General features: G+C 71.2%; 53 protein-coding genes and 2 pseudogenes (2 of these 55 only partly in view). 15 read left to right on the plus strand and 40 right to left on the minus strand.

What is annotated here, in order from left to right:
- Positions 1-575 carry the 5' portion of a tetratricopeptide repeat protein gene (locus I2501_RS05210; RefSeq protein WP_196192620.1) on the minus strand. Its footprint begins 406 nt before the window's first position, so 575 of the gene's 981 nt are visible here — the first part of the coding sequence; the start codon lies at positions 573-575; its stop codon lies off the left edge, out of view.
- A gap of 480 nt (positions 576-1,055) precedes the next feature.
- Between I2501_RS05210 and I2501_RS05215 the strand changes: the two genes are divergently transcribed.
- The 3 genes from I2501_RS05215 (at position 1,056) to I2501_RS05225 (ending at position 3,402) form a co-directional block, all read left to right on the plus strand.
- Positions 1,056-1,691, plus strand: coding sequence for a TetR/AcrR family transcriptional regulator (locus tag I2501_RS05215; protein WP_328806215.1), 636 nt, complete (start codon positions 1,056-1,058; stop codon positions 1,689-1,691).
- Between the two features lie 86 nt (positions 1,692-1,777).
- The gene (locus I2501_RS05220; protein ID WP_196192622.1) at positions 1,778-2,527 is read left to right on the plus strand and encodes a hypothetical protein; all 750 of its coding nucleotides are present in this window, start codon (positions 1,778-1,780) and stop codon (positions 2,525-2,527) included.
- The gene (locus tag I2501_RS05225) at positions 2,524-3,402 is read left to right on the plus strand and encodes a hypothetical protein (protein ID WP_196192623.1); all 879 of its coding nucleotides are present in this window, start codon (positions 2,524-2,526) and stop codon (positions 3,400-3,402) included. The genes I2501_RS05220 and I2501_RS05225 overlap by 4 nt, the downstream gene beginning before the upstream one ends.
- A gap of 11 nt (positions 3,403-3,413) precedes the next feature.
- On the opposite strand, the gene I2501_RS05230 is transcribed toward I2501_RS05225, so the two are convergent.
- The 4 genes and pseudogenes from I2501_RS05230 to I2501_RS05245 form a co-directional block, all read right to left on the minus strand.
- Complete coding sequence (locus I2501_RS05230) at positions 3,414-5,120, minus strand: acyl-CoA mutase large subunit family protein (protein ID WP_196192624.1); 1,707 nt, start codon at positions 5,118-5,120, stop codon at positions 3,414-3,416.
- A gap of 213 nt (positions 5,121-5,333) precedes the next feature.
- Complete coding sequence (locus I2501_RS05235) at positions 5,334-5,675, minus strand: DUF3817 domain-containing protein (RefSeq protein WP_196192625.1); 342 nt, start codon at positions 5,673-5,675, stop codon at positions 5,334-5,336.
- A 271-nt stretch (positions 5,676-5,946) separates the two neighbouring features.
- Positions 5,947-6,453: pseudogene (locus tag I2501_RS05240) on the minus strand (MarR family winged helix-turn-helix transcriptional regulator); the annotation flags it as partial.
- 100 nt (positions 6,454-6,553) lie between these two features.
- A complete protein-coding gene (locus tag I2501_RS05245) occupies positions 6,554-6,862 on the minus strand; it encodes a DUF3817 domain-containing protein (RefSeq protein WP_328806218.1) in 309 nt (102 codons plus the stop codon).
- A gap of 108 nt (positions 6,863-6,970) precedes the next feature.
- Between I2501_RS05245 and I2501_RS05250 the strand changes: the two are divergent.
- A pseudogene (locus I2501_RS05250) lies at positions 6,971-7,720 on the plus strand (DUF2127 domain-containing protein); the annotation flags it as partial.
- A 196-nt stretch (positions 7,721-7,916) separates the two neighbouring features.
- Positions 7,917-8,447, plus strand: coding sequence for a MarR family winged helix-turn-helix transcriptional regulator (locus I2501_RS05255; protein ID WP_196192628.1), 531 nt, complete (start codon positions 7,917-7,919; stop codon positions 8,445-8,447).
- 15 nt (positions 8,448-8,462) lie between these two features.
- On the opposite strand, the gene I2501_RS05260 is transcribed toward I2501_RS05255, so the two are convergent.
- The 4 genes from I2501_RS05260 to I2501_RS05275 all read right to left on the minus strand — a co-directional run bounded on the left by I2501_RS05260 (position 8,463) and on the right by I2501_RS05275 (position 12,652).
- On the minus strand, positions 8,463-9,536 hold the full coding sequence (locus tag I2501_RS05260) for a LysR family transcriptional regulator (protein ID WP_196192629.1): 1,074 nt from the start codon (positions 9,534-9,536) through the stop codon (positions 8,463-8,465).
- Positions 9,536-10,201 carry a DUF3592 domain-containing protein gene (locus I2501_RS40505; protein WP_196192630.1) on the minus strand — a complete coding sequence of 222 codons (666 nt, stop codon included), beginning with the start codon at positions 10,199-10,201 and terminating at the stop codon, positions 9,536-9,538. Before I2501_RS40505 ends, I2501_RS05260 begins: the two co-directional genes overlap by 1 nt.
- A 92-nt stretch (positions 10,202-10,293) precedes the next feature.
- The gene (gene meaB, locus I2501_RS05270; protein ID WP_196192985.1) at positions 10,294-11,247 is read right to left on the minus strand and encodes a methylmalonyl Co-A mutase-associated GTPase MeaB; all 954 of its coding nucleotides are present in this window, start codon (positions 11,245-11,247) and stop codon (positions 10,294-10,296) included.
- 196 nt (positions 11,248-11,443) lie between these two features.
- Positions 11,444-12,652, minus strand: a complete 1,209-nt coding sequence (locus I2501_RS05275; RefSeq protein WP_196192631.1) for an acetyl-CoA C-acetyltransferase — start codon at positions 12,650-12,652, stop codon at positions 11,444-11,446.
- A gap of 282 nt (positions 12,653-12,934) precedes the next feature.
- On the opposite strand from I2501_RS05275, the gene mce reads away from it, so the two are divergent.
- From mce to I2501_RS05290, 3 genes are all read left to right on the plus strand, one after another.
- Positions 12,935-13,408, plus strand: coding sequence for a methylmalonyl-CoA epimerase (gene mce, locus I2501_RS05280; protein WP_196192632.1), 474 nt, complete (start codon positions 12,935-12,937; stop codon positions 13,406-13,408).
- Between the two features lie 285 nt (positions 13,409-13,693).
- Positions 13,694-18,403: a hypothetical protein gene (locus I2501_RS05285; protein ID WP_196192633.1), complete on the plus strand. Its 4,710-nt coding sequence runs from the start codon at positions 13,694-13,696 to the stop codon at positions 18,401-18,403.
- Between the two features lie 129 nt (positions 18,404-18,532).
- A complete protein-coding gene (locus tag I2501_RS05290) occupies positions 18,533-19,468 on the plus strand; it encodes a coiled-coil domain-containing protein (protein WP_196192634.1) in 936 nt (311 codons plus the stop codon).
- A 191-nt stretch (positions 19,469-19,659) separates the two neighbouring features.
- Here the strand turns inward: I2501_RS05290 and I2501_RS05295 are convergent, their stop codons facing one another.
- A complete protein-coding gene (locus I2501_RS05295) occupies positions 19,660-20,463 on the minus strand; it encodes an alpha/beta fold hydrolase (protein ID WP_196192635.1) in 804 nt (267 codons plus the stop codon).
- Between the two features lie 113 nt (positions 20,464-20,576).
- Here I2501_RS05295 and I2501_RS05300 point away from each other — a divergent pair, with 113 nt between their 5' ends.
- Both I2501_RS05300 and I2501_RS05305 read left to right on the plus strand, forming a co-directional pair.
- Positions 20,577-21,641 carry an ABC transporter ATP-binding protein gene (locus tag I2501_RS05300; protein WP_196192636.1) on the plus strand — a complete coding sequence of 355 codons (1,065 nt, stop codon included), beginning with the start codon at positions 20,577-20,579 and terminating at the stop codon, positions 21,639-21,641.
- Entirely contained in the window at positions 21,638-22,402 is a 765-nt protein-coding gene (locus tag I2501_RS05305; RefSeq protein WP_196192986.1) for an ABC transporter permease, read from the plus strand. The genes I2501_RS05300 and I2501_RS05305 overlap by 4 nt, the downstream gene beginning before the upstream one ends.
- A 35-nt stretch (positions 22,403-22,437) precedes the next feature.
- On the opposite strand, the gene I2501_RS05310 is transcribed toward I2501_RS05305, so the two are convergent.
- The gene (locus tag I2501_RS05310) at positions 22,438-22,767 is read right to left on the minus strand and encodes an ATP/GTP-binding protein (protein ID WP_196192637.1); all 330 of its coding nucleotides are present in this window, start codon (positions 22,765-22,767) and stop codon (positions 22,438-22,440) included.
- Positions 22,768-23,096: 329 nt separating this feature from the next.
- On the opposite strand from I2501_RS05310, the gene I2501_RS05315 reads away from it, so the two are divergent.
- Positions 23,097-24,329 (plus strand): LLM class flavin-dependent oxidoreductase, encoded by a 1,233-nt coding sequence (locus I2501_RS05315; RefSeq protein WP_196192987.1) that lies wholly within the window; start codon positions 23,097-23,099, stop codon positions 24,327-24,329.
- 47 nt (positions 24,330-24,376) lie between these two features.
- On the opposite strand, the gene I2501_RS05320 is transcribed toward I2501_RS05315, so the two are convergent.
- On the minus strand, positions 24,377-24,769 hold the full coding sequence (locus tag I2501_RS05320; RefSeq protein WP_196192638.1) for an SCO5389 family protein: 393 nt from the start codon (positions 24,767-24,769) through the stop codon (positions 24,377-24,379).
- A 401-nt stretch (positions 24,770-25,170) separates the two neighbouring features.
- On the opposite strand from I2501_RS05320, the gene nucS reads away from it, so the two are divergent.
- Positions 25,171-25,830, plus strand: a complete 660-nt coding sequence (gene nucS, locus I2501_RS05325) for an endonuclease NucS (protein ID WP_196192639.1) — start codon at positions 25,171-25,173, stop codon at positions 25,828-25,830.
- Here nucS and I2501_RS05330 read toward each other — a convergent pair.
- The gene (locus tag I2501_RS05330) at positions 25,817-27,391 is read right to left on the minus strand and encodes a carboxylesterase/lipase family protein (RefSeq protein WP_196192640.1); all 1,575 of its coding nucleotides are present in this window, start codon (positions 27,389-27,391) and stop codon (positions 25,817-25,819) included. The genes nucS and I2501_RS05330 overlap by 14 nt on opposite strands.
- Positions 27,392-27,520: 129 nt before the next feature.
- Here I2501_RS05330 and I2501_RS05335 point away from each other — a divergent pair, with 129 nt between their 5' ends.
- Positions 27,521-28,114, plus strand: a complete 594-nt coding sequence (locus I2501_RS05335) for a TetR/AcrR family transcriptional regulator (protein ID WP_196192641.1) — start codon at positions 27,521-27,523, stop codon at positions 28,112-28,114.
- A gap of 19 nt (positions 28,115-28,133) precedes the next feature.
- Here I2501_RS05335 and I2501_RS05340 read toward each other — a convergent pair whose 3' ends face one another.
- The 3 genes from I2501_RS05340 to I2501_RS05350 form a co-directional block, all read right to left on the minus strand.
- Entirely contained in the window at positions 28,134-30,602 is a 2,469-nt protein-coding gene (locus tag I2501_RS05340; protein WP_196192642.1) for an ATP-binding protein, read from the minus strand.
- A 96-nt stretch (positions 30,603-30,698) separates the two neighbouring features.
- On the minus strand, positions 30,699-31,037 hold the full coding sequence (locus I2501_RS05345; protein WP_196192643.1) for an STAS domain-containing protein: 339 nt from the start codon (positions 31,035-31,037) through the stop codon (positions 30,699-30,701).
- Between the two features lie 313 nt (positions 31,038-31,350).
- The gene (locus tag I2501_RS05350; protein WP_196192644.1) at positions 31,351-32,208 is read right to left on the minus strand and encodes a 3-hydroxyacyl-CoA dehydrogenase family protein; all 858 of its coding nucleotides are present in this window, start codon (positions 32,206-32,208) and stop codon (positions 31,351-31,353) included.
- Positions 32,209-32,334: 126 nt separating this feature from the next.
- Between I2501_RS05350 and I2501_RS05355 the strand changes: the two genes are divergently transcribed.
- On the plus strand, positions 32,335-32,637 hold the full coding sequence (locus I2501_RS05355) for a putative signal transducing protein (protein WP_196192645.1): 303 nt from the start codon (positions 32,335-32,337) through the stop codon (positions 32,635-32,637).
- Between the two features lie 183 nt (positions 32,638-32,820).
- On the opposite strand, the gene murA is transcribed toward I2501_RS05355, so the two are convergent.
- Complete coding sequence (gene murA, locus I2501_RS05360; RefSeq protein ID WP_196192646.1) at positions 32,821-34,098, minus strand: UDP-N-acetylglucosamine 1-carboxyvinyltransferase; 1,278 nt, start codon at positions 34,096-34,098, stop codon at positions 32,821-32,823.
- A 92-nt stretch (positions 34,099-34,190) separates the two neighbouring features.
- Entirely contained in the window at positions 34,191-35,060 is an 870-nt protein-coding gene (locus tag I2501_RS05365) for an alpha/beta fold hydrolase (protein WP_196192647.1), read from the minus strand.
- A 112-nt stretch (positions 35,061-35,172) separates the two neighbouring features.
- Here I2501_RS05365 and I2501_RS05370 point away from each other — a divergent pair, with 112 nt between their 5' ends.
- The gene (locus I2501_RS05370; protein ID WP_196192988.1) at positions 35,173-35,589 is read left to right on the plus strand and encodes a MarR family winged helix-turn-helix transcriptional regulator; all 417 of its coding nucleotides are present in this window, start codon (positions 35,173-35,175) and stop codon (positions 35,587-35,589) included.
- Here the strand turns inward: I2501_RS05370 and I2501_RS05375 are convergent.
- From I2501_RS05375 to thrC, 22 genes are all read right to left on the minus strand, one after another.
- Positions 35,586-36,158: a cob(I)yrinic acid a,c-diamide adenosyltransferase gene (locus I2501_RS05375; protein ID WP_196192648.1), complete on the minus strand. Its 573-nt coding sequence runs from the start codon at positions 36,156-36,158 to the stop codon at positions 35,586-35,588. The two genes, I2501_RS05370 and I2501_RS05375, sit on opposite strands and share 4 nt — an antisense overlap.
- Positions 36,159-36,193: 35 nt before the next feature.
- Positions 36,194-36,655, minus strand: coding sequence for a MarR family winged helix-turn-helix transcriptional regulator (locus tag I2501_RS05380; RefSeq protein ID WP_215909279.1), 462 nt, complete (start codon positions 36,653-36,655; stop codon positions 36,194-36,196).
- Between the two features lie 79 nt (positions 36,656-36,734).
- Positions 36,735-37,202, minus strand: a complete 468-nt coding sequence (locus I2501_RS05385; RefSeq protein WP_196192649.1) for a DUF2550 domain-containing protein — start codon at positions 37,200-37,202, stop codon at positions 36,735-36,737.
- A 157-nt stretch (positions 37,203-37,359) separates the two neighbouring features.
- Positions 37,360-37,731, minus strand: a complete 372-nt coding sequence (locus I2501_RS05390; RefSeq protein WP_196192650.1) for a F0F1 ATP synthase subunit epsilon — start codon at positions 37,729-37,731, stop codon at positions 37,360-37,362.
- Between the two features lie 112 nt (positions 37,732-37,843).
- On the minus strand, positions 37,844-39,289 hold the full coding sequence (atpD, locus tag I2501_RS05395) for a F0F1 ATP synthase subunit beta (protein WP_196192651.1): 1,446 nt from the start codon (positions 39,287-39,289) through the stop codon (positions 37,844-37,846).
- 4 nt (positions 39,290-39,293) lie between these two features.
- Positions 39,294-40,205 carry a F0F1 ATP synthase subunit gamma gene (locus I2501_RS05400; RefSeq protein WP_196192652.1) on the minus strand — a complete coding sequence of 304 codons (912 nt, stop codon included), beginning with the start codon at positions 40,203-40,205 and terminating at the stop codon, positions 39,294-39,296.
- Between the two features lie 25 nt (positions 40,206-40,230).
- Positions 40,231-41,805 carry a F0F1 ATP synthase subunit alpha gene (atpA, locus tag I2501_RS05405; RefSeq protein ID WP_196192653.1) on the minus strand — a complete coding sequence of 525 codons (1,575 nt, stop codon included), beginning with the start codon at positions 41,803-41,805 and terminating at the stop codon, positions 40,231-40,233.
- A gap of 150 nt (positions 41,806-41,955) precedes the next feature.
- On the minus strand, positions 41,956-42,771 hold the full coding sequence (locus I2501_RS05410) for a F0F1 ATP synthase subunit delta (RefSeq protein ID WP_196192654.1): 816 nt from the start codon (positions 42,769-42,771) through the stop codon (positions 41,956-41,958).
- Positions 42,768-43,319: a F0F1 ATP synthase subunit B gene (locus I2501_RS05415; RefSeq protein WP_196192655.1), complete on the minus strand. Its 552-nt coding sequence runs from the start codon at positions 43,317-43,319 to the stop codon at positions 42,768-42,770. The genes I2501_RS05410 and I2501_RS05415 overlap by 4 nt, the downstream gene beginning before the upstream one ends.
- 38 nt (positions 43,320-43,357) lie before the next feature.
- Entirely contained in the window at positions 43,358-43,615 is a 258-nt protein-coding gene (gene atpE / locus I2501_RS05420) for an ATP synthase F0 subunit C (RefSeq protein ID WP_196192656.1), read from the minus strand.
- Between the two features lie 81 nt (positions 43,616-43,696).
- The gene (gene atpB, locus I2501_RS05425; RefSeq protein ID WP_196192657.1) at positions 43,697-44,509 is read right to left on the minus strand and encodes a F0F1 ATP synthase subunit A; all 813 of its coding nucleotides are present in this window, start codon (positions 44,507-44,509) and stop codon (positions 43,697-43,699) included.
- A 187-nt stretch (positions 44,510-44,696) separates the two neighbouring features.
- Entirely contained in the window at positions 44,697-45,146 is a 450-nt protein-coding gene (locus tag I2501_RS39035) for a hypothetical protein (RefSeq protein WP_196192658.1), read from the minus strand.
- Between the two features lie 144 nt (positions 45,147-45,290).
- Positions 45,291-46,664, minus strand: a complete 1,374-nt coding sequence (locus I2501_RS05435) for an MraY family glycosyltransferase (RefSeq protein ID WP_196192659.1) — start codon at positions 46,662-46,664, stop codon at positions 45,291-45,293.
- 107 nt (positions 46,665-46,771) lie between these two features.
- Positions 46,772-48,067, minus strand: a complete 1,296-nt coding sequence (locus I2501_RS05440) for a serine hydroxymethyltransferase (RefSeq protein ID WP_196192660.1) — start codon at positions 48,065-48,067, stop codon at positions 46,772-46,774.
- 125 nt (positions 48,068-48,192) lie between these two features.
- Positions 48,193-48,852, minus strand: coding sequence for an arsenate reductase/protein-tyrosine-phosphatase family protein (locus I2501_RS05445; RefSeq protein ID WP_196192990.1), 660 nt, complete (start codon positions 48,850-48,852; stop codon positions 48,193-48,195).
- A gap of 20 nt (positions 48,853-48,872) precedes the next feature.
- Positions 48,873-49,520: an L-threonylcarbamoyladenylate synthase gene (locus I2501_RS05450; protein ID WP_196192661.1), complete on the minus strand. Its 648-nt coding sequence runs from the start codon at positions 49,518-49,520 to the stop codon at positions 48,873-48,875.
- Between the two features lie 15 nt (positions 49,521-49,535).
- The gene (gene prmC / locus I2501_RS05455) at positions 49,536-50,402 is read right to left on the minus strand and encodes a peptide chain release factor N(5)-glutamine methyltransferase (protein WP_196192662.1); all 867 of its coding nucleotides are present in this window, start codon (positions 50,400-50,402) and stop codon (positions 49,536-49,538) included.
- A gap of 90 nt (positions 50,403-50,492) precedes the next feature.
- Positions 50,493-51,566, minus strand: coding sequence for a peptide chain release factor 1 (gene prfA, locus I2501_RS05460; RefSeq protein WP_196192663.1), 1,074 nt, complete (start codon positions 51,564-51,566; stop codon positions 50,493-50,495).
- A 123-nt stretch (positions 51,567-51,689) separates the two neighbouring features.
- Positions 51,690-51,914: a 50S ribosomal protein L31 gene (rpmE, locus tag I2501_RS05465; protein ID WP_196192664.1), complete on the minus strand. Its 225-nt coding sequence runs from the start codon at positions 51,912-51,914 to the stop codon at positions 51,690-51,692.
- Positions 51,915-52,127: 213 nt separating this feature from the next.
- Positions 52,128-54,263, minus strand: a complete 2,136-nt coding sequence (gene rho / locus I2501_RS05470; RefSeq protein WP_196192665.1) for a transcription termination factor Rho — start codon at positions 54,261-54,263, stop codon at positions 52,128-52,130.
- Between the two features lie 532 nt (positions 54,264-54,795).
- A complete protein-coding gene (gene thrB / locus I2501_RS05475; protein WP_196192666.1) occupies positions 54,796-55,743 on the minus strand; it encodes a homoserine kinase in 948 nt (315 codons plus the stop codon).
- Between the two features lie 362 nt (positions 55,744-56,105).
- Positions 56,106-56,936, minus strand: the 3' portion of a protein-coding gene (gene thrC, locus I2501_RS05480) for a threonine synthase (protein ID WP_196192667.1). The gene runs 246 nt beyond the window's last position; the window shows 831 of its 1,077 coding nt (coding positions 247-1,077); its start codon lies beyond the right edge, outside the window — the gene reads right to left on this strand; the stop codon is at positions 56,106-56,108.

Consider the following 56,936-nt stretch of genomic DNA (forward strand, 5'->3'; position numbering starts at 1 on the left):
GGGTCCTGCGGCGGCTCGGCGGTGTCGCCCGCAGCGCCGGGCTCACCCTTGCCGCTGCGGCTGCCCGGCTCGCCGGCGATGCCGAAGCGCTCCGCGGCCTCCTTGATCAGCTGGTCCAGCAGCGGACGGATCTCCTCGGCCATGGCCGGGCCCTCGAACAGCGGGATCAGCTGGCCGGCGACGACCACCAGCACGGTCGGCAGGTCGCGCAGCTGCAGCTGCTGCGCCAGCCGCTGGGCATCCCGCACGTTGACCTCGGCCAGCACGAAGCGGCCGTCGTACTCCTCCGCCAGCGCCTCCATGACCGGGACCTGCTGCTCGGCCGGGCCGTAGCCGTCGGCCCAGAACAGCAGCAGCACCGGGACCTCGGCGGACAGCGGGACGATCTGGGCCTCGAAGTCGGCTTCGGTGACGGAGAAGATCAGCGGCTCCGCGGCGGCGTCGCCCTCGCCCGCCGCCACCTTGCGTGCGCGCTCGGCGCGCATCTGCTCCGCCTTGGCCGCGGCGTCGGCCGCCGCCTTGACCGCGGCGAGGTCGACCGCGCCACGCAGGGACATGTTGTTTCCTGGCTGCATGGGCCTATCCTCCCCCGTCAGCGAGGCCGTTCGCACCAACACCTGCAAGAAGACCACTCGCGGGGAACCGCGAGGCACCGCCTGAACCGCTGCGGGGAGCCCCCGGCACATCCTGTGAACCCCCGGGCGCCCACGAGGGGCGCGACGCCCCGCCGCTCCCCATCGCCCAGCCGGAGTGCCGTGCGCGGGAGTACGGTGCGTCAGAAGGGGCAGATGCCCCGGTGTTGCGCGGCCTGTCACAGGCCGGTGTGCGCGGATCCCCATCCGCGCGGCAGCGTGGTTGTCGCTCTTTCGCTACGAGTCGTAGCGTATATGGCGCCAAGGACGGCGCGCAGCAGACGCGACGTGAGCTACGCCACTTCTGCTGCACCGCCCCTGCGCAGTTCCGGGTACCGGCAAGTAACCTGCGATACCCACCCGCCCCGTCAGACCGTGGCAGACCAGGTCAGACCAGTCAGATCCACTCCCGAGGAGCCCGCCGTGACCGAATCCGACGGGCCCCGAAAAGGGCGGCCCCGCAGTGCCGACGCGGACAGCGCGATACTCGCGGCCGCCCGCGAGGCACTGGCCGAGCTCGGCTGGGGCGGCCTGACCATGGGCGACGTGGCGGTCCGGGCCGGGGTCGCCAAGACCACGCTCTACCGCCGGTGGCCCTCGAAGAACGAGCTCGTCGTCGCCGCCGTCGCGGACCAGCTCGACGAGCTGGACATGCCGAACCTGGGCAGCCTGCGGGCCGACATCGAGGCCGTGGTCGCCCAGTTCGCCGCGCTGCTGTCTGCCCCGGACACCCAGGCGGCCCTGCTCGCCCTCTTCGCCGAGGCCACCCGCGACCCGCTGCTGCGGACCCGCGTCCGCGAGGCGATCATCGAGCCGCAGAAGCGTCTCGTCCACCTCGGCCGCGCCGCGGCCCAGGCCCGCGGCGAACTCCCCGCCGACTCCTGCGCGGTGGCGGCGCAGGAGGATGTGGACATCATCTTCGACACGGTCGCCGGCACGGTGGTCCACCGCATGCTGGTCAGCGGCGAGCCGGCGTCGCCGGAGTGGATCAGCCGCTTCACCAGCCTGCTGCTGTTGCCGCTCACCGAGAGCACGGAGAGCGCCGCCGGGCTGGGCTGACGCACAGTCACTCCCTTTGTCCCCTGCCTTGGTAGTGTGCCGCTCGCAAGGCCGCAGCGGGGGAACGGGGCACGGGGGCGGAATCAGTGGCCACGAACAAGATCACCAAGGCTGTCGAGGAGACGGCCGAAAAGGCCGAACAGGCACTGAGCAAGGACTTCTCCCAGGGGTACCAGGGGCTTCTGGAGGAGACCGGCAAGAAGAGCGAGCAGGTCGCCAAGGGTGCCGTCGAGGACGAGGCACAGAACACGAAGGGGATCGTCAAGGCCGGTGAACGGCCTTCGGAGTCGCTCCCCGCGCCGCGACCGGCCGAAGGCACCGACCCTGCCAGGGGCGCGAAGCCGACCGTCGCCGGTGACACCTCCCCGGGCGCCGTACACACCCCTCCGGACGGCCCGCCCTGGCCGGCCCGTGACGACATCCCGGGCGCCGCACGGGGCAAGACGCTCAACCCGCCGAACAAGCGCCACACCGTCTCCGGAGTGAAGTCGGGTCAGGTCAAGGGCGACAACAGCCTGATCCTGAGGGGCTACGAGCAGTCGGTGCACGAGGACATCGCCGGCATCGCGGCCGGCAACGCCGAGTGGGACCCGGTGTCCCAGCGCTACAGCATCAACGGGCGCAGCTACGGGATCGAGCCCCACGGCACGGTCTTCCCGGTCGAAGGCGACGGCATCGTCAATCTGGGGCGCAACCAGTACGCCGCCCTCCAGCACCTCATCAAGGCCGGGGGCGACCCGGCCGCAGTTCCCGCGTTCTCCCGGTCGCCGCAGTTCCTCAAGGACCCCGAGTCCGTGGAGACTGCACTCGACCTCTACCGACGGATGTTCTCGTGATGTACGACCTGCTGCTCACCGGCCCCCTGGACGCCGAGTCCCTGCGTACCGCCCTGGAGCGGACGTTCGCCGTGCCCGTCGACCAGGTCGACGTCTCGGCGGCGGACGATCCGGACCGCCGCTGGGAGGCGGCGGTCTCCTGCGGCTACGAGCCGGTGCTCGGTGACGTGAGTTGGCACCTCGAAGTGATCACCGACGAGGACGTCGTCATTGGGCAGCCCACTGAGACAGAGGTGGCTCGCGCGGTGGCCGACGCTCTGGGACGCTCCGTGCTCTTCCCCGCCGAGCCGTTCCCGCCGAGCGCCTACTGGCTGGCCGCCCCCGGCGGTCCGACCGTGCGTGCCCGGCTGTACGACGAAGATCCGGACGAGGACTCGGGCGAGGAGGGGACGCGTTACCTCATCGACGCGGTGGCCGCGCCGGTGCCCGATCTGCCCGACGTACGGGTCGAGGCCCAGCCGGAGGTCATCCGCGAACATCGGATGCTCACACCTGTCGCGGACGCGTTCACCGGTGAGTCACCGTCACCGTCCGTCCAGCAGGCAGGCTTGCTGCTGGCGGCCTGGGAGTCGTTCACCGTGCGCATGGCCTCCGGCTGGCCGCCGGACGGCTGGTATCCGGCCGACTACTTCGCCGAGGATCTGGAGACCCGTGACCGGCTCGGCCGCGCTCTCATGGATCTCGCCCCGGAGACCTCGGAGCGGCTCAGCTCGGCGATCGACCGGATCGACGAGACATACCGTGAGGGGACGGCGCAGGACAACGGCGCGGCGCTGGCCGAGGCCCTCTCCCTCCCCCGGGTCGAGTTGGCGCTGCGCGGCTGGTGGTGGCAGCGCTCGCCGCAGCCGCTCCCCTGGCCCGAGCAACTGCGCTGAGGCGGGTCCGCTCAGAAGCCGGCAGGCTCCACGTAGACGCCCCACTCGTCGCGCAGCGCGTCGCAGATCTCGCCCAGGGTCGCCTCGGCGCGGACCGCTTGGAGCATCGGGGGCACCATGTTCTCGCCCGAGCGGGCCGCGGCGATCATCGCTGCCAGGCCGGCCGTGACGGCGGCCCCGTTGCGGGACGCCTTGCGGTCCGCGAGGGCGCGGACCTGCTCGCGCTCGACCTCGTGGCTGACGCGGAGGATCGTGAGCGGTGGAGTGACGCTGCCGGTATGACAGTTGACGCCGACGACGCGCTTGTCCCCCTTCTCCAGGGCGACCTGGTACTGGAAGGCGGCCTCGGCGATCTCGCCGGTGAACCAGCCGTTCTCGATGCCGCGCAGGATGCCCGCCGTCATCGGGCCGATCGGATGCTCCTGGCCGGAGGCCGCCGCGCCCATCTCGATGATCTTCTCGAAGATCGCCTCGGCCTGCGCCTCGATCCGGTCGGTCAGCGCCTCGACGTACCAGGAACCGCCCAGCGGGTCCGCGACGTTGGCGACGCCGGTCTCCTCCATCAGCACCTGCTGCGTGCGCAGCGCGATCTCCGCCGCCTGCTCGCTGGGCAGCGCCAGGGTCTCGTCCAGGGCGTTGGTGTGCAGCGAGTTGGTACCGCCTAGCACCGCCGAGAGCGCCTCGACCGCCGTGCGGACCACGTTGTTGTAGGGCTGCTGCGCGGTCAGCGAGACGCCCGCGGTCTGGGTGTGGAAGCGCAGCCACTGCGCCTTCTCCGTCGTAGCGCCGTAGACGTCGCGCAGCCGCCTGGCCCAGATCCGGCGCGCGGCACGGAACTTGGCGATCTCCTCGAAGAAGTCCAGGTGCGCGTCGAAGAAGAAGGAGAGTCCCGGCGCGAAGACGTCCACGTCCAGCCCGCGCGACAGGCCCAGTTCGACGTAGGCGAAGCCGTCGGCCAGCGTGAAGGCCAGCTCCTGCGCAGCCGTCGAGCCCGCCTCGCGGATGTGGTAGCCGGAGACCGAAAGCGGCTTGTACGCAGGGATGTTGGCGGCGCAGTACGCCATCAGGTCGCCGATCAGGCGCAGGTGCGGCTCGGGGGCGAAGAGCCACTCCTTCTGCGCGATGTACTCCTTGAAGATGTCCGTCTGCAGCGTGCCGTTGAGCACGGCCGGGTCGACGCCCTGGCGCTCGGCGGCGACGAGGTACATGCAGAAGACCGGGACGGCCGGGCCGGAGATGGTCATCGAGGTGGTGACGTCCGCCAGCGGCAGGCCCCGGAAGAGCACCTCCATGTCGGCGGCCGAGTCGATGGCGACGCCGCAGTGGCCGACCTCGCCGAGCGAGCGCGGGTCGTCGGAGTCGCGGCCCATCAGGGTCGGCATGTCGAAGGCGACGGAGAGGCCGCCGCCGCCCGCGTCGAGGATCATCCGGTAGCGCTCGTTGGTCTGCTCGGCGTTGCCGAAGCCCGCGAACTGGCGGATGGTCCAGGTCCGGCCGCGGTAGCCGGTCGGGTAGAGGCCGCGGGTGAAGGGGAACTCACCGGGCCAGCCGATCCGCTCGAAGCCCGGGTACCCCGGGGACCCGGCGTCGTCGGGCGGTCCGTACGCGGGGGCGACCACGTCGCCGGAGAGGGTGGTGAAGTCCGCGTCCCGCTTCTGGGCGCGGTCGTAACGCTGTTGCCACCGCTCGCGTGCGGCTGCGATCTGCTCTGCGTCCATCGGTGCGGGCCCTCACCTTCGGCAGCATCCCGTCGGAATGCTCGGACGTCCTACTATCTCCAAGTTACTCGGACGTCCAAGTATCCGTCGACGAGCACGCCTGCGCCCATGGACACGCCGGACGCGGGCGGTGACCCCCGGACACGCCGACGCGCCACGGCCCAGAGGGACCGTGGCGCGCTCGGAGGTTCGGGTCTGCGGTGACGTTCCGCGTCAGGCGTTGACCAGCTCCGCCTGCTCCTTGGCGGCCAGCTCGGCGTGGATCTCGCGGACGACGCGGCGCTCGACGAAGAAGACGGCGGTGGGGACGGTGCCCGCGAGGACCGTCCACACGATCTTGCTGATCGGCCAGTTGAGCTTGTTGCCGAGCGAGAAGGCGACCACGACGTAGGCCATGTACAGCCAGCCGTGGAAGATGCCGGCGATGACGACGAGCTGAGCGCCCGTCCCGAAGCCGTACTTGGCGATGCAGGCGAGGGTGAGCACGACCAGGCCAACGCCGGTCACGTACGCCAGGACACGGTAGGCCGTGAGCAGGGGGTTGGACTTGTTCATAGCCATCGAGCGTAGACCCCCGAAAGTGGATCTCCGACACCGCCCCACCCCTCCGGGCGGCGAACCGGGTGACGCTACCAGGGGGTGCCCAGGAAGGGTTCAGCCGGGGGTCAGGAAGGGGGCAGGAAGGGAGTCAGGAACGGGCTCGGGAAGAGGATCGGGAAGGCGCTCAGACGTGCAGGTCGACGTCGTGCTCCATGCCGCGCTCGACGCCGTGGTCGGCGTCGTGGCCAAGGTCGTGCTCGACGTCCGCCGTGGCGGCCTCCGCGGCCTCCTCCTCGAAGTCGCCTGCGGCTATCCGCAGCGGGCGCAGCATCTCGAAGAGCTCCTGGCAGCCCTCGGCGTCGTAGCCGACCAGGCCGAAGTCCATCGCCATCAGGTCCCTGGTGGCGCGCTCGACCACGTCGCGGCCCTTGGGGGTGATCGCGGCCAGCACGCCGCGCCCGTCCAGCGGGTTGGGGCGGCGGGTGACCAGACCGGCCGCCTCCAGGCGGTCCACGGTGTTGGTCACGCTGGTCGGGTGCACCATCAGGCGCTGGCCGATCTTGGACAGCGGGAGTTCGCCGGCCTTGCTGAAGGTGAGCAGCACCAGCGCCTCGTAGCGGGCGAAGGTCAGCTTGTAGGGCTTCACCACCGCGTCGACCTGGGCCAGCAGGATCTGCTGGGCCCGCATCACCGAGGTGATCGCGGCCATCGACGGCACCGCGCCCCAGCGGCGCGTCCACAGTTCGTCGGCGCGCGCGATCGGATCGAAGGTGAGGCTCAGCGGCTTCGGCACGGGGACACGTTACCTCCTGGTCACCCTGGCGGGACCGGGCGTCTCACGCCCGGATCGCCACGCCAGCGACACGCTGCCGCCGCCGTGCGAACGGTTCGGCTCAGGCCATGGACGGCGCGGTCTCCCGCTCCTCGCGGCCGAGCAGACGCTCCGCGTAGATCCCGCCGAAGGGGATGACCGAGAGCGCCATGATCCAGACGAAGCGTCCGAAGGTCCACCGCTGCTCGCGCCAGGCCATCAGCGCGAAGATCGCGTACGCGGTGAAGAGGCAGCCGTGCAGCATGCCGAGCACCGGGACGGCGTTGAAGCTGGTGGTGTACTTCAGGTACGTGCAGATCAGCAGCAGCACGAACGAGACGCCCTCCGGCATGGAGACCAGGCGCAGGCGGTGGACGGCGGTCGTCTTCACGGGTACCTCTCGGAACGGTCGCAGCTGTTTGTGCTGACTTTGTGCTGGGCGTTCCGTTCAGTATGACCGACCACGCTTTCTTCCCTTCAGGCGGATATTCTCCCCGGCATGACGAGGGACTGGGACCGCCGCCACTGCGCCCGAAAAGGACACATCACCTACGCGCCGACCGAGCCGGAACTGCGTGACCGACTGCACGCGCGGACCGCGGTGGGAGAGGTGTGGCGCTGCCTGCGCTGCGGTGACTACACCGTCGGTGCGGCACACGGTAAGGGCCCGGCGGCCGACGCCCCCTACGTCCCGCGCGGCAACGCGCTGCGTGACCTCTTCATCCTGCGCTTCCTCGCCGTCGAGCGACTGCTGCGCGGCGTCTTCATCGTGCTTGCCGCCTGGGCGGTCTGGAAGTTCAGCAACAACCAGAACGCGGTCGCCCAGCTCTTCCACCAGGACCTGACGCTCTTCCGGCCGCTCGCCAACCACTTCGGCTATGACCTCGACCACTCCCCTGTGGTCGACACCATCCAGAAGACCTTCCAGTACAAGCACAGCACCCTGCTGATCGCGGCGGGCGCGCTGCTCGCCTACGCGCTGATCGAGATCGTCGAGGGCTTCGGTCTCTGGGTGGCCAAGCGCTGGGCGGAGTACCTGACCGTGGTGGCGACGGCGGCGTTCCTGCCGCTGGAGGCCTACGAGCTCAGCGAGAAGGTCAGCGGCTTCAAGATCGCGACGCTGGCGCTGAACGTGCTGGCCGTCGTCTACATCCTGCTGGCCAAGCGCCTCTTCGGGCTGCGCGGCGGTGCGAAGGCGTTCGAGGCGGAGCGGCACGGCGCCTCGCTGCTCGAGGTCGAGGCCGCGGCTCACGAGGCGTCGCTGCAGCAGTCGGAGCAGAACATCCAGCAGCTGGTGCGCCGGACCGTCCACCAGAGCACGCCACTCGATCGAGTGGCACCGCAGTCGGAGTCACCCCTTGGCGAGACTGCGGACATGGCCGCGGAAGAACCGACGACGATCCGTGAGTAGTACAAGTTTCAACTAATCGGCGTATCATCGGGGCATGGACACCACCGCCGCTCCCGTCGCCCTCGCCGAGTCCCACCAGGACCCCGCCGAGGCGGCCCACCAGGACGCCCCGTGGCTCACCGCGGAAGAACAGCGCCTGTGGCGGGCTCACCTGGAAGTGAGCCGGCTCCTGATGTACCAACTGGAGCGCGAGCTCCAGCCGCACGGGCTGTCGAACAACGACTACACCATTCTCGTCGAACTGTCCGAGGCTCCGCAGCACCGGATGCGGATGACCGACCTCGCGGTCGCCACCCTGCAGTCGAAGAGCCGCCTCTCGCACCAGATCACGCGCATGGAGGCGGCCGGTCTGGTCACCCGCGACAGCTGCCCGGGCGACCGCCGCGGCCTCTACGCCGTCCTCACCGACGCGGGCTGGCAGACGATGCGCCGGATCGCGCCGCAGCATGTGCGCAGTGTGCGCGAGCACTTCATCGACCGGTTCGACGAGGACCAGATCGCGGCGATGTACGAGGCGCTGGCCCCGGTCGCCGAACACCTGCGCGAGCTGCGCGGACGGGGGTAGCGGGCGGGGCGGCGGCTACTGGCCGTCGCGCGGCTTCTCGCTCGGGTCGCGCAGGCGGCCGGAGACCCGGGGCTCGATGCCGGGCAGTTCGCGCGAAGCCAGTTGCTCCGCGGCGCGCAGCATCGCGCTCTGCAACGCGGCCACCGCGGCCTCCGCCGCCGGGACCGGCGTGCTGCCGCCGCTGCGGCGCAGCGTCCGGACCAGGAACCGGCCCGGCACCGGCAGGTCGGCGATCCGGCCGTGGGTGATCTGGACGGCGGAGTGCGCGGGCAGGATCGCCGGGCCGATTCCGGCCGCCAGCATGCTGTAGACGGCGAACCGGTGGACGGCCCGGTGCTCCACCGACGGCTCCACGCCGTGCTCCGCGGCGAACCTCCGGAAGGCCAGGTCACGCGGCGAGCCCTCGGGGGCGCCCACCCACGGCACCCCGGACAGGGCGGACGGCTCGACCGGGCCGTCCGGCGTGCCCCAACCGTACGGCAGCACCAGCCGGTACTCGTCCTCGAACATCAGCAGCGCGGTGGCCCCCGGCGGCACCGGCGTCGGAGCCGCACCGTCGTCCTGGATCACCAGTACGTCCAACTCGCCCAGACGCAACGCCCGCAGCCCGTCCGCACGTCCGGCCTCGACGAGCCGGGGCGTCAGCGCGGGGTGGGACTCGGCGAGGAAGTGCAGCGCGGTGGTGGCGAAGAAGGTGATGGCCGGACCCGGAACGCCGATCGAGACCGGCCCGGACACCCGACCGCCCAGCGCCTGCAGCTCCCGCTCGGCGTCGGCCAGCGCGTCGCCGATCCGGCCGCCGTACTCCGCCAACAGCCGCCCCGCAGCCGTCAGTTCGGCTCGTCCGCCGCTGCGGTCGACCAGCGGCACCCCGGCTTCCTTCTCCAACCGCTGCAGCTGCTGCGACACCGCCGACGGCGTGTGCCCGAGCGCGCGGGAGGCCGCGGCCACGCCCCCGCCTTCGGCGATCTGACGCAGGATCAGCAGACGCTTCGGATCGAGTTCCACACCGACCATCCTCGCAGGGACGGCGGACGTGTCCATCAGCTCGGCCTGCGTCAGTCCGGCGTGCATCAGCTCGGCTCGCATCAGTCCAGGCCCGTGCCGAGGCTCCACCGGATCAGCGCGGCGAAGGGCGTGCCGACCAGGCCGATCAGGATGCCGATCCACGCCACCCAGTAGGAGCGGCTGACTTGGGCCGGGCGCTCGGGATGCGCGGGGTCGATCCGGACGGTCACCCGGTGTCCGTCCGGCCACTTCTGGGCCGCGCCGTCCTGGGACGAGTACGTGTGCCCGCCCACGACCCAGTGGTAGGTGCACGAGTTTCCGGCGTCCGAGTCTTCGACGCAGTCCGTGACGGTCGCACTGACCCGCAGCGTCGCGTGGTCGTCCAGCGCGTGGGCGTGGAAGAAGTAGCTGAGGCTGAAGGTGAGGACCGCCGCGCAGACCCAGGCGAGGAAGGTCACCACCAGGACGTCGACGTGGTCCCCGCGACCCCGGTACGGGTCCGAGCCGAGGACGGCGCGAAGCACCCCGGCGAGAATCGCGCCCCCGACCGCCCACGCGGCCACCGTCCATCCGCCCACGGACGTGGGCGTCCCCCACCCGCCGAACCCGGCCACGGCCAGCGCCACGAACACGGTGGCGGTCGCGAGCCCGCCGGCCACGCGGACGGCCAGGCGCGCCGCGCTCAGGGCGCGGTCACGCGCCGGTCGGCGGTAGGAGCTGGGGCGTCGGTCCTGAATCGTCGTCACGGACCGAGCGTCTCAGCGCCCCGAGGAGACGACCAGCAAGCGCCGCTGGCCCCGGGTTTCAGCTCCGCTAACGGTTGGTTCGCGACCGACGGTCAGCCCGTCACCGCGGCGATCAGCTGGTCCGCCGCCGCGTACGGGTCCAGCTCGCCGTCCGCGACCCGCCGGGCCAGCGCGTCGAGGTGCTTGTCGCCGTGGACGTCGCCGAAACGTTGGCGCAGCGCCGTCACCGCGATGGCCTCGACCTCCTGCGCGGCACGCCGCACACGCCTCGCGGCGAGTTCGCCGTTTCCGGCCATCCAGGCGAGGTGCTTCTCCAGGGCCTCGACGACCTCGTCGATACCCTCCTGCTTCGCCGCGACCGTCTTGACGATCGGCGGGCGCCAGTCGCCCGCCTGCCGTGCCTCGCCGAGGCCCAGCATGTGGTTGAGCTCGCGGGCGGTGGCGTCCGCGCCGTCGCGGTCGGCCTTGTTGACGACGTAGACGTCGCCGATCTCCAGGATGCCCGCCTTCGCGGCCTGGATGCCGTCGCCCATGCCGGGGGCGAGCAGCACGACGGTGGTGTCGGCCTGGGCCGCGATCTCGACCTCCGACTGGCCGACACCGACCGTCTCGACCAGGATCACGTCGCACCCGGCCGCGTCCAGGACCCGGATCGCCTGCGGCGCGGACCAGGCGAGGCCGCCGAGGTGGCCGCGGGTGGCCATGGACCGGATGAAGACCTCCGGGTCCGTCGCGTGCTCCTGCATCCGCACCCGGTCACCCAGCAGCGCACCGCCCGAGAACGGCGAGGACGGGTCGACGGCCAGCACACCGACCCGCTTGCCGAGCCGCCGGTACGCGGTGACCAGCGCCGAGGTCGACGTCGACTTGCCCACGCCCGGCGAGCCGGTCAGGCCGACCACGTAGGCCTTGCCGCTCAGCGGCGCGAGCGCGGCCATGACCTCACGCAGCTGCGGGGAAGCGCCCTCCACCAGAGAGATCAGCCGAGCGACCGCACGCGGTCGCCCCTCTCGGGCCTGCTCGACCAGCGTGGGGACGTCGATCATCGTGCGGAGCTCCAACTCTGGATCAAAGGGTCAGAAATGGATCCGAGGTGCAGTTGCACTAGCAAGGGGCGCGGGGAACTGCGCGAGAACCACCCTGTGCGGATGGCCCTGCGCGCACGGCGACTCACCGCTCTGGGCGGCTTGTCGCGCAGTTCCCCCCGCCCCAGGAGGTGCAACGGACCCCATGCGACAAGGATTACGCCTTCGGCACGCGGACGATCAGCGCGTCGCCCTGGCCGCCGCCACCGCACAGCGCCGCCGCGCCCACGCCGCCGCCGCGGCGCTGCAGCTCCAGCGCCAGGGACAGCACCAGCCGGGCGCCGGACATCCCGATCGGGTGACCCAGGGCAATCGCGCCGCCGTTGACGTTCACCTTGTCGAGCGAAATTCCGAGGTCCTTCACCGACTGCACGGCGACGGCCGCGAACGCCTCGTTGATCTCGACCAGGTCGAGGTCCTCGACGCCGATGCCCTCCTTGCCCAGGGCGTGCTTGATCGCGTTGGACGGCTGCGACTGCAGCGAGTTGTCCGGGCCGGCCACGTTGCCGTGGGCGCCGATCTCGGCGATCCAGGTCAGGCCCAGCTCCTCGGCCTTGGCCTTGCTCATCACGACCACCGCGGCGGCGCCGTCGGAGATCTGCGAGGCGGAACCGGCCGTGATCGTGCCGTCCTTGGTGAACGCGGGACGCAGCTTGGCCAGCGACTCGACCGTGGTGTCGGCGCGGACGCCCTCGTCCACGGAGAAGACGACCGGCTCGCCCTTGCGCTGCGGGATCTCCACCGGGACGATCTCGGCCTCGAAGACGCCGTTCTTCTGCGCGGCGGCGGCCAGCTGGTGCGAGCGGGCGGCGATCTCGTCCTGCTCCGGGCGCTGGATGCCCAGGCGGGTGTTGTGGATCTCGGTGGACTCGCCCATCGGGATGCCGTCGAACGCGTCGGTCAGGCCGTCGTAGGCCATCGCGTCGAGCATCTCGATCGCGCCGTACTTGAAGCCCTCGCGGGACTTGGGCAGGAGGTGCGGGGCGTTGGTCATCGACTCCTGGCCACCGGCCACGACGATGTCGAACTCGCCGGCGCGGATCAGCTGGTCGGCCAGGGCGACCGCGTCCAGGCCGGAGAGGCAGACCTTGTTGATGGTCAGCGCCGGGACGCTCATCGGGATGCCGGCCTTGACCGCGGCCTGGCGGGCGGGGATCTGGCCGGCGCCGGCCTGGAGCACCTGACCCATGATCACGTACTGGACCTGGTCCCCGGTGACTCCGGCGCGCTCCAGCGCGGCCTTGATCGCGACGCCGCCGAGGTCGGCGCCGGAGAACCCCTTGAGCGAGCCGAGCAGGCGGCCCATCGGAGTGCGGGCGCCCGCGACGATCACGGAGGTGGTGGCGCTGCTTGCCGTGTTGCTCATGGTGGTCGAGCCCCTTTGCTCTGAATGCTCTGCAGGAACTGTTCTGACGGGCCCCGCGGGAGTCTCACGCGTCCCACGGGAACCGGCCGCCCGGTGTGCCACGGCACCGAGTGCCAGTTGGGAGTTTTCCGCTCAATGTATCGACCGGCCGAGGGACCGTCACCCGGCACGCGGTGTGATCACGGGCACCATCGGCACGGGTTTCGCCACGGCACGAGTTGCGCTCTATTGGAAGCGTCGACCATCGACCACTCATTCCCTGCCTGCAGAAGGGCCTCCCCCGTGCTGACGCGCATCGACCACATCGGCATCGCCTGTTTCGACCTGGACAAGACCGTCGAGTTCTACCGGGCGACCTACGGCTTCGAGGTCTTCCACACCGAGGTCAACGAGGAGCAGGGCGTCCGCGAGGCCATGCTCAAGATCAACGAGACCTCCGACGGCGGCGCCAGCTACCTGCAGCTGCTGGAGTCCATCCGCGAGGACTCCGCCGTGGGCAAGTGGCTGGCCAAGAACGGCGAGGGCGTCCACCACATCGCCTTCGGCACCGCGGACGTCGACGCGGACTCCGCGGACATCCGTGGCAAGGGTGTGCGAGTCCTCTACGACGAGCCGCGGATCGGCTCCATGGGTTCGCGGATCACCTTCCTGCACCCCAAGGACTGCCACGGCGTGCTGACCGAGCTGGTCACCTCCGCCGCGCCCGGCGCCCACGGCGACGCGCACGCCGCGACCGACCAGGAAACCCACGAGTAATCAGACTCCACACCCCCACGACACCCCCACGCGAGAAAAAACCCGCAGACCCCCCTGCACGCACCCCTGATGACGTGAGAAAATGCGCCGGTGCCACGGTCCGGTAGCCGGGGGGCGCGGGTGGGGGGTGCTCAGCAACCTCGTGGCCCACTCTCTCCCACGATCTGCCACCATTCTCCGTAAGGCATAGGGTTCATCAAGGAGCTCACCCGGACGGCCGATCGGGATACACCCGATCCGGCGCACGGGCTGGCGACGCGATCAGGAGACGGATGGGACCGCGGAGTGCGGGGCAACGACGGCTACGAGGTTGACGATCACCTCGCCAAGTTCGAGGCCGAGATGGATCGGCTTCGCAAGGAGCGCGAGAAGGCCGTCACACATGCCGAGGACCTCGCCTACCAGGTGGAAGTCCTCCGCGCCAAGCTGCACGAATCGCGTCGGCAGCTTGCGCAGCCGCGCGCCTTCGACTCCGTCGCCGGCCAGGCCGAACAGATCCTGCGCAACGCCGAGGCCCAGGCCGAGCAGCTGCGCCAGGAGGCCGAGCGCACCCGGATGGAGGCGCAGAACGCCACCGCCCGGCTGATGCAGGAGGCCGCCGACCGGTCCGCCCGGCTCCAGGCCGAGTGGCAGGCCGAGGCCGAGGCGCGTCGTCGCCACCTCGAGGCCGAGCTGGCCGACATGCGGCGCAGCGCCGAGCTGCACGTCAACGAGAACGTCTCCTGGGCCGAGCAGGCCCGTGCCGGGACCGAGCAGCAGGCCCGGCAGCTCATCGACGAGGCGCGCGCCGAGGCCGAGCGCCTGATGAGCGTGGCCCGCGCCGAGGCCATGGCCGTCTCCGAGTCGGCCACCTCCCAGGTCGCCGCCGACGTCGAGTCCACCCGCGCCGAGGCCGACGCGGTGCTGAAGCGTGCCCGGACCGAGGCCGAGCGGCTGCTCAACGCCGCCGCCGCCCAGGCCCAGGACGCCACCGAGCGGGCCGAGCGGGTCCGGGTCGAAGCCACCAGCGAGGCGGAGACGCTCCGGGCGACCGCCGAGGAGCGGCTGGCCAACGCCGAGGCCGCCGGTCAGCAGCGCTCGGACACCGCCAAGGCCGAGGTCGCCCGGATGGTCGCCACCGCGATCAAGGAGGCCGACGAGGTCAAGGCCGAGGCCCAGCGGCTGCTGGAGGAGGCCCGCGAGGAGATCGAGCGGCTCCGCACCGAGGCGCTCGAGTCCGCCCGCACCCAGGGCGCCGCCACCGCGACCGTGCACCTGGCCAAGGCCGCCCGCACCGCCGAGGAGGTCGTCGCCCGCGCCACGGCCGACGCCGAGACCGTCCGGCGGAACGCCGCCGAGGAGGCCGAGCGGGTCCGCGCCGAGGCCGAGGCCGAGGTGCAGCTGCTGCGCGAGCAGGCCAGGGCCGCCGCCGACCAGGCCCAGGGCATGGCCCTGGACGAGATCGCCGCACACCAGGACGCCGCCGCCCAGCTGCGCGCCGAGGCCGAGCAGCTGCGCGCCGACACCGCCGTCGAGGCCGAGCGGACCCGGGGTGAGGCCCGCCGCCAGGCCATAGCGCAGATCGAGGAGTCGGCCCGCACCGCCGAGGAACTCCTGGTCAAGGCCAAGGCCGACGCCGACGAGCTGCGCGGCGGGGCCGCCGGGGAGGTCGCCGCCACCAAGGGGCGCGCCGCCGAGGAGGCCAGGGAGATCCAGGGCCGCGCCGAGCAGGTCCTGGCCCGCGCCAAGACCGAGGCCGAGCGGATCCGCGGCGAGGCCGAGGGCATCCGTGACGCCGAGGCCGCCAAGGGCGTGGCCAAGGCCGAGGAGGTCCACGCGGCCGCCGCTGCCGCCGCCGAGGAGACCCGCAAGGCCGCGGCCGCCGCCTCCAAGGAGCTGCGCGCCGACGCCGCCGCCGAGGCCGAGCGCGTGCAGGCCGAGGCCCGCCAGGAGCGCGACCAGATCCTGGCCGCCGCCGAGCAGTTGGCCGCCGATCGGGCCGAGGAGGCGCGCGCGGCCGCGGAGCGCGCCTCGGCCGACGCCGACGCCGCCGCCGAACTGCGCGAGCGGACCACGGCCGAGACCACCGAGCTGCGCGAGCGCACCGCCGCCGAGGTCGCCGAGTCCCGTGCCCAGGCCGAGAACGAGCTGGCCCGGATGCGCGCCGACCTGGACAGCGAGGTCGAGCGGATCCGCACCGAGGCGCGCGACGCCGCCGCGCAGGACCTGGCCGAGGCCAAGGCCCAGCGCGACGCCGCCGGCGCCGACGCCGAGCGCATCCGTGGCGAGGCCGCCGAGCGCGCCGAGGTCGACCTGGCCGAGGCCCGCTCTCTGCGGGAGCAGGCCGCCGCGTCCATCGGCGACGCCGAGGCGGAGGCCGAGCGGATCCGCGAGGCCGCCCGCGACCAGGAGGCCGACCTGGTCCGCCTGCGCGAGTCCGCCGAGGCCGACGCGGAGCGGATCGCCGAGGAGGCCCGCCAGGCCGCCGAGGCGCAGGCCGCCGAGCTGGCCGAGCAGCGCACCGCGGCACTGTCCGCCGTGCAGGCCGAGGCCGAGCAGCTCCACGCCCAGGCCCAGGAGGCCGTGGCCCAGGCGCAGCAAGCCCTGGAGCAGCGCGACGCCGAGGCCGCCGCCCAGCGCGAGGCGCTGCTGACGGATGCCCAGGGCGAGGCCGAGCGACTGCGGAACGAGGCTCAGGCCACCGTCGAGCAGGCCGAGCAGACGGCGCGTCAGCAGGCCGCCGAGCTGGCGGAGGCCCGCGCGCACAGCGAGCGCGAGCTCGCCGAGCAGCGCGACGCCGTGCTGGCCGAGGCGCACGGCGAGGCGGACCGGGTCCGCGCCGAGGCCCGCGAGGCCGCGTCGGTCGACCTGGCCGAGGCCAAGGCCTCCCGCGAGGCCACCGCACAGACCCTGATCGAGGCTCAGGCCGCCGCCGACGAGACCCGCGAAGCCGCGGCGACCGACGCGGAGGAGGCCCGCCAGGCCGCGACGTCGGACGCGGAGGAGATCCGCGCCCAGGCCCGTCGCGAGCACGAGGAGACCGCCGCCGAGCTGGCCCGACTCCGCGCCGAGGCCGACGCGGTGATGGCCGCCGAGCACGCCGCGATGGTCGAGCAGCGCCACCAGGCCGACGCCCGCGCCACCGAACTCGTCGCCCAGGCCGAGCAGGCCACCGCCGATCACACCGCCGAACTGGCCGCGCTGCGTGCCCAGGCTGAGAACGAACTGGCCGACCGGCGCGACGCCGTGCTGGGCGAGGCCCACGGAGAGGCCGACCAGATCCGCGCCGAGGCCCGCGAGGCCGCTTCGGTCGACCTGGCCGACGCCAAGGCGTCCCGCGAGGCCGCGGCCAAGGCGCTGACCGACACCGAGACCGCCGTCGCCGAGCTGCGCGACGAGGCCGCCAAGGTGCTCGCCGACGCCGAGCAGCAGGCCGCCGCCGACCGCGAGGCGTTCGACGCCGAGCTGGCCGAGCTGCTTCGACAGGCGGAGCAGTCCGCCGCCGAGACCGCCGACTCCGCCGAGCGCGAGGCCGGGCAGGTGCGGCAGTTGGCCACCACCGAGGCCGCCCGGGTCCGGGCCGAGGCCGCGTCCGACCGCGATCGGGTCACCGCCGAGCTGGCCGGGCTGCGGAAGGAGGCAGCCGAGGCCTTCGCCGACGAGCGGGCCAGGCTCGACGCCGAGCGTGCCGAGAACGAGCGCGAGGCAGCCGCCCGGATCGCCGCCGCCGAGGACGAGGCGGCGCAGATCCGCCAGTCCGTGGCCGGGATGCACGAGGCGGCCGAGGTCCAGATCACCCAGCTGCGCGCCGACGCCGAGCGCGAGGCCGCGCAGATCCGCGAACTGGCCACCGGCGAGGCGGCCCGGGTCCGGGCCGAGGCCGAGCAGATCCGCGAACAGGCCGAGCAGGAGTCGGCCCGGCTGCGCGCGGAGGCGGAGGAGCTCCGCACCCGCACCGCCGAGGAGTCCGCCCGCACCCTGGCCGAGGCCCAGGAGCTCGCGGAGTCCGTCACCACCGACGCCGAGACCACCGCGCTGGCCGCCACGGCCGCCGCGGAGGAGCAGGCGGACGCCATGGTCTCCGCCGCCCGCAAGGAGGCGGAGCGGATCACCGCCGAGGGCACGGCCGAAGGCCGCACCCTGGTCGAGCAGGCCCGTCGCGACGCCGACCAGATCCTGGTCGAGGCGCGCGGCGACGCGGCGCAGATCCGCGAACGTGCCGAGGAGCTGCGCGAGCGCATCCACGGCGAGGTCGAGGCACTGCACGAGCGGGCCCGCAAGGAGTCCGCGGAGGCGCTGCGCTCGGCCGGTGAACGCGTGGACAAGCTGATCGCGGACACCACCGAGCAGTTGGACGCGTCCAAGGCCGAGGCCGACCGCGCGTTGGCCGAGGCGCAGGACAAGGCCGCCGAGATGCAGGCCGACGCGTCCGCCGAGGCGAGCAAGGTCCGCATCGCCGCGGTCAAGAAGGCGGAAGGGCTGCTCAAGGAGGCCGAGGCGCGCAAGGCCGACGCCGTGGCCGAGCTCGAGACGGCCCGCACGGAGTCCGCGCAGATGCGGCAGGCCGCCTCGGACGCCGCCGAGCGGACCCGTCAGGAGGCCGTCGAGGCAGGCGAGTCGGAGCTGGTCCGGGCCAGGACCGACGCCGAGCGCACCATCGACGAGGCCCGCTCCGAGGCCAAGCGGATCACCGACGAGGGCCGCAGGGAACTCGACGAGCTGGTCGGCCGCCGCAAGGACATCAACACCGAGATCGCCCGCGTGCAGGACGTGCTCCAGGCCCTCGAGTCCTTCGAGGCGCCGGCCGGTGCGGGCAAGGCGAACGGGGGGACGGCGGGCGCCGACAACGGCTCCGCCAACGGCACGGGCCGCGGGGGCAACGGCACGGGCAAGGCGAACAACGACAGCGACTCAGGTTCGGGCAAGGGCGGCGGTCGCGGGGGTTCCCCCGCGGGCGTCGGAGCGGGTGCAACTCGTGCGAGTGGCAAACGCGGTGGTACGCAACCACCCGATTGAGCGGTCATTCTCCACTCTTCATCGGCTTTACGTCGATGACACTCCGAATCCGTGTCAGGATTCGCCCTATCACCTCATCTCAGACTCCATAGACACCACCTCTGGCAGACGGACAGGAACTCCACCCCCATGAGCGACACACACTCTCCGCACGGCTTCGACGTCGTGCGCCGCGGGTACGAGCGTGCTCAGGTCGACGAGCGCATCAGCAAGCTGGTCGCGGACCGCGACGGCGCTCTCAACCGGATCTCCGCGCTGGAGAAGCGCATTGAGGAGCTGCACCTCGAGACCCAGACGGCGCAGGCGCAGATCACCGACGCCGAGCCGTCGTACGCCGGCCTGGGCGCCCGGGTCGAGAAGATCCTCCGCCTCGCCGAGGAGGAGGCCAAGGACCTCCGTGACGAGGCCCGCCGCGCCGCCGAGCAGCACCGTGAGCTGGCCGAGGCCGCCGCGCAGCAGGTGCGCAGCGAGGCCGAGGGCTACGCCAAGGACCGCAAGGCGAAGAGCGAGGAGGAGGGCGCTCGCATCGTCGAGAAGGCGAAGAGCGACTCCACCCAACTGCGCGCCGAGGCCGCGAAGGACGCGCAGAACAAGCGCGAGGAGGCCGACGCCCTCTTCGAGGAGACCCGCGCGAAGGCCGCCCAGGCCGCCGCCGACTTCGAGACCAACCTGGCCAAGCGCCGCGAGCAGTCCGAGCGTGACCTGGCTGCGCGTCAGGCCAAGGCCGAGAAGCGCCTCGCCGAGATCGAGCACCGCGCCGAGCAGCTCCGTCTGGAGGCGGAGAAGCTCCGCACGGACGCCGAGCGCCGCGCGCGTCAGACGGTCGAGACCGCCCAGCGCCAGGCCGAGGACATCGTCGCCGACGCCAACGCGAAGGCGGACCGCGTCCGCAGCGAGAGCGAGCGCGAGCTCGCCGCGCTGACGAACCGTCGCGACAGCATCAACGCCCAGCTCACCAACGTCCGCGAGATGCTCGCTACCCTCACGGGCGCGGCGGTCGCCGCGGCGGCAGCCCCGGACGACGACGTCATGGGCCGCGGCGTCCCCGCGCAGCAGAGCCGGTAGGCAGAGGGGTACCTATTCGCTCCCGCAGACGGTGGCAACACCCAAGGGGCGCGAGGAACTGCGCGAGCAACCACCCTGCCGGGATGGCCCTGCTCGTTCAGCGACACACCACACACGGTGGCTTGTCGCGCAGTTCCCCGCGCCCCTGACGTTTGCAACTACCTGCGGCAGCAAAGCGCCCACCTGCTCGCTCAATCAACGCGGGCCAGCAGACTCCTGACCGCGGTGTTGAACGCCTCCGGGACCTCCAGAGGTGAGAGGTGGCCCGCCCCCGGCAGGATCGTCAGTTCGGACTGAGGAAGCGCCTCGGCCAGCGCCTCCGCGTCCGACGGCGGAGTGAGGACGTCCTCCGCGCCGACGACGACCAGCGACGGGACGTCGACCTTCCGCAGGTCCGCGAGGGAGTCCGGTCGGGCGGCCATAGCCCGCTGCGCCCAGGCCACCGCCTCCGGGGAGGCCGCCTCGATCAGCGAAGCAACGTGCGCGACCAGCTCCGGTGCGCGCGACGCCGTCGTCGCGCCCAGCAGCGGAGCGGGCAACTGCTCGTCCACCAGCAGGCGCACGCTGTTCCGGGCCAGGACCGCCGACGCGACGCGTTCGCGGTTGGCGCGGGCCTGGTCGGTGTCGGCCGTGCCCTTGGTGTCCGCGAGGAGGAGTCCGGCCAGGCGCTCGCCGTGGCGGCGGGCGAAGGCCATGGCGACGTAGCCGCCCATGGAGACGCCGCCGACGACCGCCTCCTCGATGCCCGCACGGTCGAGCAGCAGGGCGATGTCGTCCGCCAGCAGGTCCAGCGACGGGGCGTCAGCACCCAGCTCCGTACCGCCGAAGCCGCGCAGGTCGACGGCGAGGACGCGGGCGTCCGAGCCGTCCGTGCCGGGCAGCTCGTCGAGCTGGGCCTGCCACATGCGGGCGGACAGCGGGAAGGCGTGCAGCAGCACCAGTGGCGTGCCCGAGCCCGCCTCGCGCACGGAGAGCACGGAGAGTCGTTCGGCCATGGGGCCAGCGTAGGACGCACGGCCGCCGATCGGCGCAGGTACGGGGCGGGACGTGGGGTTCTGACCTAGTGTGGCCAGGGACGTCCAGTTGAGGGAGTCCAGGGAGTGCGCCCATGATCGAGCTCCACGAGCTGACCAAACGGTACGGCGACAAACTCGCCGTCGACCGGCTCAGTTTCACGATCCCCACCGGCGTGGTCACCGGGTTCCTCGGGCCGAACGGCGCCGGGAAGTCCACCACCATGCGGATGATGCTGGACCTGGACCGGCCCACCGCCGGAAGCGTCCGGATCGACGGTAAGCAGTACGGTCAGCTGCGCGAGCCGATCAAGTACATCGGCGCCCTCTTGGAGGCCAAGGCCGTCCACCCCGGGCGCACCGCCTACAACCACCTGCTCTGGCTGGCCCAGAGCAACCGGATCCCGACCCGTCGGGTGGACGAGGTGCTGAGCCAGGTCGGGCTGACGGCGGTCGCGAAGAAACGGTCGGGCGGGTTCTCGCTGGGCATGGGTCAGCGGCTGGGCATCGCCGCCGCGCTGCTGGGTGATCCGAAGATCCTGATGTTCGACGAGCCGGTCAACGGCCTGGACCCGGAGGGCATCCTCTGGGTCCGCAACCTGATGAAGGCACTGGCTGCGGAGGGCCGGACGGTCTTCGTCAGCTCGCACCTGATGTCGGAGATGGCGCTGACGGCGGACCACTTGATCGTCATCGGTCAGGGCAGGCTGCTGGCCGACCTGTCGATGAACGACTTCATCGACCAGAACTCGCACTCCTTCGTGCGGCTCCGCACGCCGCAGCCGGAGCAGTTGCTCGACCTGTTGGCCGCCAACGGCATGACCGCGACGCCGGACAGCGACGGCGCGTTCGAGGTGGTCGACGCCGACCCGGCGCGGATCGGCGACCTGGTCGCGGCGCACGGCGTGACGCTGCACGAACTGAGCCCGCAGCGCGCGTCGCTGGAGGAGGCGTTCATGCGGATGACGGCGGACTCGGTCGAGTACCACACCGGCGTCTACCCCACCCACCCGCTGCCGCCCGGCGAGCTCGGTCAGCCCGGCGAGCCCGTCGAGTCCGGCCAGCCCGTCGACTCCGCACCCGCGTCAGCACCCACCTCCGCACCCGCGTGGGGCGCGGACTGGAGGAACAGCAAGAGCCCGAAGAAGAAGGAGAGCTGACGATGGTTCCGGTGCTGCTCTCCGAGTGGACCAAGGTGAGGACGGTCCGGTCGACCGTCGTCACCCTGCTCACCGCGTTCGTGGTGACGGTCGGCCTCGGCGCGTTGATCTCGTTCTTCAGCAACAGCAACTTCAGCAAGATGGGCGCGTCGGAGCAGGCCAGCTTCGACCCGACCTCGACCAGCTTTTCCGGGATCTTCCTCGGCCAGCTGTCCCTGATCGTCTTCGCCGTGCTGGTGATCGGCAGCGAGTACAGCAGCGGAATGATCCGGGCGACGCTGGCCGCCGTTCCGCAGCGGACGACGCTGCTGGTGGCCAAGGTGCTGACGGTGCTGGCGCTGGTGCTGCCGGTCGCGCTGCTGACCGCGTTCGTCGCGTTCTTCCTCGGGCAGTCCCTGCTCGGCAGCCACCGGACGCACATCGGCGACCCGGGCGTGCTCCGCGCGGTGTTCGGGATGGCGATCTACATGACGCTGATCGCGCTGTTCTCGCTGGGCGTCGGCTTCATGCTGCGCAAGCCGGTGCTCTCGCTCGGCCTGCTGATGCCGTTCTTCTTCCTGATCTCGCCGATCCTCAGCGCGGTGCCCAAGGTGAAGACGGTCGCCCACTACTTCCCGGACGAGGCGGGCCAGCGGTTGGCCGCCGTGCACGGGTCGACCAGCATCCCCTACGGGCCGCTCGAAGCCTTCTTCATCGTGCTGGCCTGGGTGGTCGTCGCGCTGGGCGTGGGCCTGATCCTGCTCAAGCGCCGGGACGCCTGAGCTGCCGACGCCACCGCCGAGGCAGCGGAGGAACCTCAGTACCGGGGAGCGCCGCGGCCGCGGAGCACGTTCGCGCCGCGGCGTTCGCGCGCCGACCAGCAGGCACGGTGCCAGTGGCGGCGGTCGTCGACTCCCCCGGCCGCGCCCATCGACGCGGCGGGCCAGGCGACCACATGGCCGACGCCGGGCGGGATCTCCTGGTCGCATCCCGGGCAGCGGTAGAACTTGCCACTGTCGCCGGCGACCGAGCGGACGTGCCACTCCTCGCCGCCGAAGTCCTCGGTCTGCTCCATCCAGTGACCACCGGAAATAGCACGGGGGTTCTGGCGTTCGTCCCCTCGGGGACGACTTCGGCGAGGAGACACGATTCCCCCTTGCTGGGCGGCATGCTGGTGCCTCACAGGGTAATGGAACCGATGCGTCATGGCCCGATTCCGGCGGTGAAGGCCCTTTACCACAGGGTCCAGGATCCCGCCAGAGGCCGATGCCAATTCCACCCGTTATCGCTCCGACTGGCGGTTTTCGCTGTGCCCGTGGCACATGACGTGAGTTACTCCAGTGGTAGACGCGGGATCGAAGTTTCCCGCGATGCCAAGGAGTTGATTCCATGTCCGCCGTGCAAGCCAGCGCCGTCCCCATTCTCGCGCCGTACCGGCTGCCGAGGCAGCGGACAGCCCGGCGCGCGCCGGTCGGGATCACCGCCGGAGCGTTCCTGCTCTCGGCGCAGTTCCCCGGCCAGAGCCACGCCGAAGCCCTGGAACGCACCGTCTCCGCAACCATAGCGGCTGAACAGGCGGGCCTGGACAGCGTCTGGCTGGCCGAGCACCACTTCGTCCCGTACGGAGTCTGCCCCGACGCCGCGACCCTGGCGGGCCTGCTGCTGGGCCGGACGCGTCGGATCCGGGTGGGCACGGCGGTCAGCGTGCTGCCGACGCACCACCCGGTGCGGTTGGGCGAGCAGGCCGCGCTGCTGCACCTCACCTCGGGCGGACGGTTCACCCTCGGCGTCGGCCGGGGCGGGCCGTGGATCGACCTGGCCGTCTTCGGGGGCGGGGCGGAGGCCTACGAGACGGGCTTCCCCGAGTCGCTCGACCTGCTGCTGCGCTGGCTGCGCTCCTCGCGGGTCGGCGCGTCGGGGCCGCACTACTCCTTCCCCGAGGTGCCGGTGGTGCCGCGGGCGACCGAGCAGCCGCTCACCCCGATCCAGCCGCTGCACCCGACGACGTCGCCGCGCCAGCGCCCGACGGTCGGTCAGCACGTTGGTCAGCACGCCGGTCAACACACGGGCCAGCACGCCGGTCACGCTTATGCCGACGCGTTCCCCGACGCCCACACGGACGCGTACGCGGAGGCTCCGGCGACGATGGCGGCGCTGGCGGCACCACGGGCGGTCGGGGGGCCGCCCGTGGTGGTCGCCTGCACGTCTCTCGGTTCGGTCCGGCTGGCCGCGCAGCGCGGCCTGCCGATGCTGCTCGGGATGCACTCCGGGGACGAGGACAAGGCGGAGATGCTGGCCGCCTACCGCAACGCGGCCCTGGAGGCGGGCCGTTCGCCCGACCAGGTCGCGCGGGTCGAGGCCGAACACGTCGCCGCCGGGGTGGCCCAGGTCGGCGACAGCACCGCGGAGGCGCGGGCGCAGTTGATGCGCTCGATGCCCGGCTTCTTCCAGTACGGTCTGGGCGCGCACCGGACGGTCGACGGACGGGAGCGCCGCATGCGCGACCCGGAGCAGTACACCGAGCTCCTGTGCGACCTGCACGCGGTGGGCACCCCTCAACTCTGCGCCGACAGGCTGCTGGCCACGCACGAGCGCACAGGCATTCGACGCTTCGCCCTGCTGGTGGAGGGCTCCGGCGACCGGGCCGAGACGATCGGCAACATCGCCCGGCTGGGCGCGGAAGTCCTCCCCCAGCTTCCGCAGGATTGACGTGACTGGATCGGAATTGACTCGATCAGATCCGCCCCCGAACCTCGTCAGCAGTCCCGCAGCTCCGCGGACTGGTTGAGCACCTGGGCACGGATCGAGGTGAACTTCTCGTAGCGGGCGTCGGACTCCGGCCCGGGCGGGAAGACAGCGACGCGGTGGCAGTTCTGGAACGCGAGCCGGACACCGAAGTGCCGCTCCAAGGCACCCTTGATCGCGTTGCTCGCCATGGCACGCAGCAGCTGGCCGCGGGCCTGCTCGGACGGCGGGGGCACCTGGTTGTCGGCGAACTCGCTGCCGTCGACCTGCTGCTGGACGACCAGCGAGCTGATCAGATCCCAGGCGTAGGGCAGGGAGGTACGGACGCAGTCGACGAATTCCCTCTCGTCGACCTCGCCTCGCTCGGCCTTTTCGAGCAGGGCCGGTGAGACGTCGAGCGACATGGGTTCTCCTCTCGCAGTGCCTCCGCGAACGGGCCGCCGCGGAGGGGTGGTGCAGAGTGGACGGTGGTTGCGCAGTCCGCTCTCCCGCCGCGGCTCCGGCGGAAAGGCGTACTCACCAGCGTCCCAGGGAACGGCCGGGTAGGGAGCGGAATGTGGCAATCTCCCTACCCTGAGTGTCCGTGACTCACCGTAAGGGGTGATACACAGTGACACCAGAGTGCGACGAAAGGATCAAGCCACAGTTGTGGTGACCCGACTGTCACACGGCGCGTGCTCTGCGTAGTCGTCGGTACTCGACTGCGACAACGCGCCCGCGCACGCCGGTGTTCCGGCGAACCGCCTTCGGCCAGGTTTGGCGTGGAATCGCTTCGAATGGCCTTCGTGGGCTAGCGTGGTCGGCCGTGCGTCTCGTCATTGCCCGCTGCTCCGTCGACTACGCAGGCCGGCTCACCGCCCACCTGCCGTCCGCCCCTCGGCTCATCCTGGTCAAGTCGGACGGAAGTGTCGCCGTGCACTCCGACGACCGCGCCTACAAACCGCTCAACTGGATGTCGCCGCCCTGCACGCTCAAGGAGGAGGACGGCCGTTGGACGGTCGAGAACAAGGCCGGTGAGAAGCTGATCATCACCCTCGAAGAGGTGATGCTCGACTCCTCGCACGAACTCGGCGTGGACCCGGGCCTGATCAAGGACGGCGTCGAGGCCCACCTCCAGGAGCTCCTCGCCGACCGCATGGAGGTCCTCGGCGAGGGCTGGTCGCTGATCCGACGCGAGTACATGACGGCGATCGGTCCGGTCGACATCCTCTGCCGCGACGCGGAGGGCACCACCGTCGCCATCGAGATCAAGCGCCGCGGCGAGATCGACGGCGTCGAGCAGCTCACCCGCTACCTCGAACTGCTCAACCGCGACCCGCTGTTGGCCCCGGTGAAGGGCGTCTTCGCGGCGCAGCAGATCAAGCCCCAGGCCCGGGTGCTGGCCAACGACCGCGGCATCGACTGCGTGGTGCTGGACTACGACGGGCTGCGCGGCATCGAGGACGACAAGCTCAAGCTGTTCTGATCGCCGGTTCGCTTCGTTCGCCCCGCGCGCTTCCTTCGCCCGCCAGGGCGAACGGCACGGGCAGGTGGTCGCCCCAGATCCGGGCGGACGTCCGCTCCGGATAGGGGCCGGTGTACGGCTCGGCGTCCAGGACGCGGGTCCACTGCTCGGCGGTGTCGTACGCCATCCATCCGGGGTCCCCGGATGTGGCGAAGCGGACCCATGCCCGCCGGAGTTCCTCCGACACCGCGACGGCGGCCGGCGACGGCTGGTCGCCGAGCAGCCCCCTGCCGGTCGGGCTGTCGAGCGAGCCGAAGGCCAGCGGGACGTCGAGGCTGTGGCAGGCGCCCAGAACGCCGCCCATGGCGGGCGATTCCAGGGACAGTTCGAAGAGGAACGAGGTGCCGCCCGCGGCCTGGTTGGCGCGCGCCAGGTGCAGCGAGGGCATCCGGAACAGCGCATCGGAGCCGATCGTCTCCAGCAACTCCCCTGGACCGCCCTGGGGTTGGGCCGACCGGTAGGCGTCGGCGGCGGCCGGGGTCGGCGCGAACAGCTCCAGCATGGTCGTGGCCTCGTCCTCGGTGAAGCTTCCGAGCCGTCCGGCCATGACCGTGAACAGCCGGAACTCGTCCCGGGTATGACCGACCAGCAGGTCGATCCCCGTCGCCTTCCCAGAGTGGAGCGCGGCCCAGGGCGACGCGGGCAGGACCTCGCCGTCGACGACCGGGAAGACCGCGACGCCGGTGTGCGCGAGCCGCCCCCAACGGTCGCGATGGCCGGGCAGGTCCGTGCCGAGCGCGGTGACGGCCTCGGCCAGGCGCGCCGGGCTGACGTCGGCGAGGCCGACGGCGGTGGGCTCGACGCCCAGCCGCTCGGCGAGCGTCGCGGTGACGGACGCGGCCAGCGCCGGGGTGCACAGGTTGCCCGGCACCGAGTGGGCGATGGCGCGACGGAACAGCCCCCGGGCACGCTCCATGGTCAGCAGCGCGGCGACCGAACCCGCTCCGGCGGACTGTCCTGCGACGGTGACTTGACCCGGATCCCCGCCGAACGCGGCGATGTTGCGCCGGACCCAGTGCAGCGCGGCGATCTGGTCGAGGAATCCGCGGTTGGGCGGCGCGCCGTCGATCAGCGCGAAACCTTCCGCGCCCACACGGTAGTTGACGCTGACGACGACCAAGCCGGCCTGTACCAGCGCGGCAGGGTCGTACATCGGATCGGCGGCCGTCCCGGCGATGTAGGCGCCACCGTGGATCCACACCAACACCGGCAGACCGGCCGCGCCCGGGTCGGGGGTGGCGACGTTGAGCGTCAGCCAGTCGTCGCCGTCGACCACGCCGACCACGTCGGCGGTGACCGGCCCGGACTGCGGCACGGCCGGACCGAACACGGTCGCCTCCCGGACCCCCTCCCACGGCGACGGCTCGACCGGCCCGGCGAACCGCAGCGCGCCCACCGGCGGCCGGGCGTACGGGATGCCGCGGAACTCGGCGAAGCGGGCGCGCTCGCGTCCGGCCGACCCGGCGCGCCAACTGCCGCGCACCGCGCCTGCGTCGGTGCGCACGACAGGACCCTCGGACATGACGTCTCCCCTCATCCGGCCGCCTCGGCGGCGCGGGGCGGCTCCCGCCCTCCACCGTTATAGGTCATCTGCATTATGTCAAGCGTATGAGAAAATGACGGTAACGACGAGCCAGGGAGCTGCGGAGCCATGCCGAAGCAGGTGGACCACCAAGAGCGGCGTGAAACGATCGCCCGAGCGCTGTGGCGGGTGGTGGAGCAGCGCGGCGTCGGGCATCTGACGATGCGTGAGGTCGCCCAGGAGGCGGGCATCTCACTCGGCCAGCTGCAGCACTACTTCACCTCGCGGCAGGCGATGATCGCCTTCGCCATGGACCACGCGACCGAGCAGACCGCGCGACGCGTCGGCCTCGGCCTCGAACGGCTCGGGGAACAACCGCATCCACGCGACGTGCTCCGGCTGATGCTCACCGAGACGCTCCCGTTCCACGCCGACGCCAGAGCGACCAGCCGGATGAGCGCCGCCTACGTCCTGGAGGCGCTCCACGACCCGGAGGTGCACGCGAAGGCGCGCGCGGACCTGCGCCAAGGGCGGGACCTGGTGGAGCAGTTGGTCCGCCGCGCGATCGCCGACGGCTTCGTCGCGGCCGACCGCGACCCGGTGGTCGAGACCGACCTGCTGCTCGCCCTCACGGGCTTCACCACGCTGATGGAGCTCGATGTCCTCGGCCCGGACCAGGTACGGGCCGCCGTCGACCAGTACCTGGACCGCCTCTTCGCCTGAACCGCGCGGAGCCGCGTCCTCAGCCCGCGGTCGGCGAGGACGTCCCGGCGGAGGACGTCGCGGCGGCGGGCGTCCCGGAGGACGTCCCGGCAGAGCTCGCCGCCGGGCCGGACGACGTGGCCGACTGGCTCGCAGGCTGGCTCGCGGCTTGGCTCGCAGGCTGACTGGCCGGCTGGGACACGGCGCTGGACGTGCCGCCCGTGGGCGAGCCCGTCGAGCCCGCGCTGGAGCTCGCCGTTCCCTTGGTCGAGCCGCTGCTCGGCGAGGGGGAACCGCTCGCGGTCTGGCTCGGCGTGCTGCTGCTCGGACCGCTCTGCGACGGGCTCGACGGCGGCGGCGTGGTCGGCGGGGGCGGGGGCGTGTTGGCCGGCGTCGACGGCACGGTGCCCGGCTGGGTCGCGCCGCCGCCCGACGCGGGCGTCGTCTGCGACTGCTGCGGTGCGCTCTGGCTCGGCGCGGGGGCCGAAGCCGAGCCGGACGCCGTCGCCGAGGGCGAGTGGGACGCCTTCGCGGAGGACGAGGCCGTGCCCGGGGCCGACGGGGTCAGGCTGCCGGAGATCTCCGGCAGGCTCGGCGTCGCGCTGGGATGGCCCGCCGGGGCGACGTCCACGCTCTGCCCCTTGGCCGAGCCGCCGTCGAAGGCGTGCAGGCCGAAGGCCGCGCCCGCGCCGAGCAGGCCCATAAGCACCACACTCGCTGCTGCCAGCATGAGTTGACGACGCGACGCCGGGCCCTCGCGGCGCTCGGCGACCCCGGCGGTGCGACGCGTGGCGAACGCCGCGAGGCGGCGCAGGCCGTCCTCCCGGCCGCGCGCACGCGCGCCGCCGACGGCGGTGGCGCCGGTGATGACGGCGGCCTGGTCGAGCAGCTCCAGCACGTGGCGGCCGTTGGCGGTGCCGCGTGCGTCGGCCAGGGCTCCGCGCAGCGCGACGGAGGCCTCCAACTCGGCGCGCGAGCGCTCGTAGGCGCCCGCGCAGAAGGTCAGCACGCCCAACTCGTGGTGGAACCAGGCTTCTTCAGCGACCGAGCCGGTCGCCCGCGCGGACTCGAGACCGTGGCGCAGCGCGCGTTCCCAGGCTCCCCAGCGCAGCGCCAGTCCGAAGGCGGGCGCGCAGGCGCGGGCCAGCAGCACCACCTGCTCGTGCCGTCCGGCGTCCTGGTCGGTGCGCAGCACCGAGAGCAACACCTCGGCCTCGACCGCGATCTGAGCCTCCGTCACCGCGCCGTGCCCGGTCCACCAGGCGAAGTGTTGTGCGGCGTTCCTGACTCCGGTCTCGGGCCACTCCCCCGCCAGCAGTGCGGCGGTGCCCTCGACCAGGCGGTGCGTGCCGCCGGGGACCTCCTCGGCCAGTCCGGCCTCGACCAGCTCCTCCAGGGCCACTTCGCCGTGGCCGACGTCGACCAGCGCGGGCAGGTGCGGCGGGGTCGGGAAGTCGCCGCCGAGCGCGGCGGCGAGCCGGAGCACGGCCCGTGCGGGCTCGGAGAGGCCCCTGGCGATCCGGGCCGCGGGCGCGGCGCTCTCGGCGACCGACGGCAGCGGCACGAGGTCCTCGTCGAGCTCGACCATGCCGCCCGCGAGCGCGTCGATGGCCAGCTCGCGGTGGCGCAGCAGCGCGGCGGCCTGGACGAAGCGCAGCGGCAGGCCCTCGGACTCGAACCAGAGGTCCACCGCCCAGGCCCGCTCGCTCTCGTCCAGGGAGCGGCACGCCAGCTTGGTCAGCAGCTCCAGGCAGCCCGCCCGGCTCAGGCCGGTCAGCCGCGACTCCTCGACGGGCGCGCCGGTCGTGGGCGTGGCGGCGTCCGGGGTGGCCGCGATCAGGAAGGAGCAGTCGGGGGCGGCGAGCATCAGCTCGTCCAGCATCTCGCCGCCGAAGTCGACGTCGTCGACGAGCACGGCGGCCCGGTGGCCGGCCAGCAGCTGCGGCAGCTCACGACGGGCGGGCCGGTGGCCGGGGGCGCCGCCGAGCGCGGCGTAGAGGTCCTGGAGCAGGTCGCCGAGCGGCTTGCGGTAGGCGCTCAGCCGGACCACGCCGCCGGGCAGCAGACCGGCGCAGGAGGCGCCGACCGCCTCCAGCACGGCGCTGCGTCCGGAGCCGTGCGGACCGGTCAGCCGGACCGAGCGGCCCTGGACGAGCAGTTCCCGCAGCCGCGCGCACTGCTCCTCGCGCTCCAGCAGGCCGCCGGTCGCGTAGCGGAGGGGACCGTGGGCGTCGTTGCGCGGCGTCGGCGGCTGCGGACGGCGGTGCTCGGGCAGCGGCTCGACGGCGGAGCCCTCGGGGCCGTTGACGGTCAGCAGCAGCTCGCCTGCGACGACCTCGCCGGTGCGACGGCGTCCGTCGGTGCGCGGCTCGCCGGAGCCGGATGCGCCACCGGGTGCCCCGCTGGCGGACATGCCGCCCGTGTACGGTGCGACCGCGCCGGGTGTACCCCTGGGCACCAGTTCCCCGCCGGGTATGCCTGCGGAGTGGTGGCCTGTCGTTTCGCTCATGATCCTCTTCCGGCCCCGTCCGCGCCGACACAGGCGCTCTGCGGGGGTCATTCTGCGATACGGAAGTGAACCCTGGGGAGAGCGGCCCTCGGACCGTTATGGGATGGACACCGGGAGCGGCTCGACCGCGGCCGCCGGGTGGTAACTCTCGATCGCGAGGATCCGGTGCAGCCGCGTGGCAATCAGCAGTCGCTGCAACTGCAGCGGGACGCCGCGCAGCACCAGGCGGCGGCCGTAGCGTCCGGCACGGCGGTGGGTACCCATGATCACGCCCAGCCCGGTGGCGTCCCAGGACGACAGACCACTCAGGTCGAGCACGAGATCGCCCGCTCCGTCGTCCACGGCGCGGTGCAGCGCCGTACGCGCATCGGCGGCGGAGCGCACGTCGAGCTCGCCCTCGACGGCGAGGTGACCGTGGTCACCGCGGATCAACATGCGGGCTCCCCTCGCTCTCGTGGTTTCCGGGTCACCGAGGTGTCTGCCGGTGACTTCTCACAGGTGACCCCCTCCATCTGACGCAACGACAGGCGAGCAAGTTGCTGGCCACGGCGAGATCTGAAAGGAAATCACTCATCCGGGTGAAGGATGTCCGCGCTTCACGTCGGTCGACCGGATGTTCGTTTGATTATCAGGGATCCCCTGTGCTGATGGGGCCCCAGGTGAGACAGCTCACCTGGGGCCCACGTCACACTTCGGCGCCCCTGACCACGGCGGTGGCCCGGCACTGACCGGAGCTGCCGGGAAGGTCCTACTTGTCGCCGTAGGAGTAGAAGCCCTGGCCGCTCTTGCGACCGAGATCGCCCGCGGTCACCATGCGCGCCATGATCTCCGGCGCGGCGAACTTGGTGTCCTGCGTCTCGTCGTAGATGTTGTGCGCGGCGTGCAGCAGGATGTCGACGCCGGTCAGGTCCGCGGTGGCCAGCGGGCCCATCGCGTGGCCGAAGCCGAGACGGCAGGCGGTGTCGATGTCCTCGGCGCTGGCCACGCCCGACTCGTAGAGCTTGACGGCCTCGACCACCAGCGCGGTGATCAGGCGGGTCGTCACAAAGCCCGCCACGTCCCGGTTGACGACGACGCAGGTCTTGCCGATGCCCTCGGCGTAGGCGCGCACAGCGGCCAGCGTGGCGTCGCTGGTCTTGTAGCCGCGCACCAGCTCGACCAGCTGCATCATCGGCACCGGCGAGAAGAAGTGGACGCCGACGACGTCCTCCGGACGCTCCGTCACGGCCGCGATGCGGGTGATCGGGATCGCCGAGGTGTTGGTGGCGAGCACCGCGCCCGGCTTGGCGATCTTGTCGAGCTCGCGGAAGACGCCTTCCTTGACGTCCAGCTGCTCGAAGACCGCCTCGACGACGATGTCCGCGCTGCCGGCCGCACCGAGGTCGGTGGTCGTGGTGATCCGGGCCAGGGCGGCGTCCATCGCGTCCTGGGTCATCTTGCCCTTGCTGACGAACCGGGCGTAGCTGTCCCGGATGCCGTTGAGGCCGCGCTCCAGGGCCGCGTCGGTGACGTCCCGCAGCACCACGTCATGTCCGGCGGCTGCCGAGACCTGGGCGATTCCGGAACCCATGAGCCCGGCTCCGACGACGGCGATGCTGCTGGTCACGGTGGTGTCCTCCGTGTCGTAGGGGTGTCCTCGGCAGCGCGTCCGCGCAGCGAGGATCGCCCGCGCACGGCGTCGTGCCTGGCAGGAATCTACACACTTCGCGGCCGTCCGAAGCAGAATAGGAGCGTGATCGCGCTCACCCTGCGCCTGCTCGCCCCGTTTCTCGTGGTCGGGGTCCTGATGCTGCTGCTGCGCTGGACCTGGGGCCGCGGCAGGTCGCTTGCCGCGCGGGAAGCGAAGTCCGGACGCCCTGACGACTACGGCCTGCTTGTGCCGGTGGCGGCACCGGCCGACGCGGAGGAGGCGCGGGTGCTGGGCGCACGCCTGGACGACGCGGGCATCCGGCACACCATCGTGGACACGACGTCGGGCCCGCGGGTGATGGTCTGGGAGGACGACGTAGAGCGGGCGCGGCAGATTCTTCGCTGAGCCGCGCGGCAGAGCGGCGGGGAAGTTGCACTACCTCAGGGGCGCGAGGCTCTGCTGATGTGCGGCTCCGCCGCGTGGGCGCGAGAAACCACTGACATGCGGATGGCCCTGCTCGTTCGGTGCTCTACCTGCGTGGGTGGCTTGTCGCGCAGTTCCCCGCGCCCCCGGGTAGTGCAACCTCCCCTACGACTCGTCCTCCCGCGTGATCGTCGCGCCCAGCGCGGTCAACTGCTCCGCGAACCCCGCGTACCCGCGGTCGATGTGGTGGATGCCGGAGACCACCGTCTCGCCGTCCGCGACGAGGCCGGCCAGGACCAGGCCCGCGCCGGCGCGGACGTCGGAGGAGACCACCGGCGCGCCGGACAACCGGTCCACGCCCCGCAGCACCGCGTGATGCCCGTCGGTGCGCACGTCCGCACCCAGACGGGCCAGTTCCTGCAAGAAGACGAAACGTGCCTCGAAGATGTTCTCGGTGATCATCGCCGTGCCCTCCGCCACCGCGTTCATCGCGGCGAACTGCGGCTGGAGGTCCGTCGCGAACCCCGGGTACGGCAGGGTCACCACGTCCACCGAGCGCGGGCGGCGCGCCATCACGACACGGAAGCCCGCCGGGTCCGCGCTGATCTCGGCACCCGCCGCGGACAGCTTGTCCAGCGCGATGCGCAGGTGCTCCGGGCGGGCGTGGTCGACGCGGACGTCGCCCATGGTCATCGCTGCCGCGACGCCGAAGGTCCCGGCCACGATCCGGTCCGGGACGGTGTCGTAGGCGACCGGGTAGAGCCGGTCCGCGCCCTGGACCTCGATCGTCGACGAGCCCGCACCGCCGATCTTCGCGCCCATCGCCTGCAGCATCTCGCAGAGGTCGACGATCTCCGGCTCGCGTGCGGCGTTGTCGATGACCGTGTCGCCCTTGGCCAGGACGGCGGCCATCAGGATGTTCTCGGTCGCGCCCACGCTCGGGAAGTCCAGCTCGACCGAGGCGCCGACCAGCCTGCCGGAGAGCGCCTCCGCCACCAGGAACCCGTGCTCGGTGGCGATCCGGGCGCCCAGCCGGGTCAGGCCGTCGATGTGCATGTCGAGCCCGCGCGAGCCGATCGCGTCCCCGCCCGGCCGGGCGACCCGGACCTGGCCGCAGCGCGCGAGCAGCGGGCCGAGCACGGCGATGGAGGCGCGGAACCGGCGGACCAGGTCGTAGTCGGCCTCGTAGCCGATCTCCCCCGGCACGCTGATCACGGCCGTGCCGCCCTGGACGTCCTCCCACTCCAGGCTCACCTGGCAGCCGAGGCGTCGCAGCAGCTCAGCCATGATCTCGACGTCCAGGATCCGGGGCAGATTGCCGATCCTGAACTCGCCCTCGGCAAGCAGCGTCGCCGCCATCAGCTTGAGCGCGCTGTTCTTCGCGCCCGGCACGCGCACGCGCCCGACGAGCCGCGTGCCACCGACCACCCGGAACCGTTCCATGGTCAGGCATCGTACGTGGCGCCCGTCGCGCGCTCGGCCGGACGAGTGAAGCGGTGCGTCGCGTCCGCCCCGTTCGGCCTGGTCAGGCCTGGTCAGGCCAGCGTGCGGAGGAAGTCGACCAGGATCCGGGTGAACTCCTCCGGCCGCTCCATGGTCGTGTAGTGGCCGGCGTCGGCGAGGTCCACCGCGCGGGCGTCCGGGACGGCGGCGACCGTCCGCGCGACGGAGCGGAGCACGCCGGCGCAGTCGAAAGCGCCGTTGACCGCAAGGACGGGCACGGTCAGCTCACGGGCGCGCTGCTCCTTGCCGGTCACCGGCACGGCGTGGTCGGGCTCGTCCGGCGTGTGCTTCATCAGCGTCCGGATCGCCATCTCGCGGACCTGGCGCGGGATCTCCGGGTCGATGTCGGCGAGGGCGCGGTCCGGACCGGGGATCCAGTCGAGGAAGACGTCCAGCCACGCCGGGATGTCCCCGCGCCAGAGCGCGTCGTTCTGGGCGGCCGCGCGCTCGGCGAACCAGGGGTCGTCCGCGTCGTGGTCGCCGAGGCCGTAGCCGCTCATGACCAACGCCCGGACCAGCTCCGGGTGTTCGAGCGCGGTGTCGCTCGCGATCATCGCGCCCATGGAGACTCCGACCAGCACCGCCGGAACCGCGTCGAGGTGGCGCAGCAGCGCGGCGAGGTCGTCCGTGAAGCGGAACGGCCGCGAGGCGTTGGCGGAGTCGCCGTGCCCCCGCGCGTCGGGGACGACGACGCGGTAGCCCTGGGCGGCCAGGCCGGGGACGAGGTTGTCGTACTGGGTGCGGTCGACGAATCCGGTGTGCAGCAGCACGACCAACTGCCCGTCCCGCGGCCCGGAGTCGCGGTAGACGAGGTCGCCGTCGCCGGAGTCGAAAGAGTGCGTGTCGACAGCGGTCCGAGGAGATGCGTCAGAGGTCGCCGAAGAGAGCGGGGTCTCAGTCATGACAACCAAGGTGTCATAGTGCGAGGACTATGACAACCCAGGTGTCATCTTGTGCCATGATGGGACCGTGCCCGACCGCATCCTCTCCCCCGACGAACTACCGGACCGCCTGATGGAGGTCTTCGGCCTGGTCGGTCCGCTCTACCGCCGCGTCCAGCGCCGGATCGAGCAGGACGCACCGGCCGAGGGGCTCTCCGTCGGCGTCCGCGCCGTGCTCGACCTGCTGCGCGAGAACGGCCCGATGACCGTCCCGCAGATGGGCCGCGCCCAGTCGCTCAGCCGCCAGTTCGTCCAGCGCATGGTCAACGACGCGACCGAGCACGGCTTCGTCGAGGCCATCCCCAACCCCGCCCACCAGCGGTCCTCGCTGATCCGGCTCACCGACGCCGGAAGCGCGGCGATCACGGCCGTGACCGGGCGCGAACACGCCCTCCTGCGCGAGGTCGGCGGCGACCTGACGGACGCGGAACTGACGACGTGCGTACGGGTGTTGAGCCGGATGCTGGCCCTCTTCGACGACGTCGACTAGCGGTTCTCGCCGGGCACCCAGAGCACGTCGCCGACCGCCTTGTTGGCCGTGCGCGCCAGGATGAACAGCAGGTCGGACAGCCGGTTCAGGTACTTGGCGGTCAGCGGGTTGATCGCGTCGCCGTGCTCCTCGATCGCCGCCCAGGTGCTGCGCTCGGCGCGACGCACGACGGTGCACGCCACGTGCAGGTACGCCGCGCCCGGCGTCCCGCCCGGGAGGATGAAGCTGCGCAGCTTCTCCAAGTCGGCGTTGAACCGGTCGCAGTCCTCCTCCAGCCGGTCGATGTACGTCTCCAGCACGCGCAGCGGCGGGTACTTCGGGTCCGGGGTCACCGGCGTGGCCAGGTCCGCACCCACGTCGAAGAGGTCGTTCTGAACACGCGTCAGCACCGCTGCCACGTCGGCGTCCAGACCGCCGCAGGCGATGGCGACGCCGATGGCGGCGTTGGCCTCGTTGGAGTCCGCGTAGGCGGCGAGACGCGTGTCGGTCTTCCGGGTACGGCTCATGTCGCCCAGCGCGGTGGTGCCGTCGTCGCCGGTGCGGGTGTAGATGCGGGTGAGGTTGACCATGTCCGGAGCCTATCGCCCGAGGATTTCGGGCCCTCTCAGCGCAGTGTGGGATCGAGACGGCTGAGCAGGGTGTCCAGTTGACGCTGCTGGGCGGGGGTCAGGTGCCCGAGCACCTCGTCGTCGAGGCGCGGGATGTGCGCCTCCAGCCCCTTGCGGAGCAGGCGCTCCCCGCGCAGCGACAGCGCGACGAGATACGCCCGACCGTCGTCGGGGTCCCTGGTCCGCTCGATCAACCCTTTGCGCTCCAGGCGCGCCACCAGCTTGGTCGTCCCGGCGGAGGTGAAACCCATCCGCTCGCCGACCCGCGTGGCCATCCCCCGCGCGTCGGGGAACCGGGCCAGCCGCAGCAGGAATTCGAACTCCGAGCCGTCGAGGCCGGTGGCGTCGTGGATGTCCTGGTGCAGGCGGTCGTTGATCAACCGGTACACGTTCCCGAGCAGGCCCCACAGCACGACTCCGTCGTGGTCCACGAGCGCGTCCAGGCTCACCTGCTCCATGAGGGAAGTCTAGGCGGGGATGCCGCAGGCGAGGTAGCCGCACCAGCAGTGCAGCGTCCCGGCTGCACGGAGCTCGGAGTCAGGCCACGTTCACCCGCTGGCCGGGCGGCGCCGCCTCCAGCCACGCGAGGAAACCCGTCAGTGCGTCCTCGCTCATCGCGAGTTCCAGCGGCTCGCCCGCGTGCGTGCAGACCAGGACGACCGCGCCGGAGAGCAGCGCCAGCTCCTCCTGCCCGGCGGGCGTACGCCGCTCCAGGACCTCGATCTGCGAGCGTTCCAGCACCCGCCGCGGACGCGGCGCGTAGCTGAAGACCCGGAACCACTCCACCGAGTCGTTGTTGTACCGGGCGATCCCGAAGATCCACCCCTTGCCCTCCGCCTCGGCGGATTCGGCAGACGCCGTCCCCGCCGCCACCGCGTTCAGCCGCGCCGAACAGTCGAAGGTCCCGCCCGGGCGCTGGATCAAGCGCCTCCGCACTGCGAAGGCCCCCAGCCCGAGCAGGCAGACCAGCAGTACCGCGATGACGGTCACCACCGCGAGCACCATGCCCGGCTCCCTCCTCGCCGACCCGTCCCGGGGTCGGCGGCGTCCTACGCGTCCAGCAGGTCCTTCACATTCTGCACAACTGATACAGCAGTCCCGGGGTCACCCTCGGTGCCCCGGGACTGCCGGTAGAGCTCGTGTCGAGCGAGAGCGCCAGCGCTCAGCGGCCGGTGGCCGCAAAGAGCCGGACCTCCGCACGACGCTGCGCCGCCGCCTCGCTGTCGGCCTTGGCGCCGGCCAGGGCCCGCTCGGCGCGGTCGACGTCGATCTCGTCGGCCAGCTCGGCGACCTCGGCCAGGATCGACAGCTTGTTGTCCGCGAAGGACAGGAAGCCGCCGTGCACCGCGGCGATCACCGTGGTTCCGTCCGCCTGGCGGATGGTCACCGGCTGGGTGTCCATCGCGCCAAGGACCGGGGTGTGCCCCGGCTGGATGCCGATGTCACCGGACTTGGTACGGGCAAGGACGATCGTGGCCTCGCCCGACCAGACCTTTCGGTCGGCCGCGACCAGCTCGACGTGCAGCTCAGCCACCGTGGGCTCCTCGGTCTCAGCCCCCCGCCGCAAAACGGGGGTGGGGAAAGAATAACGGGTGGGAAAGGGGCGGTCCCAACCAGCGGTCGGAACCACCCCTCACCTCATGCGATTACTTCTTGGCCAGCTCGGCGGCGTTGCGCTCGAGGTCCTCGATGCCACCGCACATGAAGAACGCCTGCTCCGGCACACCGTCGTACTTGCCGTCGGCGATCGCGTTGAACGCGTCGATCGTCTCGGACAGCGGCACGGTGGAGCCGTCGACGCCGGTGAACTGCTTGGCGACGTAGGTGTTCTGCGACAGGAAGCGCTCGATGCGGCGCGCCCGGTTGACGGTGACCTTGTCCTCCTCGGACAGCTCGTCCATACCGAGGATCGCGATGATGTCCTGGAGGTCCTTGTACTTCTGGAGGATCCCCTTGACGCGCACAGCGGTCTCGTAGTGGTTGGCCGAGATGTACCGCGGGTCGAGGATGCGGGACGAGGAGTCCAGCGGGTCCACGGCCGGGTAGATGCCCTTCTCGGAGATCGGACGGGAGAGAACCGTCGTCGCGTCGAGGTGGGCGAAGGTGGTGGCCGGGGCCGGGTCGGTCAGGTCGTCCGCGGGGACGTAGATCGCCTGCATCGAGGTGATCGAGTGACCGCGGGTCGAGGTGATGCGCTCCTGGAGGAGACCCATCTCGTCGGCCAGGTTCGGCTGGTAACCCACCGCGGAGGGCATACGGCCGAGCAGGGTCGACACCTCGGAACCGGCCTGGGTGAACCGGAAGATGTTGTCGATGAAGAGCAGCACGTCCTGGCCCTGCACATCGCGGAAGTACTCCGCCATGGTCAGCGCGGACAGGGCGACGCGGAGACGCGTGCCCGGCGGCTCGTCCATCTGGCCGAAGACCAGCGCGGTCTTGTCCAGAACGCCCGAGTCCACCATCTCGTGGATCAGGTCGTTGCCCTCACGGGTGCGCTCGCCGACACCGGCGAACACCGACACACCACCGAAGTTCTCGGCGACGCGGTAGATCATCTCCTGGATCAGAACGGTCTTGCCGACACCGGCACCACCGAACAGGCCGATCTTGCCACCCGTGACGTACGGGGTGAGCAGGTCGATGACCTTGATGCCGGTCTCGAACATCTCGGTCTTCGACTCGAGCTGGTCGAAGTTCGGGGCCTTGCGGTGGATCGGCCAGCGCTCGGTGACCTGGGCGTTGAACTCGGCCTTGTCCGCGTTCAGCACCTCGCCGAGGGCGTTGAAGACCTTGCCCTTGGTGATGTCGCCGACCGGGACGGAGATCGCGGAGCCGGTGTCGGAGACAGCGGCACCACGGGTCAGGCCGTCGGTGGGCTGCATCGAGATGGCCTTGATCATCCCGTCACCGAGGTGCTGCGCGACCTCGAGCGTCAGGGTCTTCTTGCCGGTGCCGTCCGGCGCGTCGACCTCGACGTGCAGCGCGTTGAACATGTCCGGCATGGCGTCGACGGGGAACTCCACGTCGACGACCGGGCCGATGACCCGCGCGACGCGGCCCGTCGCCGTGGCCGTCTCTACAGTGGTAGTCATGTGATCAGTCACTCCCCGCGTTCGCATCGGCCAGGGCGCTCGCGCCACCGACGATCTCGCTGATTTCCTGGGTGATGTCGGCCTGTCGGGCCGTGTTGGCCAGTCGCGTGAGCGACTTGATGAGCTCGCCGGCGTTGTCGGTCGCGCTCTTCATCGCGCGGCGGCGGGCGGCGTGCTCGGAAGCAGCCGACTGCAGCAGCGCGTTGTAGATCCTGCTCTCCACGTACCGCGGCAGCAGGGCGTCGAGGACGCCCTCAGCCGACGGCTCGAAGTCGTAGAGCGGGAACGGTCCCTGCTCCTCGGCGTTGGCCTCGGTCTCAGCCAGGGACAGCGGCAGGAGGCGGGCCTCCACCGGGTTCTGGGTGAGCATCGAGACGAACTCCGTCGAGACGATGTGGAGCTCGTCCACGCCGCCGTCGGCCGTCTCCGTCACGAACGCGTCGATCAGGGTCGCGGACGCCTCCTTGGCGTCCTGGTACGTCGGCTTGTCGGAGAACCCGACCCACGAGCCCGCGACCTTGAGGTCACGGAACCCGTAGTAGCTGACGCCCTTGCGGCCGATGATGTAGCTGTCGACGGCCTTGCCCTCGGCCTGGAGCCGCTTGGTCAGCTCCAGCGCCGCCTTGATGGCGTTGCTGGAGTAACCACCGGCCAGACCGCGGTCCGCGGTCACCACGAGCACGGCGGCGCGGGTGGCGTCGACGGGCTCCTGGGTCAGCGGGTGCTTGGCGTTCGATCGCGTCGCCACCGCGGTCACCGCACGGGTGAGCTCGGTCGCGTACGGGGAGGAGGCGGCCACCGCGCGCTGCGCCTTCATGATGCGCGACGCGGAGATCATCTCCATCGCCTTGGTGATCTTCTTCGTCGCGGTGACAGAGCGGATCCGGCGCTTGTAGACCCGAAGCTGTGCTCCCATGGGTCGCTACGTCCTTTCCGTCTCGTCAGGCGTTTTCGCCGAGCAGCGCACCGGTGTGAGTGGTGAACTCGCGCTTGAAGGCGGTGATCGCGTCGACCAGCGACTCGATCGTGCCGTCCTCGAGCTTCTGGGTCTCGACGATGGTGGTCAGGACGCCCTTGTGCTCGCGGCGCAGGTAGTCCAGGAACTCACGCTCGAACTTGCGCACGTCCGCGACCGGGACCTCGTCCAGCTGACCGGTGGTGCCGGCCCAGATGGAGACGACCTGCTCCTCGACCGGGAACGGCTGGTACTGGCCCTGCTTCAGCAGCTCGACCAGGCGCGCACCGCGCTCCAGCTGCGCCTTCGACGCGGCGTCCAGGTCGGAGGAGAAGGCGGCGAACGCCTCCAGCTCGCGGTACTGGGCCAGGTCCAGACGGAGGCGACCGGCCACCGACTTCATGGCCTTGATCTGGGCGGAGCCACCGACGCGGGAGACCGAGATACCGACGTTCACGGCCGGGCGGATGCCGGCGTTGAACAGGTCGGACTCCAGGAAGCACTGGCCGTCGGTGATGGAGATGACGTTGGTCGGGATGTACGCCGAGACGTCGTTGGCCTTGGTCTCGATGATCGGCAGACCGGTCATCGAGCCGGCGCCCAGCTCGTCGGAGAGCTTCGCGCAGCGCTCCAGCAGGCGGGAGTGCAGGTAGAAGACGTCACCCGGGTAGGCCTCGCGGCCCGGCGGACGACGGAGCAGCAGCGACACGGCGCGGTAGGCCTCGGCCTGCTTCGACAGGTCGTCGAAGATGATCAGGACGTGCTTGCCGTCGTACATCCACTCCTGGCCGATGGCGGAGCCGGTGTAGGGGGCCAGGTACTTGAAGCCCGCCGGGTCCGACGCCGGGGCGGCGACGATGGTGGTGTACTCCAGCGCACCGGCCTCCTCCAGCGCACCGCGAACGGAGGCGATGGTGGAGCCCTTCTGGCCGATGGCGACGTAGATGCAGCGGACCTGCTTCTTCGGGTCGCCCGAGCGCCAGTTGTCGCGCTGGTTGATGATGGTGTCGATCGCCACCGCGGTCTTGCCGGTCTGGCGGTCACCGATGATCAGCTGGCGCTGGCCACGGCCGATCGGGGTCATCGCGTCGATGGCCTTGATGCCGGTCTGCATCGGCTCGTGCACCGACTTGCGGACCATGACGCCCGGAGCCTGCAGCTCCAGCGCGCGGCGGCCGTGGGTGTCGATCTCGCCGAGGCCGTCGATCGGGTTGCCGAGGGGGTCCACCACGCGGCCGAGGTAGCCCTCGCCGACCGGAACGGACAGCACCTCGCCGGTGCGGCGGACCGTCTGGCCCTCCTCGATCCCGCTGAACTCGCCGAGGACGACGACACCGATCTCGCGGGCCTCGAGGTTGAGCGCGAGGCCGAGGGTGCCGTCCTCGAACTTCAGCAGCTCGTTGGCCATGACCGAGGGAAGGCCCTCGACCTTGGCAATGCCGTCCGCCGTGAAGGTGACGGTGCCGACCTCTTCACGCGAGGCGGCGTCCGGCTGGTACGACTGGACGAAGTTGTCCAGAGCGTTCCGGATCTCCTCCGGCCGGATCGTGAGCTCCGCCATCTGGGTTCCCTGCTCTCCTAGTTGCGTCCTCGGCCCGCCCGTGGAGGGCCGCAAGTATTCGACTCTCGGTCAGTTCCCGCTGGTGGTGCGGTGCGAGGGCTGACCGTCCTCTGTTGTGTACCGACCGAGGGTCGGAATGCTGCTTGGGCTCTAGCCCGCCAGGCCCTGGCTCGCGGTGTCGAGACGACCCGCGATCGTGCCTTCGATGATCTCGTCGCCGATCTGGATCCGAACGCCGCCGAGGACCGCCGGGTCCACGTCGAGGTTCAGGTGCACCTGGCGCCCGGCCAGGGACGCCAGCGCGGTGGCGAGGCGCTGCTTCTGCGCGTCCGACAGCGGCACGGCGGAGGTGACCAGCGCCACCACGCGACCACGACGGTCGGCGGCGAGCCGGGCGTACTCCTCCAGGCCACTCTCCAGGCTACGTCCACGCGGCTGCGTCACCAGCACGGTGATCAGCGCGATGGTCGCGGCCCGGGCCTTGCCGTCGAGCAGGTTGCGCACCAGCGCGGCCTTGGCCTCGTTGCCCGCGGCGTTGTCGGTCAGCGCGGAGCGCAGCTCGACGTTGCCCGCGACCACGCGGCCGAAGCGGAACAGCTCGTCCTCGACCTCGTCGAGGGCGTTGGCCTTGTCGGCACCGATGATCAGCGCCAGGGCGCCGAGCTGCTCGGTGGCGTCCGCGAGGTCGCGGCCGGCGGCCCAGCGGGACCGGACCATGCCCGAGAGCAGGTCGATCGCGTCCGCGCCGACCTTGCCCTGCAGCAGGTTGGTGACCAGGTCGGCCTTGGCCTGACCCGGCGCGGCCGGGTCGGTGAGGGTCCGACGCAGGCCCGCCTCGTGGTCCAGCACCCGGGTGATGTCCAGCAGGTCGTCCGACAGGCGGTCGAGGTCGACGGACGCGTGGTCCGTCAGCGCCTCAAGTCGCTCGCGGGCGGCCGCGGTGGACTGCCGGGTGGCGGCGCTCACTTGGCACCCGCCGACTCCGCGGCCTTGGCTTCGAGCTCGTCAAGGAAGCGGTCGATGGTACGGCTCTGGCGGGCGGAGTCCTCCAGGGACTCACCGACCACCTTGCCGGCCAGCTCGACCGAGATGCGGCCGATGTCGTGGCGCAGCTGCGTGGTCACCTGACCGCGCGTGCGCTCGATCTCCGCCTGGGCGTGCGCGACGGTGATCGCAGCCTGACGCTGCGCCTCCTCGCGGGCCTCGGCGATGATCATCGAACCCTGCTCGCGGGCGTGCTCGGTGATCCGGGCCGCCTCGTGACGGGCCTCGGCGAGCTGCGCCTTGTACTCCTCCAGCGTGCGGGTCGCTTCGGCCTGAGCCTCGGCTGCCCGCTCCAGGCCACCCTCGATCGCGTCGCGCCGCTCCTCCAGAGTCTTCTGGATGTTGGGCAGGAGCTTCTTGCCGAGGACGCCGAAGACGATGAAGAAGGCGAGAAAGCCGATGATGAGTTCAGGCGTGGAGGGGATCAGCGGGTTCTGAGGCCCCTCCGCAGCCAGAAACTGCGTCAGCATGTCTGTACCTTTCGTCGAGCGTGGCTACTGGTGTCGACTCAGGCCGAGAAGATGAACGGAACGACCAGGCCGAGGAGGGCCAGAACCTCACAGAGGGCGAAGCCGAGGAACATGTTCTGGCGGATGATCGGCATGGCCTCGGGCTGACGGGCCATGGCCTCGATCGAGTGGCCGAAGACGAGACCGATACCCACACCCGGGCCGATGGCGGCCAGACCGTAGGCGACAGCGCCCAGGTTGCCCTTGATGCTGATGGAGTTGGCAGCGAGCTCGGTGGCGCTCTGGAGGGTAGACATGTGTTGTCTTCCTTCTTGTGATGCGATCCGCAGGGGGGCTTCCCGGCGGAAGTTTCAGATGGTCAGGAGTGCGGGCGGGTCTCAGTGACCCTCTTCGAGCGCTCCGCTGATGTAGAGCGAGGTGAGGAGGGTGAAGATGTACGCCTGCAGGAACTGGATCAGGACCTCGAAGGCCGTCATGCCGATGGCGAGGATGAACGATCCTCCGGCGAAGGCGGACATGATCGAGGGCGTCAGCAGGTACCAGCTCGCGACGCTGAACATGACGATCAGCATGTGGCCGGCGAACATGTTGGCCCACAGTCGGACCGCGAGCGTGAACGGCCGCGTGATGACGTTCTGGAGGAACTCCAGGAACACGATGAGCGGAACCAGGGGCTTGGGCAGACCCTGCATGTAGGTCAGGTGCTTCCAACCACCCAGGAAGCCGTGCGTCTTGAAGGTGAGGTACATGTACGTGATCCACACCAGCACGGCCAGCGCCACCGGGTAGGCGAAGCGCGAGGCGACCGGGAACTGTGCCAGCGGGATGATGGACATGATGTTCATCACCCAGACGAAGAAGAAGATCGACGTCAGGAACGGGACGAACTTGTCGCCCTTCTTGCCGATGACGTCACGCGCGATGCCCCGGGCGATGAAGGTGTAGCCGATCTCGCCGACCAGCTGCAGCTTGGTGGGGACCAGCTTCGGCTTGCGGAACGCCGCCCAGAAGAAGCCGACCACCAGCAGCATGCAGATGATCGCCAGCAGCATCGGCTTGGTGAAGGCGAAGCTGCCGATGGTGAAGATCGGCTTGAAGTTGAAGGAGTCGAGCCCAGGGGCCGGGAAACCGCAACCAGAGGGGGTGATGTGACACCCGCTCGCAACGAGCGTCGTGGAGGGGCTACTCACCCTTGACTCCTTCGTCGTGAAGCATCAGAACTGCAACCTTGTGTGTCGGCGCGACGGAGGACCGCCGCAGTTCGGCACCGTGATCGGGTTGTCCGGGGCCACTCGCTCCCCTGACGCACGAGGGTCAGGGAGGGGGCTCCGGATTCCGGACGATAGCAGATGTCTTGGTACTACCTTTACGCGGGCCTTACGTCCCGTTGCCCGGGCCGCCGGGCTTGCTCTGGGGCCCGTCGGGCTTGCCGGCCGAGGTGTCCACGTAGAGGGTCTTGCTCTTGAGCGTGAAGTACACCTGCCCGCCGACCCAGGCCAGCAGGGTGGCCAGCAGGGAGAACCCGAACGCACGACCGTTGAAGAACGAGGCGTTCTTGAAGACCACGATGAAGACGCCGGCGAGCAGCATCTGCACCGCATACACCAGGAGCCCGGCCATCAGCACCGTCTGCGGACGGTCCCGAGTGAGCCGCATCAGTGCCGCGAACCCGCCACCGAACACCACCAGGGCCACGGCCAGCGCGATCAGTGCGCCGATCAAGCCCTTGGAGCCGGCGAAAACCGTGCTGAGCACCAGCGCGAGGATGCCGACGGGCGCTGCCACCAGGGCACAGCCGCGCAGGATCCGGGCGTCGTTGGACAACATTGTCGTGGCTCCGGAGCGATGAGGTCGTGAGTTACAGCAGGGTGGGTGGGGACGGAGAGCCTGGTCGAACGCCCTTCTCCCATAAGGTCCTTCGGCAGCTCACCCGATGTCGTGAACGGTATCACAAGCTATTTGGCGCAGTCTTTACTTTCTTGGTGTGCTCCTTGACACACGCACCGCGCCCGAGCCGGATCGTCCCGAAGTGCCCGAATGGTGCCCCACCGCATGGGAGCCCGTGCCGATCTGGTCGAGCAGCTCCTCATCGGCCGTGGTCAGCGACGATGCCACCGGAGCGGGGTCGTCGTGGATCTCCTTTACCGAGTCATCGGTAAGAACATTCTTTACCTTTGCACTCTGCCGGTAGCGCGGCGGCAGGAAGCGCTCCGCCACCCGGGGAGCGTGCGGCCGGAAGCGCGGCAGCAGCAGGAGCAGGATGCCGATCACGCACAGCACCAAGGCGACCTTGATGGCCAGCAGTTCGGTGCGGTTGGCGGAGAAGGCGACGGTGCCGAAGGCGAGCAGCGCCGCCCAGAAGTACATGATCAGGACCGCGCGGCTGTGGGAGTGGCCGAGCTGCAGCAGCCGGTGGTGCAGGTGCTGCTTGTCCGCGGCGAAGGGCGACTTGCCGGCCCAGGTGCGGCGGACCACCGCGAGGATCAGGTCCGCCAGCGGGATCGCGATCACGGTCAGCGGGAGCAGCAGCACGATGTAGACGGGCACCATCGCGTGGACCGTGGAGGTCGCGCTCTGCGTCTGCATGGTGATCACGTCGGGGTCCACACGACCGGTGATCGAGATCATGCAGACCGAGAGCACCAGCCCGATCAGCAGTGCGCCGGAGTCGCCCATGAAGATCCGGGCGGGGTGGAAGTTGTGCGGCAGGAAGCCGATCACCATGCCGACCAGGATCACGCTGAACAGCGCGGCCGGCGCCGCGTCGGGCACCGAGTACCCGTACCAGAGCCGGTAGGCGTAGACGAAGAACGCGAGGGCGGCGATGCAGACCATGCCGGCCGCCAGACCGTCCAGACCGTCGATGAAGTTGACCGCGTTGACGCTTATGACCACCAGCGCCACGGTGATGAAGGTGCCCCACATCTCCGGCAGGGCGACGGTGCCCACACCCGGGATCGGCAGCCAGAGCACGGTCAGGCCCTGGTAGACCATGACGCCCGCGGCCACCATCTGGCCGCCGAGCTTGACCAGCGCGTCGACGCCCCACTTGTCGTCCAGCACGCCCAGCACCCACATGATGGTCGCGCCGGAGAGCAGCGCCGGGACATCGCCGGTGCCCTGGAAGACGTACTTCAGGGTGTCCAGGTGGTCGGCTGTGAGCAGGCCTGCGACGAGACCGCCGAACATGGCGATCCCACCGAGTCGTGGCGTCGGCTCCTTGTGGACGTCGCGGTCACGGACCGGCGGCATGGCGCCCGCGATGATCGCGAACTTCCTCGCCGGACCGGTCAGCAGATAGGTCACCGCCGCGGTCACGCAGAGCGTCAGCAGGAACTCACGCACCAGAGTCCTCCTGTGCTGCGCTGTACACCCCCGAGATATCGGCAGAGCATAGCCGTCCCGTCCATGAGCGGTCGCCGGAATCAAGGTGCGTCACGGGCACACCCTAATCAGAGAGACGCCGACTCCTCGCATTGCGGTTTTGTCGACAGCCCAGGAAAACGCTCCGCCAGGGAACGCACACGTTCGGTCACCGACCCGGAGTTCGGCTCCTTACCCGCGGCGCGGATCAAAGCCGCGATCTCCTGCATCTCCGGCTCTCCCATCCCCTGCGTCGTCACGCAGAGTGTCCCGAGCCGGACCCCTGAGGCGGACGCGGGCGGCACGTCCTCGTACGGGACGGCGCAGTGCCCGAGCAGCAGCCCCGCCCGCTCGCACCGCTGCTCGACCTCCCGTCCGGTCAACCCGAGCGCGCGGGCGTCGACGGTGACGAGGTGGGTGTCGGTCCCGCCCGTCAGCGGGCGCAGGCCGTGCCCGTCCAGTGCTCCGGCCAGCGCGCGGGCGTTCGCCACGCAACGGCGTGTGTACCCGGCGAACGCGGGCGTGGCCGCGCGTCCCAGCGTGTAGGCCTTGGCGGCGATCTGGTCGACCATCGGCCCGCCCTGGATGAACGGGAACACGGCCCGGTCCACCCGCTCGGTCAACTCCCTGGTGCAGAGCAGGAACCCGCCACGCGGCCCGCCCAGCACCTTGTGCGTGACCCCGCACACCACGTCCGCGTACGGCACCGGGGACGGGATCGTCCCGCCCGCCGAGAGCCCGAGCGTCTGCGAGGCGTCGGCGAGCAGGTGCGCTCCGACCTCGTCGGCGATGGACCTGAACGCCTCCCAGTCGATCGCCCGCGGGTACGAGATCGCCCCGGCGACCAGCACTTTCGGCCGAGCCTTGCGGGCCAGGTCGCGCACCTGGTCGAGGTCGATCAGCCCGTCGCTCTTTCGCACCCCGTACGCGGTGACGGAGAACCAGCGTCCGGAGAAGTTGGCGTGCGAGCCGTGGGTGAGGTGCCCGCCGTGTGCGAGCGACATCGCCAGCACCGAGTCCCCCGGCCGCAGCAGGGCCGCTGCCGCGGCGAGCACGGCACTGGTCCCGGAGTAGGGCTGCACGTTGGCGTGCTGGGCCCCGAAGAGCGCCTTCGCGCGCTCGACGGCCAGCTCCTCGACCGCGTCGGCGGGCCCGCAGCCGGTGTGGTGGCGGCGGCCCGGGTAGCCCTCGGCGTACTTGTCCGCGAAGTCGCTCCCGAGGAGCGCGCGCACGCGAGGTGAGGAGAGGTTCTCTCCGGCGAGCAGCTGGATCTGCGTCCGACGCCGCTCCCGCTCGGCGTCGAGCAGCGCGTCCAGGGCGGCATCCGGCTCGTCGGTGAAGGCAGCAGCCCGCGCCGGTTCGTCACTCGTCACCAGGGTCGCCATGGCCGCGGTCACCTCCGGTGCAAACGGTACGCCGGGGGTATGGGATATGCCTGTGCAGACAGGGCCGGTTGCACTGTTCGGGGCGCGGGGAAGTGCAACTTCCCCTCGGCCCGAACGGTTCGGCGTTAGACCCGCACCCGGGCCACGCCCGTCAGCGCCGTGACGATCGGGTCCAGCGCGTCGAAGATCTCCGAGCCGCAGTTCCGGAACATCCCCAACGGCGCACCGTACGGGTCGTCCACCTCGTCCGCCTCCGGCGAAGCCGCCAGCAGCCACCCCCGCAGCGCCGCCGCGGCCCGCACCAGGACGCGGGCGCGCTCGGCCAGCGCGCCCGGTTCGACGGAGTCGTCAGGGAGGGTCGCCGGGTCGATCGCGCGGACGAGGCGGGTGAACTCCTTCAGCGTGAAGGTGCGCAGGCCCGCGTCGTGGCCCATGGAGATGACCTGCGCCCGGTGGTCGCGGGTGGCGGTCAGCACCAGGTCGGCGTCGATGACGTGCTCGTCGAGCAGCTCGCGACCGATGAAGCCCGACGGGTCCGCGCCGAACTCGCCCAGGATCTCCGCCGCGTTGGACTCCATCGGCGCGCCCTCGTGGCCCCAGGTGCCGGCGCTCTCGACGGATATCTCCGCGCCCGCGCGCCCGCCCAGACGGAGCGTCAGCTCATGCAGGGTCAGCCGCTCGGCGATGGGCGAGCGGCAGACTCCGCCCGTGCAGACGTAGAGGATCCGGAATCTTCCGACGCGCTGCTCCGCGCCGTGGGCGTAGGGACGCGGAGTGGGGCGTATCGGCCGGACGACTCGACCGGTCAACTCCCGGCCTCCAGGTCGGGTACGACCTCCCGGAGCTGCTCCAGCGACACCGCGCCCGCGCGCCGCAGCACGGGGACCTTGCCGGTCACGTCGACGATGGACGACGGGACGGCGTGGTCCGCACGGCCGCCGTCGAGGTAGACGGAGACGCTCTGGCCGAGCTGCTCCTGGGCGGCGTCGCACGTCGCCGGGGACGGGCCGCCGGTCAGGTTGGCGCTGGAGACGGCCAGCGGACCGGTGGTGTTGAGCAGTTCGATGGCGACCGGGTGCAGCGGCATCCGGACCGCGACCGTGCCGCGGGTCTCGCCGAGGTCCCAGCGCAGCGACGGCTGGTGACGGGCGACCAGGGTGAGCCCGCCCGGCCAGAACGCGTCGACGAGCTCCCAGGCCGACTCGGAGAAGTCGGTGACCAGCCCGTGCAGAGTGGTCGGCGAGCCGACCAGGACGGGGCTGGGCATGTTCCGGCCGCGGCCCTTGGCCGCGAGCAGCTCGCCCACCGCCTCCGCGGAGAACGCGTCGGCGGCCAGGCCGTAGACGGTGTCGGTGGGGATGACCACCAGTTCGCCCCGGCGGATCGCGGAGGCGGACTCGCGCAGACCGGCAGCGCGCTCGGTCGCGTCGGAGCAGTCGTAACGACGACTCATCGGTGGGATCCCTTCCTAGAGGACGGCGCGGCGCGCGGTGGCGAAGCGGGGGCGGTTGTTCAGGTCGCGGTGGTCGGCGGCGTCGGTCCAGCCCGCCTCCTCGCGGAAGATCCACGGCACCAGACCGCCCTGCGTGTCCGCGTGCTCGACGACGACCACTCCCCCGGGGCGCAGCAGCCGCGCGGCGACGCGTTCGATGCCGCGGATGGTGTCGAGACCGTCCTCGCCGGAGAAGAGTGCCATCTCCGGGTCGTGGTCGCGAGCCTCGGGAGCGACGTACTCCCACTCGGTCAGCGGGATGTACGGCGGGTTGCTGATGACCAGGTCGAACTGGCCGCTCAGCTCGGGGCGGTCCAGGAACGCCTTGGTCGCGTCGCCCTGGATCAGCTCGATCCGGGCCGCGTCCGGGCTGGCGTCGACGTTGCGCCGGGCCCAGGCGTAGGCGTCGTCGGACATCTCCACCGCGTGCACGCGGCTGCGCGGCACCTCCTGGGCGAGCGCCAGCGCGATCGCGCCGGAGCCGGTGCAGAGGTCGACCACGAGCGGCTCGGCGACGTCCATGTCGCGCAGGGCGTCTATGGCCCAGCCGACGACCGACTCGGTCTCCGGACGCGGCACGAAGACCCCGGGGCCGACCTGGAGCTCCAGGTAGCGGAAGAACGCCCGTCCGGTGATGTGCTGCAGCGGCTCGCGGGCCTCGCGTCGGGAGACGGCCTCCCAGTAACGGGCGTCGAAGTCGGCGTCCTTGACGGAGTGCAGCTCGCCGCGCTTGACGTCGTGGATGAAGGCCGCGAGCTCCTCCGCGTCGAAACGCGGCGAGGGCACGCCGGCGGCAGCCAGCCGCTGGGTGGCCTGGGCCACCTCGGCGAGGAGGAGGTTCACGTGCGTGCCTCTCTTACGGGCCTTCAAGGTTCTGGCGCTCCGCCGTGCGGCGGAGCTACGACGCTCGGGAGCGCCGCTGCGGCCGACGGCTCAGGTCGCCTCGGCGAGCCGCGCGGCGGCGTCCTGGTCGACGGCGGACTGGATCACCGGGTCGAGCTCGCCGCCGAGCACCTGGTCCAAGTTGTACGCCTTGTAACCGGTGCGGTGGTCGGAGATGCGGTTCTCCGGGAAGTTGTAGGTGCGGATCCGCTCCGAGCGGTCCACCGAGCGGACCTGGCTGCGCCGGGCGTCGCTGGCCTCACGGTCGGCCTCCTCCTGCGCCGCCGCCAGCAGGCGGGAGCGGAGGATGCGCATGGCCTGCTCCTTGTTCTGGAGCTGGCTCTTCTCGTTCTGGCAGGACGCGACGATGCCGGTCGGCAGGTGCGTGATCCGGACCGCGGAGTCGGTGGTGTTGACGGACTGACCACCGGGACCGGACGAGCGGTAGACGTCGATGCGCAGGTCGTTCGCGTTGACCTCGACCTCGACCTCCTCGGCCTCCGGCGTGACCAGCACGCCCGCGGCGGAGGTGTGGATCCGGCCCTGCGACTCGGTCGCCGGCACGCGCTGCACGCGGTGCACGCCGCCCTCGTACTTCAGCCGCGCCCAGACGCCCTGGCCGGGCTCGGGGTTGCCGCCCCGGTACTTCACCGCGACCTGGACGTCCTTGTAGCCGCCGAGGTCGGACTCGTTGGCGTCGATGATCTCGGTCTTCCAGCCCTGCTTCTCGGCGTAGCGCAGGTACATGCGCAGCAGGTCGCCGGCGAAGAGCGCGGACTCCTCGCCGCCCTCGCCCGCCTTGACCTCCAGCAGCACGTCCTTGTCGTCGCTCGGGTCACGCGGCACCAGGAGCATCCGCAGGCGCTCGGTGAGCTCCTCGCGCTGCGCGTCCATGGCCTTGATCTCGGCGTAGAACTCCGGGTCGGCGTCGGCGAGCTCGCGGGCGGTCTCGATGTCCTCGCCCACCTGCCGCCACTCGCGGTAGACCTTGGTGATCGGCGTCAGCTCGGCGTAGCGCTTGGTCAGCTGACGCGCGGCAGCCGGGTCGGCGTGCACGGCCGGATCGGCGAGACGCTCCTCAAGCGTCGCGTGCTCGTTCAGGAGCTCCTCGACTGCCTCGAACATGGGAGCTGGGCCTTCTTCCGCGATGGGGGTGGAAACCGATGAACCTGCTGGTCAACGCGAACGGCGCCGACCAGGGCGAACCCGGGAAGACCACGGGTACGCCCGGCCGGCGCCGAAAGGCCGCTACTGCTGCTTGGCGGCGTGCTTCTTGCCGAAGCGGGCCTCGAAGCGGGCCACACGGCCACCGGTGTCCATGATCTTCTGCTTGCCGGTGTAGAACGGGTGGCAGGCGGAGCAGACCTCGGCGCGGATGACGCCGGACTGCTCGGTGCTGCGGGTGGTGAACTCGTTGCCGCAGGTGCAGGTGACCTGGGTGACCACGTAGGTCGGGTGGATCTCGGGCTTCAAGGGATGCTCCTATGTTCTGGGAGGGCACCGGGTCGTGCGGCGGGCTGCCGCGCGTGAACCGGGACCGACGTACCAGTCTGCCAGGGACTGGCGCCATGCTCCAAAACGGGGTAGGGAGCACAGATATTCCACCTGCGTTCCACCTGCACAAAAGCCCGCGACCCCGGGCCCTTTCGGACCCGGGGTCGCCGGGAGTGAGCGCGGAGCGCGGGGTCAGTCGTCCTGGCCCGGCGTCGTCTTCGCGATCTGCATGAGGAACTCGGCGTTGCTCTTGGTCTGCTTCATCTTGTCCAGCAGCAGCTCGATCGCCTGCTGCGAGTCGAGCGCGTGCAGCACCCGGCGCAGCTTCCAGACGATCCGCAGCTCGTCCGGGGACATGAGGATCTCTTCCTTACGCGTACCGGACGGGTCCACGTCCACCGCGGGGAAGATGCGCTTGTCCGCGAGCTTCCGGTCGAGCTTGAGCTCCATGTTGCCGGTGCCCTTGAACTCCTCGAAGATCACCTCGTCCATGCGCGAGCCGGTCTCGACCAGCGCGGTGGCCAGGATGGTCAGCGAGCCGCCGTTCTCGATGTTGCGCGCCGCACCGAAGAACTTCTTCGGCGGGTAGAGCGCGGTCGAGTCGACACCACCGGACAGGATGCGGCCGGAGGCGGGCGCCGCCAGGTTGTAGGCGCGGCCCAGGCGGGTGATGGAGTCCAGCAGCACGACCACGTCGTGGCCCAGCTCCACCAGACGCTTGGCGCGCTCGATGGCGAGCTCGGCGACGGTGGTGTGGTCCTCGGCGGGACGGTCGAAGGTCGAGGAGATGACCTCGCCCTTGACCGAGCGCTGCATGTCGGTGACCTCTTCCGGACGCTCGTCGACGAGGACGACCATCAGGTGGGTCTCGGGGTTGTTGTGGGTGATCGCGTTGGCGATCGCCTGCATGATCATCGTCTTGCCGGTCTTCGGCGGCGCGACGATCAGACCACGCTGGCCCTTACCGATCGGGGCGACCAGGTCGATGATGCGCGTCGTCAGCACACCCGGGTCGGTCTCCAGACGGAGCCGGTCCTGCGGGTACAGCGGCGTCAACTTGGTGAACTCGGGCCGGTTGCGGCCGGGTTCCGGGTCCATGCCGTTGACCGAGTCGAGGCGGACCAGCGCGTTGAACTTCTCGCGGCGCTCGCCGTCCTTCGGCTGGCGGACGGCGCCGGTGATGGCGTCACCCTTGCGCAGACCGTTCTTGCGCACCTGGGCCAGCGAGACGTAGACGTCGTTCGGACCGGCGAGGTAGCCCGAGGTCCGGACGAACGCGTAGTTGTCCAGGATGTCCAGGATGCCGGCGACCGGGATCAGGACGTCGTCCTCGCTGACCTGCGGCTCGGCCGGACCCTCGAAACCGCGGTCACGGCCACGGCGGTTGCGGTCGCGGTAACGGCCGCGGCGACGGCCGCCGAACTCGTCGTCCTCGAAGTCGGTGTCCTTCTGGCCGCCCTGGCGGCCCTGCTGACGGCCACCCTCCTGGCCGCCCTGCTGCTGACGACCCTGACGGCCGCCGTCCTGGCCACCCTGGCCCTGCTGCGGCTGGCCGCCGTCCGTGCCCTGCTCACGGCGGTCACGACGGCTGCGGCGCTCGCGACGGCCCTCACGACCCTCGCGGCCCTCACCGCGGTCGCCGCGCTCGGCACGGTCACCGCGCTCGCGGGTCTCGGTCGCGCCGGAAGCCTGAGCGGCCGAGGCGGACTCGGCGGTGGCCTGCGCCTGAGCCGGTGCGGCCTGGGCGGACGCCTGAGCGGCCTCGGTGGCGACACCGGTCGCCGCGGCGGCCGGGGCGGCAGCGCCCTCGGGCGAACCCGCCGGGGCGGTGGCGCGACGGCTGCGACGGGCCGGACGCTCGGCGGCGGTGGTGGCGGCGCCGACCGTGGCGGGCGCGGCCTCGGCCTTCTCGGCCTTGCTCTGCACCGGGATCTCGATCTGCTGCTCGGCGGGCGCGGCAGCGGCGGCACGGGACCGCGTCGTGCGGCGGGCCGGAGCGGCGGGCGCGGCCTCGGCGGAGTCATCGGCAGCCGGCGTGGCAGCGGCGGCGGAGCGCGAGGAGGCACGCTTCGCGGCGGGAGCCGCGGCGGAGGCGGCGAGCAGCGGGTCGCCGCCGCTCTTCTCCTTGATGGCATCGATCAGCTGGCTCTTGCGCATCCGGCCGGTGCCGCTGATGCCGAGGCCGGAGGCGAGCTGCTGCAGCTCGGCGAGCACCATGCTGTTCAGCCCGGTGCCCGTGGTCCGACGGCGCTTCGGCGCGGGGGCCGTGCCGGCGTCCGACGCGTCAGCGTCCGGGCGCGCGCCCATCAGATCGGTGGTGTCGCTCACGAAGGGTCCTTCCCTGGAGCGGACGTCGGCCTTTCTGGCTCGGCGACCGGTCGTGCTGTCCGCCCTGTGGTCTTTTGGCAGGGCGTGGCTGCGATAAAACGATGGAACCCACTGCGCACGTGCGATGTGTCAGTGTCAATGGCGCTGCGCACGAACGCGTCCGGGCCCCCTGCGCGTGTTCGGCTCCGGCTCCAGGCCCCTGCTCGGAGGCGGTCCTTTAGCCGACACGGCGTCGGGATGCGGTCACAATGGCGCAGGCAGGCTGCGTACGCGATGTGGCGGGCTCCCGGAGAATTGCTGTCCCAACGGTGGGGACGCCGCGCACCCGGCCCCGCAGGGCTCCTGGTGCAGACATGAGATTAACACTACTGGACCCAACAAACATTCCCCCACTCTGCGAGTGTCAATCGTGTCCCCACTTTCCCGAGGTATTCCCGGTGCCACGGTTCGCAGATCCGTCCTGGCCTTGTCGATCCTGTGGAGATCTGCCTGTGGAGATCCCTGGGTAGATCTCCCGGTGCGCGTCGACGATTCATTGCGACAACGGCAGTACCGCGGCTCCCTCGGTGTCCAGTGCGAGCCGGTGCGCGGCCCAGCCCTCGCCCGCGAAACCGAGCACCTTCTCGGCCGTGCTCGCGTCGGTCAGGGCCAGCACCGTCGGACCGGCGCCGGAGATGACGGCGGCGATTCCCTCCGCGCGAAGGCCCGCGACCAGCGCGGCGCTCTGCGGCATCGCCGGGGTGCGGTAGTCCTGGTGCAGCCGGTCCTCGGTGGCGGGAAGCAGCAGCTCAGGGCGCCGGGTGATGGCCTCCACCAGCAGCGCGGCGCGCCCGACGTTGGCGGCGGCGTCGGCGTGCGGCACCGTGCCCGGCAGCAGACCGCGCGCGACCTCGGTCAACACCGGGTCCCCGGGAATGAAGACCACGGGAACGACGTCGCGGTTCGGCTCGACGGTGACGGCGTGCGCGCCCGAGCCGGGCGTGGGCGTCCCCTCGCCGTCGAACGCGTCGGTCCAGGCGATGGTGAAGCCGCCGAGCAGACAGGCGGCGACGTTGTCGGGGTGGCCCTCGATCTCCGAGGCCAGCGCGAGCGTCGCGGCGTCGTCGAGGGCCTCGACGCCGCCGACGGTCACCGCACGCGCGGCCATGATGCCCGCGCAGATCGCGGCGGAGGAGGAGCCGAGCCCGCGCCCGTGCGGAATCCGGTTGGCGCAGACGACTTCGAGACCGCGGGGCTGTCCGCCGAGCCGGTCGAAGGTGGCGCGCATCGCGCGGACGACGAGGTGACGCTCGTCGCGGGCCAGGGTGTCCGCGCCCTCACCTGCGATGTCGACATGCAGACCCGCGTCGGCGACGCGTACGACGAGGTCGTCGTAGAGGCCGAGGGCGAGGCCGAAGGAGTCGAATCCGGGCCCGAGATTGGCACTGGTCGCGGGAACCCGCACCCGTACTGCGGCGGCGCGGAAGGCGGGGCCTGCCATTGCGTGGACTCTCCTGCGGGAGTGGGTACGGCGAAACCCGATGCAAGCGTGCAAATCGGTGCATGCGCTTGGGGTATGACGCCAGGGTAGCGAAAAGGGGCTGTTCAGCGGTACACCTCGACACGAGGTGTGTCTGCCGGCGCAGACGGGACGTTGCAAACGTCCAGGGGCGCGGGGCTCTGCGCGAGAACCACCCTGTGCGGATGGCCCTGCTCGTGCGGCGACTCACCACTCTGGGTGGCTTGTCGCGCAGTTCCCCGCGCCCCTTGCGGTGGTGCAACTACCTGGGGAAGCAAAGGCTCAGCGTGTCGCGCCGGCGCGGCGGAGCCGCGAATCAGCAGAGCCCCGCGCCCCTGGACTGGCTACGCCAGTCCGAGACGCTCCGCCGCCGCCGTCGCGTCGATCGGGACCACCGTCGGCTGCGGGGCGCCCGCGACCGCCCAGTCGGGGTCCTTGAGGCCGTTGCCGGTGACCGTGCAGACGATCCGCTGGCCCGGGTCGATCAGGCCCTGCTCGTGCGCTTGCAGCAGGCCCGCCACCGACGCGGCGGACGCCGGCTCCACGAAGACGCCCTCGCGGGACGCCAGCAGCCGGTAGGCGGAGAGGATCTGTCGGTCCGTCACCTTGTCGATACGGCCGCCCGACTCGTCGCGCGCCGCGATCGCGTAGTCCCACGAGGCCGGGTTGCCGATCCGGATCGCGGTGGCGATCGTCTGCGGCTTGAGGACCGGCGCGCCGTCCACGATCGGGGCGGAGCCGGACGCCTGGTAGCCGAACATGCGCGGCGTCCTCGTCGCCATGCCGTCCGCCGCGTACTCGCGGTAGCCCTTCCAGTAGGCGGTGATGTTGCCCGCGTTGCCGACCGGCAGCACGTGGATGTCGGGGGCGTCGCCGAGCATGTCGACGATCTCGAACGCGGCCGTCTTCTGGCCCTCGATGCGGACCGGGTTGACCGAGTTGACCAGCGCCACCGGGTACTTGTCGGACAGGTCGCGCGCCAGCGTCAGGCAGTCGTCGAAGTTGCCGTCCACCTGGAGGATCTTCGCGCCGTGGACCAGCGCCTGGCCCATCTTGCCGAGCGCGATCTTGCCCTGCGGCACCAGCACCGCGCAGACCATCCCCGCGCGCACCGCGTACGCCGCCGCGGACGCGGAGGTGTTGCCGGTGGACGCGCAGATGACCGCCTGCGCGCC

The sequence above is a fragment of the Streptacidiphilus fuscans genome (genome assembly GCF_015690355.1).
Taxonomy (GTDB): Bacteria; Actinomycetota; Actinomycetes; order Streptomycetales; family Streptomycetaceae; genus Streptacidiphilus; species Streptacidiphilus fuscans.

Bases quoted from the DNA above. Each gene is read 5' to 3' on its own strand.
- I2501_RS05230 (WP_196192624.1), bottom strand. From the start codon at position 5,120: ATGGACGCAGAGCAGATCGCAGCCGCACGCGAGCGGTGGCAACAGCGT.
- I2501_RS05235 (WP_196192625.1), bottom strand. From the start codon at position 5,675: ATGAACAAGTCCAACCCCCTGCTCACGGCCTACCGTGTCCTGGCGTAC.
- I2501_RS05255 (WP_196192628.1), top strand. From the start codon at position 7,917: ATGGACACCACCGCCGCTCCCGTCGCCCTCGCCGAGTCCCACCAGGAC.
- I2501_RS05260 (WP_196192629.1), bottom strand. From the start codon at position 9,536: ATGCGAGCCGAGCTGATGCACGCCGGACTGACGCAGGCCGAGCTGATG.
- meaB (WP_196192985.1), bottom strand. From the start codon at position 11,247: ATGATCGACGTCCCCACGCTGGTCGAGCAGGCCCGAGAGGGGCGACCG.
- I2501_RS05275 (WP_196192631.1), bottom strand. From the start codon at position 12,652: ATGAGCAACACGGCAAGCAGCGCCACCACCTCCGTGATCGTCGCGGGC.
- I2501_RS05290 (WP_196192634.1), top strand. From the start codon at position 18,533: ATGAGCGACACACACTCTCCGCACGGCTTCGACGTCGTGCGCCGCGGG.
- I2501_RS05295 (WP_196192635.1), bottom strand. From the start codon at position 20,463: ATGGCCGAACGACTCTCCGTGCTCTCCGTGCGCGAGGCGGGCTCGGGC.
- I2501_RS05300 (WP_196192636.1), top strand. From the start codon at position 20,577: ATGATCGAGCTCCACGAGCTGACCAAACGGTACGGCGACAAACTCGCC.
- I2501_RS05320 (WP_196192638.1), bottom strand. From the start codon at position 24,769: ATGTCGCTCGACGTCTCACCGGCCCTGCTCGAAAAGGCCGAGCGAGGC.
- I2501_RS05330 (WP_196192640.1), bottom strand. From the start codon at position 27,391: ATGTCCGAGGGTCCTGTCGTGCGCACCGACGCAGGCGCGGTGCGCGGC.
- I2501_RS05335 (WP_196192641.1), top strand. From the start codon at position 27,521: ATGCCGAAGCAGGTGGACCACCAAGAGCGGCGTGAAACGATCGCCCGA.
- I2501_RS05340 (WP_196192642.1), bottom strand. From the start codon at position 30,602: ATGAGCGAAACGACAGGCCACCACTCCGCAGGCATACCCGGCGGGGAA.
- I2501_RS05345 (WP_196192643.1), bottom strand. From the start codon at position 31,037: ATGTTGATCCGCGGTGACCACGGTCACCTCGCCGTCGAGGGCGAGCTC.
- murA (WP_196192646.1), bottom strand. From the start codon at position 34,098: ATGGAACGGTTCCGGGTGGTCGGTGGCACGCGGCTCGTCGGGCGCGTG.
- I2501_RS05365 (WP_196192647.1), bottom strand. From the start codon at position 35,060: ATGACTGAGACCCCGCTCTCTTCGGCGACCTCTGACGCATCTCCTCGG.
- I2501_RS05370 (WP_196192988.1), top strand. From the start codon at position 35,173: ATGGAGGTCTTCGGCCTGGTCGGTCCGCTCTACCGCCGCGTCCAGCGC.
- I2501_RS05375 (WP_196192648.1), bottom strand. From the start codon at position 36,158: ATGGTCAACCTCACCCGCATCTACACCCGCACCGGCGACGACGGCACC.
- I2501_RS05380 (WP_215909279.1), bottom strand. From the start codon at position 36,655: ATGGAGCAGGTGAGCCTGGACGCGCTCGTGGACCACGACGGAGTCGTG.
- I2501_RS05385 (WP_196192649.1), bottom strand. From the start codon at position 37,202: ATGGTGCTCGCGGTGGTGACCGTCATCGCGGTACTGCTGGTCTGCCTG.
- atpD (WP_196192651.1), bottom strand. From the start codon at position 39,289: ATGACTACCACTGTAGAGACGGCCACGGCGACGGGCCGCGTCGCGCGG.
- I2501_RS05400 (WP_196192652.1), bottom strand. From the start codon at position 40,205: ATGGGAGCACAGCTTCGGGTCTACAAGCGCCGGATCCGCTCTGTCACC.
- atpA (WP_196192653.1), bottom strand. From the start codon at position 41,805: ATGGCGGAGCTCACGATCCGGCCGGAGGAGATCCGGAACGCTCTGGAC.
- I2501_RS05415 (WP_196192655.1), bottom strand. From the start codon at position 43,319: ATGCTGACGCAGTTTCTGGCTGCGGAGGGGCCTCAGAACCCGCTGATC.
- atpE (WP_196192656.1), bottom strand. From the start codon at position 43,615: ATGTCTACCCTCCAGAGCGCCACCGAGCTCGCTGCCAACTCCATCAGC.
- I2501_RS39035 (WP_196192658.1), bottom strand. From the start codon at position 45,146: ATGTTGTCCAACGACGCCCGGATCCTGCGCGGCTGTGCCCTGGTGGCA.
- I2501_RS05440 (WP_196192660.1), bottom strand. From the start codon at position 48,067: ATGGCGACCCTGGTGACGAGTGACGAACCGGCGCGGGCTGCTGCCTTC.
- I2501_RS05450 (WP_196192661.1), bottom strand. From the start codon at position 49,520: ATGAGTCGTCGTTACGACTGCTCCGACGCGACCGAGCGCGCTGCCGGT.
- prfA (WP_196192663.1), bottom strand. From the start codon at position 51,566: ATGTTCGAGGCAGTCGAGGAGCTCCTGAACGAGCACGCGACGCTTGAG.
- thrB (WP_196192666.1), bottom strand. From the start codon at position 55,743: ATGGCAGGCCCCGCCTTCCGCGCCGCCGCAGTACGGGTGCGGGTTCCC.